At 69.3% G+C, this 40,662-nt stretch carries 37 protein-coding genes and 1 pseudogene (1 of these 38 running past the window's edge); 17 read left to right on the forward strand and 21 right to left on the reverse strand.

The window, feature by feature from the left end; genetic code table 11:
• The 3 genes in view from AC1DNF_RS20445 to thiL are tightly spaced (at most 59 nt apart) and all read left to right on the forward strand, a layout consistent with a single transcriptional unit that may run on beyond the window.
• Positions 1-576, forward strand: the 3' portion of a protein-coding gene (locus tag AC1DNF_RS20445) for a cation:proton antiporter (RefSeq protein WP_478150443.1). The gene continues 690 nt to the left of window position 1, outside the view; the window shows 576 of its 1,266 coding nt (coding positions 691-1,266); its start codon lies off the left edge, out of view; it ends in the stop codon at positions 574-576.
• 59 nt (positions 577-635) lie between these two features.
• A complete protein-coding gene (locus AC1DNF_RS20450) occupies positions 636-1,760 on the forward strand; it encodes a YbdK family carboxylate-amine ligase (RefSeq protein WP_478150481.1) in 1,125 nt (374 codons plus the stop codon).
• 6 nt (positions 1,761-1,766) lie between these two features.
• Complete coding sequence (thiL, locus tag AC1DNF_RS20455) at positions 1,767-2,717, forward strand: thiamine-phosphate kinase (protein WP_478150444.1); 951 nt, start codon at positions 1,767-1,769, stop codon at positions 2,715-2,717.
• 19 nt (positions 2,718-2,736) lie between these two features.
• Here the strand turns inward: thiL and AC1DNF_RS20460 are convergent, their stop codons facing one another.
• Together AC1DNF_RS20460 and AC1DNF_RS20465 are read right to left on the reverse strand one after the other, a co-directional pair.
• A complete protein-coding gene (locus AC1DNF_RS20460; protein ID WP_478150445.1) occupies positions 2,737-2,964 on the reverse strand; it encodes a hypothetical protein in 228 nt (75 codons plus the stop codon).
• 60 nt (positions 2,965-3,024) lie between these two features.
• A complete protein-coding gene (locus AC1DNF_RS20465; protein ID WP_478150446.1) occupies positions 3,025-4,491 on the reverse strand; it encodes a cytochrome P450 in 1,467 nt (488 codons plus the stop codon).
• A gap of 282 nt (positions 4,492-4,773) precedes the next feature.
• On the opposite strand from AC1DNF_RS20465, the gene AC1DNF_RS20470 reads away from it, so the two are divergent.
• The 3 genes from AC1DNF_RS20470 (at position 4,774) to AC1DNF_RS20480 (ending at position 10,684) form a co-directional block, all read left to right on the forward strand.
• Complete coding sequence (locus AC1DNF_RS20470) at positions 4,774-5,022, forward strand: hypothetical protein (protein WP_478150447.1); 249 nt, start codon at positions 4,774-4,776, stop codon at positions 5,020-5,022.
• A 91-nt stretch (positions 5,023-5,113) separates the two neighbouring features.
• Entirely contained in the window at positions 5,114-6,235 is a 1,122-nt protein-coding gene (locus tag AC1DNF_RS20475) for a CAP domain-containing protein (RefSeq protein WP_478150448.1), read from the forward strand.
• Between the two features lie 78 nt (positions 6,236-6,313).
• Positions 6,314-10,684 (forward strand): DEAD/DEAH box helicase, encoded by a 4,371-nt coding sequence (locus AC1DNF_RS20480; RefSeq protein ID WP_478150449.1) that lies wholly within the window; start codon positions 6,314-6,316, stop codon positions 10,682-10,684.
• A 47-nt stretch (positions 10,685-10,731) separates the two neighbouring features.
• On the opposite strand, the gene AC1DNF_RS20485 is transcribed toward AC1DNF_RS20480, so the two are convergent.
• The 4 genes from AC1DNF_RS20485 to AC1DNF_RS20500 all read right to left on the reverse strand — a co-directional run bounded on the left by AC1DNF_RS20485 (position 10,732) and on the right by AC1DNF_RS20500 (position 16,626).
• A complete protein-coding gene (locus AC1DNF_RS20485; RefSeq protein ID WP_478150450.1) occupies positions 10,732-13,014 on the reverse strand; it encodes a di-heme oxidoreductase family protein in 2,283 nt (760 codons plus the stop codon).
• Between the two features lie 318 nt (positions 13,015-13,332).
• The gene (locus AC1DNF_RS20490) at positions 13,333-14,337 is read right to left on the reverse strand and encodes a Bug family tripartite tricarboxylate transporter substrate binding protein (protein ID WP_478150451.1); all 1,005 of its coding nucleotides are present in this window, start codon (positions 14,335-14,337) and stop codon (positions 13,333-13,335) included.
• 37 nt (positions 14,338-14,374) lie between these two features.
• Entirely contained in the window at positions 14,375-15,385 is a 1,011-nt protein-coding gene (locus AC1DNF_RS20495) for a hydroxymethylglutaryl-CoA lyase (RefSeq protein ID WP_478150452.1), read from the reverse strand.
• On the reverse strand, positions 15,382-16,626 hold the full coding sequence (locus AC1DNF_RS20500; protein WP_478150453.1) for a CaiB/BaiF CoA transferase family protein: 1,245 nt from the start codon (positions 16,624-16,626) through the stop codon (positions 15,382-15,384). The genes AC1DNF_RS20495 and AC1DNF_RS20500 overlap by 4 nt, the downstream gene beginning before the upstream one ends.
• Before the next feature lie 169 nt (positions 16,627-16,795).
• Here AC1DNF_RS20500 and AC1DNF_RS20505 point away from each other — a divergent pair, with 169 nt between their 5' ends.
• Entirely contained in the window at positions 16,796-17,680 is an 885-nt protein-coding gene (locus AC1DNF_RS20505) for a LysR family transcriptional regulator (RefSeq protein WP_478150454.1), read from the forward strand.
• Between the two features lie 2 nt (positions 17,681-17,682).
• On the opposite strand, the gene AC1DNF_RS20510 is transcribed toward AC1DNF_RS20505, so the two are convergent.
• Positions 17,683-17,898, reverse strand: a complete 216-nt coding sequence (locus AC1DNF_RS20510) for a hypothetical protein (protein WP_478150455.1) — start codon at positions 17,896-17,898, stop codon at positions 17,683-17,685.
• A gap of 384 nt (positions 17,899-18,282) precedes the next feature.
• Between AC1DNF_RS20510 and AC1DNF_RS20515 the strand changes: the two genes are divergently transcribed.
• The 7 genes from AC1DNF_RS20515 to AC1DNF_RS20545 all read left to right on the forward strand — a co-directional run bounded on the left by AC1DNF_RS20515 (position 18,283) and on the right by AC1DNF_RS20545 (position 23,109).
• Complete coding sequence (locus tag AC1DNF_RS20515; RefSeq protein ID WP_478150456.1) at positions 18,283-18,450, forward strand: hypothetical protein; 168 nt, start codon at positions 18,283-18,285, stop codon at positions 18,448-18,450.
• 196 nt (positions 18,451-18,646) lie between these two features.
• A complete protein-coding gene (locus tag AC1DNF_RS20520; protein ID WP_478150457.1) occupies positions 18,647-19,015 on the forward strand; it encodes a VOC family protein in 369 nt (122 codons plus the stop codon).
• Between the two features lie 69 nt (positions 19,016-19,084).
• Positions 19,085-19,744 carry a glutathione S-transferase family protein gene (locus AC1DNF_RS20525; RefSeq protein ID WP_478150458.1) on the forward strand — a complete coding sequence of 220 codons (660 nt, stop codon included), beginning with the start codon at positions 19,085-19,087 and terminating at the stop codon, positions 19,742-19,744.
• A 154-nt stretch (positions 19,745-19,898) separates the two neighbouring features.
• The gene (locus AC1DNF_RS20530; RefSeq protein ID WP_478150459.1) at positions 19,899-21,104 is read left to right on the forward strand and encodes an ABC transporter substrate-binding protein; all 1,206 of its coding nucleotides are present in this window, start codon (positions 19,899-19,901) and stop codon (positions 21,102-21,104) included.
• A gap of 9 nt (positions 21,105-21,113) precedes the next feature.
• Positions 21,114-21,824 carry an alpha/beta fold hydrolase gene (locus AC1DNF_RS20535; protein ID WP_478150460.1) on the forward strand — a complete coding sequence of 237 codons (711 nt, stop codon included), beginning with the start codon at positions 21,114-21,116 and terminating at the stop codon, positions 21,822-21,824.
• Positions 21,825-21,828: 4 nt separating this feature from the next.
• Positions 21,829-22,611, forward strand: a complete 783-nt coding sequence (locus AC1DNF_RS20540; protein WP_478150461.1) for an SDR family NAD(P)-dependent oxidoreductase — start codon at positions 21,829-21,831, stop codon at positions 22,609-22,611.
• A gap of 78 nt (positions 22,612-22,689) precedes the next feature.
• The gene (locus AC1DNF_RS20545) at positions 22,690-23,109 is read left to right on the forward strand and encodes a DUF1801 domain-containing protein (RefSeq protein WP_478150462.1); all 420 of its coding nucleotides are present in this window, start codon (positions 22,690-22,692) and stop codon (positions 23,107-23,109) included.
• 61 nt (positions 23,110-23,170) lie between these two features.
• Here the strand turns inward: AC1DNF_RS20545 and AC1DNF_RS20550 are convergent, their stop codons facing one another.
• Both AC1DNF_RS20550 and AC1DNF_RS20555 read right to left on the reverse strand, forming a co-directional pair.
• Entirely contained in the window at positions 23,171-23,779 is a 609-nt protein-coding gene (locus AC1DNF_RS20550) for a nucleotidyltransferase family protein (protein ID WP_478150463.1), read from the reverse strand.
• Positions 23,780-24,056: 277 nt separating this feature from the next.
• On the reverse strand, positions 24,057-24,380 hold the full coding sequence (locus AC1DNF_RS20555; protein ID WP_478150464.1) for a hypothetical protein: 324 nt from the start codon (positions 24,378-24,380) through the stop codon (positions 24,057-24,059).
• 219 nt (positions 24,381-24,599) lie between these two features.
• Here AC1DNF_RS20555 and AC1DNF_RS20560 point away from each other — a divergent pair, with 219 nt between their 5' ends.
• Positions 24,600-25,451: a YihY family inner membrane protein gene (locus AC1DNF_RS20560; protein WP_478150465.1), complete on the forward strand. Its 852-nt coding sequence runs from the start codon at positions 24,600-24,602 to the stop codon at positions 25,449-25,451.
• Here the strand turns inward: AC1DNF_RS20560 and AC1DNF_RS20565 are convergent.
• The 12 genes from AC1DNF_RS20565 to AC1DNF_RS20620 form a co-directional block, all read right to left on the reverse strand.
• Positions 25,444-26,130 (reverse strand): RraA family protein, encoded by a 687-nt coding sequence (locus AC1DNF_RS20565; protein ID WP_478150466.1) that lies wholly within the window; start codon positions 26,128-26,130, stop codon positions 25,444-25,446. The two genes, AC1DNF_RS20560 and AC1DNF_RS20565, sit on opposite strands and share 8 nt — an antisense overlap.
• On the reverse strand, positions 26,114-26,527 hold the full coding sequence (locus AC1DNF_RS20570; protein ID WP_478150467.1) for a RidA family protein: 414 nt from the start codon (positions 26,525-26,527) through the stop codon (positions 26,114-26,116). Before AC1DNF_RS20570 ends, AC1DNF_RS20565 begins: the two co-directional genes overlap by 17 nt.
• Positions 26,528-26,567: 40 nt before the next feature.
• Complete coding sequence (locus AC1DNF_RS20575) at positions 26,568-27,782, reverse strand: PP2C family protein-serine/threonine phosphatase (RefSeq protein WP_478150468.1); 1,215 nt, start codon at positions 27,780-27,782, stop codon at positions 26,568-26,570.
• Between the two features lies 1 nt (position 27,783).
• Positions 27,784-28,278, reverse strand: coding sequence for a Rab family GTPase (locus AC1DNF_RS20580; RefSeq protein ID WP_478150469.1), 495 nt, complete (start codon positions 28,276-28,278; stop codon positions 27,784-27,786).
• Between the two features lie 2 nt (positions 28,279-28,280).
• The gene (locus AC1DNF_RS20585) at positions 28,281-30,143 is read right to left on the reverse strand and encodes an OmpA family protein (protein WP_478150470.1); all 1,863 of its coding nucleotides are present in this window, start codon (positions 30,141-30,143) and stop codon (positions 28,281-28,283) included.
• 58 nt (positions 30,144-30,201) lie between these two features.
• Positions 30,202-30,822, reverse strand: a complete 621-nt coding sequence (locus AC1DNF_RS20590; protein ID WP_478150471.1) for a hypothetical protein — start codon at positions 30,820-30,822, stop codon at positions 30,202-30,204.
• 56 nt (positions 30,823-30,878) lie between these two features.
• Positions 30,879-31,316 (reverse strand): ATP-binding protein, encoded by a 438-nt coding sequence (locus AC1DNF_RS20595; RefSeq protein WP_478150472.1) that lies wholly within the window; start codon positions 31,314-31,316, stop codon positions 30,879-30,881.
• On the reverse strand, positions 31,316-31,672 hold the full coding sequence (locus AC1DNF_RS20600) for an STAS domain-containing protein (RefSeq protein WP_478150473.1): 357 nt from the start codon (positions 31,670-31,672) through the stop codon (positions 31,316-31,318). Before AC1DNF_RS20600 ends, AC1DNF_RS20595 begins: the two co-directional genes overlap by 1 nt.
• 194 nt (positions 31,673-31,866) lie before the next feature.
• Positions 31,867-32,928 (reverse strand): adenylate/guanylate cyclase domain-containing protein, encoded by a 1,062-nt coding sequence (locus tag AC1DNF_RS20605; protein WP_478150474.1) that lies wholly within the window; start codon positions 32,926-32,928, stop codon positions 31,867-31,869.
• Positions 32,921-33,262 (reverse strand): Hpt domain-containing protein, encoded by a 342-nt coding sequence (locus tag AC1DNF_RS20610; protein ID WP_478150475.1) that lies wholly within the window; start codon positions 33,260-33,262, stop codon positions 32,921-32,923. Before AC1DNF_RS20610 ends, AC1DNF_RS20605 begins: the two co-directional genes overlap by 8 nt.
• Positions 33,263-38,062: a GAF domain-containing protein gene (locus AC1DNF_RS20615; RefSeq protein WP_478150476.1), complete on the reverse strand. Its 4,800-nt coding sequence runs from the start codon at positions 38,060-38,062 to the stop codon at positions 33,263-33,265.
• Between the two features lie 154 nt (positions 38,063-38,216).
• Positions 38,217-39,140, reverse strand: coding sequence for an alpha/beta fold hydrolase (locus AC1DNF_RS20620; RefSeq protein WP_478150477.1), 924 nt, complete (start codon positions 39,138-39,140; stop codon positions 38,217-38,219).
• 122 nt (positions 39,141-39,262) lie between these two features.
• Here AC1DNF_RS20620 and AC1DNF_RS20625 point away from each other — a divergent pair, with 122 nt between their 5' ends.
• Both AC1DNF_RS20625 and AC1DNF_RS20630 read left to right on the forward strand, forming a co-directional pair.
• Entirely contained in the window at positions 39,263-40,186 is a 924-nt protein-coding gene (locus AC1DNF_RS20625; RefSeq protein ID WP_478150478.1) for a LysR family transcriptional regulator, read from the forward strand.
• 52 nt (positions 40,187-40,238) lie between these two features.
• Positions 40,239-40,662, forward strand: a pseudogene (locus tag AC1DNF_RS20630) (helix-turn-helix domain-containing protein); the annotation flags it as partial.

Here is a 40,662-nt window from a genome sequence, read left to right on the forward strand (position 1 = left end):
ACGAGCGAGAACACCTCGATCCTGCTGCTCGCCATCATCGCGGCGGGCGCGGCGCTGGCCGCGCACTTCGGCGGCTCGGCGCCGCTGGCGGCCTTGATCGGCGGGGTGCTGCTGAAGGCGCTCAATCCGAAGCCGTGGGCCTGGCCGCGCCAGCTGGGCACCGCCGCCTCGCTGCTGACCATGCTGATGTTTGTGCTGGTGTCCATCGTCGCCGCGCAGGCGGACTGGAGCCTGCCGGTGGCGAGCGTGGTGCTGGCGGTGATCGGCGTGCGCGCCTTCGCCAAGATCGCGGGCGTCGCCATTGCCAACCCCGGCAGCGGCGCCAGCTGGCGGCAGGCCTTGTGGGTGGGCTGCGCGATGTCGCCGCTGTCGTCCATCGCGCTGCTGATCACCTCCGGCTTCGTGACGGCTTCGCCGCTCCTGGGCACGATGATCACGCAGATCACCCTGCCCGCGATCCTGCTGATGGAAGTGCTGGGCGCCGTGCTTGCGACCATCGCCATCCATGGCGCGGGCGAGAGTTCGACACCCTGGAATCCCGAGGCCTTCAGCACCGTGGAGGAAACGCAGCGATGAGCATCCGCCCGCCCGATCTTCAAGCCGACGGCACGCCGTCGACGCCCGCCAGCCGCGTCGTGCCGCTGGAGCGCTTCAACAAGTCCGTGGCGCTGTCGCTGGGCGTGGAGCTGGAGCTGCAGCTGGTCAACACGCACGACTATGACCTCGCGCCTTACGCCGAGGACATGCTGCGCCTGATGGCGCAGACGCCGCTGCCCGGCAGCGTGGTGCCGGAGATGACCTCGAGCATGATCGAGATCTCCACCGACATCTGCCACTCCGCGCTGGACGTGATCCACCAGCTCACGCCGATCCGCGACGCGCTGGTGAAGAACGCCGACAAGCTCAACATCGCGGTGGTCGGCGGCGGCACGCATGCCTTCCAGCAGTGGCACGAGCGGCGCATCTACGACAAGCCGCGGTTTCGGGAGCTCTCGGAACTCTATGGCTACCTGTCGAAGCAGTTCACCATCTTCGGCCAGCACGTGCACATCGGCTGCCCCGATGCGGATGCGGCGCTGCTGATGCTGCACCGCATGTCGCGCTACATCCCGCACTTCATCGCGCTGTCGGCCTCCTCGCCCTTCGTGCAGGGGCAGGACACGCAGTTCGATTCGGCGCGGCTGAATTCGGTGTTCGCCTTTCCGCTTTCGGGCCGCGCGCCCTTCACGCTGAGCTGGCGCGAGTTCGAGAACTACTTCGAGCGCATGACGCGCACCGGTGTCGTGCGCAGCATGAAGGATTTCTATTGGGACATCCGGCCCAAGCCCGAGTTCGGCACGATCGAGATCCGCGTGTTCGACACGCCGCTGACGGTGGAACGGGCCGCGGCGCTGGCAGGCTACGTGCAGTCGCTGGCGGCGTGGTTCCTGCAGGAGCAGCCCTTCACGCCGACCGAGGACGACTACCTGGTCTACACCTACAACCGCTTCCAGGCCTGCCGCTTCGGACTCGATGCGCTGTACGTGGACCCGGCGAGCGGCGAGCACATGCCGCTGCGCGACCACATCCTGATGACGATGACGCAGCTCGAATGGCACAGCGAGGCGCTCAATGCGACGCAGGCGCTTGCCGAATTGCGCACCAGCGTGGAAGCCAACCGCAACGACGCGCGCTGGCTGCGCGAGAAGTACGCCAGGGAGCGCCTGCTGGCCGAGGTGGTGCGGCAGGCCGCCTTGCGTTTCCGCACTTCGGCGGTCTAGGACGATATGGGCGAATTCGATCTGATCGCGCGCTATTTCACGCGGCCCGCGAAGCGCTCGCCGCTGGGCGTGGGCGACGACTGCGCGCTGCTGGCACCGGCGGCGGGCATGCAGCTGGCGGTGTCCTCGGACATGCTGGTGGAGGGGCGGCATTTCCTCTCGACGGTCGATCCGGCGCGGCTCGGCCACAAGGCGCTGGCGGTCAACCTCAGCGATCTCGCGGCCTGCGGCGCGAAACCGCTGGCCTTCACGCTGGCGCTGGCCCTGCCGGCCGTCGAAGAGCCCTGGCTCGAAGGCTTCTCGCGCGGGCTCTTCGCGCTGGCCGATGCGCATGCGTGCGAGCTGGTCGGCGGCGACACCACGCGCGGGCCGCTCAACATCTGCATCACGGTCTTCGGCGAGGTGCCCGCGGGCGCCGCGCTGCTGCGCTCGGGCGCCAGGGTGGGCGACGATGTCTGGGTCAGCGGCACGCTGGGCGATGCGCGGCTGGCGCTCGAAGTCTTTCGCGGCACGATGTCGCTGCCGGCCGAGGCCTTCACGCTGGCGCGCGCGCGCATGGAGCAGCCCACGCCGCGTGTCGCGCTGGGGCTGGCCTTGCGCGGCATCGCGTCGGCCGCGATCGACATCAGCGACGGGCTGGCGGGCGATCTCGGGCACGTGCTGCGCGCGAGCGGCGTGGGCGCGCGCATCGACGCGGATGCGGCGGCAAGCCGGGTCGCGACGACCGGGCTCGGCCTGGAGGCGCGGCGCGCCTGCGCGCTCGCGGGCGGGGACGACTACGAACTGGCCTTCACCGCGCCTGTCGCGCTGCGCGAGGCCGTCGAGCAGGCCGGCCGCGCCAGCGCGACGCCGGTGACGCGCATCGGCCGCATCGAGGCCGAGGCGGGGCTGCGGCTGGTCGACGCGCAGGGCGCGCCGGTGATGCAGCGATTCGCATCGTTCGACCACTTCGCCTAGGCGTTGCGGGCCGCCGCCTTCAGGGCGAGCGGTGCAGGCGCGGCGCGGAAAGCAAGGCGATGTTGTCCGAGATCGCCGCGTCCACGTCCCGCCAGCGCCCGGCCAGCCCCGCCGCCGCCAGCGCGGCCTGCAATGCCTTGAGACTCTTCGCGTCCGGCGCGACCTTGATCTGCGCGATCGCCGCCGTGGTGTTGCCGGCCTTGAGCACGACCAGCACCTTGCCTACCCATTCATTTGCGCGCGCCATGTTGTTCATCCCTCTGCGTTGAGGGGGCCAATGTACACACCTCGCCGCGGGCGGGTCTCTTCAAACCAAGGCCGGCTCCAGCCGCTCGGCGAGCGTCATGCGCAGCCCGATCGGGCCCATCGTCACGGCCATGTACTCGTCGGGCTCGCCGCCCTCCACGGTCGATACGCTTTCGATGTCGAACTGGCTCAGCAGCACGGCCATGGCCATCTTGATCTCCAGCAGCGCAAGGTAGCGCCCCGGACAGATGCGCGGCCCCGCGCCGAAGGGGATGGCGACGCGCTTGGCGGAGTCGCGCCCCTGCGTGGTCCCCGCGAGCCAGCGCTGCGGCTCGAAGGCCTTGGCGTCGGGGAAGAACTGCGCCTGCATGGTCGCGTGCCTGAACACGCACCACACCATGGTCCCGGCCTTGACCCGGACGTCGCCAACCGTCGTGTCGCGCACCGCTTCGTTGAGCATCATGGGCACCACGGGCTTCAGGCGCATGGCCTCGCTGACGCAGGCGTCCACGTAGTCGAGCGAGGCGAGCGTCTCGGGGGTGATCGAGGCGATATCGGGCACCAGCCGGCGCACCTCTTCACGGCATCGTTCCATGGCGCTCGGGTTCTGCTGCAGCAGCCACAGGAGCCAGCCCAGGGTGTTGGCGGTGGTGTCTTCTCCCGCCAGCAGCATGGTCCAGACGTTGCCGGCGATCTCGCGGTCGCCACCCGCGCCCTGCTGGGTGTCGCTCGCGACGATCATGGCTTCCAGCAGGTTCGACGGCCGCTCGCGCAGGGCCGGGTCGGCCGCCATCCGCTCCCGCGCGGTGGCGATGAAGCCTCGCACGGCCTCGTCGACGGCCGCGACGCTGCGGGCCACGCGCCGGTCCGAAGGCAGGCTGAAGTAGCGCCAGTAGGGGAAGGGCGCCAGCAGCCGCCTGAACAGCACGGGCAGGACCTTGTCGAGGTGGTTCTGCAGGATCTCGCCGTCGCTCTCCAGGGTGTTCATGTCCGTTCCGAAGGCCAGGCCCGCCACCGCGTCGACGGTGTAGCGCATCAGGTCGGCGCGCAGGTCGATCGGCGCCCGGGACGCGGCCGCGCCGCGCCAGCGGCGCGCCAGCCTGTTGGCGACCTTCAACAGCGTCGGGAAATAGGCCTTGACGTGCGCCGGGTCGAAAGCCGACATGACCATGCGGCGTTGCCGCTGCCATGCCTCGCCGTTGGAGACGAACAGGCCGGGCTCCAGCCCCATCTCGCGCGTCATCTGCTCCATGCGCACGCTGCGCCGGAAGCCGTCGGGCCGGTCCCGCAGCACCGACAGGATGACGTCGGGGTCGCTAATGCCCAGGAAGCGGCGGCGGCCGAGCCGGAAGTGGAAGAAAGGGCCGTACCGCTGCGCCCATTGCTCGACATCCCGGTGCGCGCTGCGGCCGTGCAGCTGGTGGATGTTGCCGATGAGGGGCAGGCGCCGGGGGCCGGGAAGCTCGTCCAGCCGCCGCGTGGCAACTGCCGCGCCCATGGCGTTTTCGGCCTGTGTCACATCGCCCATGATGCTCTCCGGTGTGGCTTTTTCATGGCCGATTACACGACTGCGGCCGGTTCAGCGTCAACGCGATCCCGCCGCGTCCTCGACCCTCTAGGCCATCGCGTCCGCGGGATGTATGCTCGCCCTCCCGACACGCGAAGCGCCGGTTACATGATGACAACTCATGTAAACCAAAGTGTGCATTTAGCCCTTGGCTAAAGCGGGAAATGTAAGCACAATTGCTTACATGATGTACCCCAACAGATCGACGACGCTCACGGGCAAGCGCCGCAGGCTCGTGGCGCGATGATGGACGAGGAAGACGAGCTGCTCCGTCTGGCCCGGCTCAGCGTCGACGACCTGAGCGACATCGCCCTGCAATGGCGCCTTCGCGCCCTGCGGGGCGACCCGACCACCACCGCGATCGCCGAAGCCCTGGAATCCGTGGTTCGCCAGCGGCGCGCCGACATCCTGGCGCGAGCCCGCGTGCTGGCCGCGAAGAACGCCCTGGCATCCTTCCGAAAGGCCGCGGTCTGGGCGGTGTCGCGCCGATAGGGGCGGCGAGCGCACACCCATGCATACTTCCTACGTACATCCGAGCCCGGCGCCGACGGCATCCGGTTCGGCCTCGTGGCCCAGTCGCCCGATGACAAGACAGCCCCGCCAATGGCCGCGCCATTTTTCCCTCGCCGCGCTCGCGGCGTTCAGCGTTTCGGCACTCGTGGCCTGCGGCGGAGGCGGCGGCTCCTCGGGTGCATCCGCGCCGGTCGCAGACAGCCCCTCGGGCCCGGCCCTCGGCTCGACGAACACGGTCAAGACACCGCAGTCGCCCACCGTTCCGACCGACGAGGCGGGGCCCGCATTCGTGCCTTCCACGCTCGTGACGACCGTGGCGCCCGCAAGCTACGCGCCGGCCGGCGAATCGAGCCAGGCTTATGCCCTGCTCAACGCCGAGCGCGCGCGCTGCGGCTTCGGCCTGCTTCGCCAGAGCACGGCGCTCGATGCCGCCGCCCGGGCCCACGCCAACTGGTTGATCGTGAACAACCAGATGACCCATGACGAGACGGCCGGAACGCCCGGCTTCACCGGCGCCACACCCCTGGACCGCACCGTCGCGGCGGGCTACCACCCCGGAGTGGTGAGCGATGAGATTTCGGGGCTCTATGGCTCGGGTTCGACGATGGGCACGGGCGTTTTCGGCGTGCGCGCCCTGCTGGCCCTGCCCTACCACCAGCTCGGCATGCTGGCGGGCCACCGCGACATCGGGCTTTCCATGCGCGGCAGCGACCAGCTCGGCACGACCCAGACCCTGGGCCCGCGCACCGTCCAGCAGTTCGACCTGGGCTCGGAAGCGAGCGACGAACGCCAGGAGCCTGCCAGCGACCAGGTGCTGACCTATCCCTGCAACGGCACCACGGAGGTCTTCTACGAGACGACCAACGAAACGCCCAATCCCGTGCCGGGCCGCGACCTGCGCGCCAGCCCGCTCGGCCCGAGCGTCCTGGTGGCGGTGCGCACCGGGCAGACGCTCGCGATCAGCTCGGTGACGATGAAGACGAAGTACGRCAACACGCCGGTCACGCTGCGCCCCACGATGACCCGGGACAACGACCCGAACGCCGAGCTGCAGGCCAACCAGGCGCTGATCATCCCGGACGGACCGCTCATCTGGAGCACCGACTACGTGGTCAGGATCACCGGCACCAACGACGGGGCGCCGTTCACACGGACCATCGGCTTCGCCACCGGCACCGGCGCGGCGCGCTGAGCGCGGCCGCGGCCCTCCGGCGGTCGCCTTGACATCGGGGAGGCCGGCCTGATCTGATGAGGCAACGTCTTCCAGCCCGTGCCTCTCCAGGATTTCCACCCCGCCGTCGCCCAGTGGTTTCGCGACACCTTTGCCGGACCCACCGAGGCCCAGGTCGCCGCATGGCCCGCCATCGCCGCGGGCCGGAACACGCTGGTCGCCGCGCCCACCGGTTCCGGCAAGACGCTCACGGCCTTCATGGCCGCGCTGGACGGCCTGGTGCGCCAGGGCCTGCGGCCGGAAGGCCTGCCTGACGAGACGATCGTCGTCTACGTGTCGCCGCTGAAGGCGCTCTCCAATGACATCCGCCTGAACCTGGAAGCCCCGTTGGCGGGCATTCGCGCCGAACTGGCGAAGCTCGGGCTGCCGGACGTGGACATCCGCGGCGCCGTGCGCACCGGCGACACCCTGCCCAAGGAACGGCAGCAAAGCCTGCGCAAGCCGCCGCACATCATCGTGACCACGCCGGAGTCGCTCTACGTGCTGCTGGGGTCGGCGTCGGGCCGCAAGATGCTGTCGACGGTGCGCACGGTCATCGTCGACGAGATCCATGCCGTCGCCGCCAGCAAGCGCGGCAGCCACCTGTCGCTCTCGCTCGAGCGGCTGCAGTCGATCTGCGCGAAGCGGCTGACGCGGATCGGCGTGTCCGCGACGCAGAAGCCGATCGACGAGATCGCGCGCTTCCTGGTGGGCGCCGGCGCGCCGGGCGAGGCGGCGCCGGATTGCGAGATCGTCGACATCGGCTATGCCAAGCAGCGAGACCTCGCGCTCGAACTTCCCCCCACGCCGCTGAGCGTGGTGATGTCCACCGACCAGTGGGAGCAGGTCTACGCCCGGCTCGCCGCGCTGGTGCACGCACACCGCACGACGCTGGTCTTCGTCAACACCCGACGCATGGCCGAGCGGGCGGCGCGGCATCTCGGCGAGCTGCTGGGCAAGGAAGCCGTCGCGGCCCACCACGGCAGCCTGGCGAAGGAGACGCGCCTGGACGCCGAGCAGCGCCTCAAGCGCGGCGAGCTGAAGGTGCTGGTGGCCACTGCCTCGCTGGAGCTGGGCCTGGACATCGGCGATGTCGACCTGGTCTGCCAGCTCGGCTCGCCCCGGTCCATCGCCACCTTCCTGCAGCGCGCGGGTCGCGCGGGCCACGCGGTGGGCGGCATCCCGAAGGCACGCCTCTTCCCGCAGTCGCGCGACGAGCTGGTCGAGTGCGCGGCCCTGCTGGACTGCGTGCGGCGCGGCGAGCTCGACGCGCTGCACGTGCTGCCCGCGCCGCTGGACGTGCTGGCGCAGCAGATCGTGGCCGAGACCGCGTGCCGCGAATGGGACGAGGACGAACTGTTCACGCTGGTGCGGCGCGCCTGGCCCTATGCCCACCTCAAGCGCGAGGACTTCAACGCCGTCGTGCGGATGCTGTCGGAGGGCTTCACGACCCGCCATGGGCAGCGCGCGAGCTATGTGCACCGCGACGCCGTGCACCACCGCCTGCGCGAGCGCAAGGGCGCGCGCCTGACGGCCCTGACCTCGGGCGGCACCATTCCCGAGACCGGCGACTACACCGTGATCCTGGAGCCGCAGGCCCACAAGATCGGCACGGTGAACGAGGACTTCGCGGTCGAGAGCCTGGCGGGCGATGTCTTCCAGCTCGGCAACACCAGCTACCGCATCCTGCGCATCGAACCGGGCCGCGTGCGCGTGGAGGACGCGCACGGCGCCGCGCCCAACATCCCCTTCTGGCTGGGAGAAGCACCGGGGCGCAGCGACGAGCTGTCCTTCGGCGTCTCGCGGCTGCGCGAGGACATCGGCCAGCGCATCGCGGCCCAGGGCAAGGATGCCGCGGCGGACTGGCTCATGCGCACCCTCGGCCTGGACGCCGAGGCCGCGCGCCAGATCGTCGACTACCTCGGCCGCGCGGCCCTCGCGCTGGGCGCATTGCCGACCCAGCGGCGCATCGTGATGGAGCGCTTCTTCGATGCCTCCGGCGGCATGCAGCTGGTCATCCATTCGCCCTTCGGCAGCCGCCTCAACCGCGCCTGGGGGCTGGCGCTGCGCAAGCGCTTCAGCAGGAAGTTCAACTTCGAGCTGCAGGCCGCCGCGACCGAGGATGCGATCGTGCTGTCGCTGTCGACCAGCCACAGCTTTCCGCTGGAGGAGGTCGCGCGCTACCTGCATTCGGCCACCGCGCTGGATGTGCTGGTGCAGGCCCTGCTGGATGCGCCGCTGTTCGGCGTGCGCTGGCGCTGGAACGCGACCACCTCGCTGGCCTTGCCGCGCTTCCAGGGCGGGCGCAAGGTGGCGCCGCAGCTGCAGCGCATGAAGTCCGAGGACCTGCTGGCCTCGGTGTTTCCGGACCAGGTCGCCTGCGCCGAGAACCTGGCGGGCGAGCGCGAAATTCCCGACCACCCGCTGGTGGCGCAGACGCTCCAGGACTGCCTCCATGACGCCATGGACGCGCAGGGCTGGCTGGCGCTGCTGCGCGGCCTGGAGACCGGCGAGGTGGAGGTGCTGGCCCGCGACCTCGCCGCGCCCTCGCCGCTGGCGGCGGAGGTCTTGAACGCCAAGCCCTACGCCTTCCTCGACGACGCGCCCCTCGAAGAGCGCCGCACGCAGGCGGTCCAGAACCGCCGCTATGCGGACCCGGAGAGCGCCGACGACCTGGGCCGCCTGGACGCGGATGCGATCGCGAGCGTGCGGCAGGAGGCCTGGCCGCGCGCGCGCAACCCGGACGAGATGCACGAGGCCCTGAATGGGCTCGGCCTCGTGACCGCCGAAGAGGCCGCGCGCGACGCGGACTGGAAGACCTGGCTGGCGGCGCTGGCGCAGTCCGGCCGCGCGACGCGGCTCGCGGTCACGGCCGCGGGCGCCGCCGAAGCGGGCCTGTGGGTGGCGGCCGAGCGGCTGTCGCAGGCGCGCCTGCTGTATCCCGATGCCGCGCTGCGTCCCGTCATCGAAGCGCCGGCGGAATACGCGCAGGCGCTGGGCGGGCGCGAAGAGGCGCTGCGCGAAGTGCTGCGTTCGCGCATGTCGGGCCTCGGCCCGACGCCGGCCGCCGCGCTCGCTTCGCAGCTTCGATTGCCGCTGGCCGAGGTCGAGGCCGCGCTCCTGGCCCTGCAGGCCGAAGGCTACGTCCTGCAGGGCCGGTTCACGCCCGGCGCCGATGCCGCGGAGGCCGTCGAATGGTGCGAGCGGCACCTGCTCGCGCGCATCCATCGCTACACCCTCAAGCGCCTGCGCCGGGAGATCGAGCCGGTCGAGCCGCGCGACTTCGCGCGCTTTCTCTTCGACTGGCAGCATGTCAGCGCCGCCACCCGGGTCAGCGGGCCGGAGGCCCTGGCCGGCGTGCTGGCGCAGCTGGAAGGCTACGAGGCGCCGGCGGGCATCTGGGAGGCCGAGCTCCTGCCGGCCCGGGTCAACGACTACGCGCCCTCCTGGCTCGACGACCTGTGCACCGCCGGGCGCACGCTGTGGACGCGCCTGCGTCCGGTGGCCGTCGATGCGCGCACGGGCGGCGGCAGCCTCTCGCTGCGGGCCACGCCCATCCTCCTGCTGCCGCGCCGCGCCGCGGCGCTGTGGACCCGCCTCGCGCCCGCGCCCGCCGACGACGAAGGCCTGAGCTCCCGCGCGCAGCGCGTCGCCAGCCATCTCGCCGCGCACGGCGCATCCTTCTTCGACGAGATGGTCGAGGGCACGCACCTCCTGCGCGCCGAGCTCGAAGACGCGCTGAGCGAACTGGTGGTGCGCGGCCGCGCGCATTGCGACAGCTATGCGGGGCTGCGCGCCCTGCTGGTGCCGCCTTCCAAGCGTTCGGGCACGGGCGGCTCGCGCCATCGGCGGCGCATCGCGCTCTTCGGCATCGAGGATGCCGGGCGCTGGTCGCTGATCCGGCAGCCCGCGCGGGAGGGCGGCGAGGTGCCGCGCGCCCTGGCGACCGAATCCGTCGAGCAGGTCGCCCGCATCCTGCTGCGCCGCTATGGCGTGGTCTGCTGGCGCATGCTGGAGCGCGAGGCCTCCTGGCTGCCGCCCTGGCGCGATCTGGTGCGGGCCTACCACCGTCTGGAAGCGCGCGGCGAGATCCGCGGGGGCCGCTTCATCGCGGGCCTCTCGGGCGAGCAGTTCGCATTGCCCGAGGCCATCGGGCTCATACGCCAGGTCCGGCGCCGGCCCGCCGACGAGAGCCTGATCTGCCTGGCCGCGACCGACCCGGCCAACCTGCTGGGCACGGTGCTGCCCGGCCCCAAGGTGGCACGCGTGGCGGGCTCGCGCGTGCTCTACCGCGACGGCCTGCCCATCGCCACCCGCGTCTCGGACCAGGTCGAGTCGCTGGTGCCCCTGGGCCCGGGTGAGCTGCAGGCGGCGAGCCGCGCGCTGGCGCTGGAACCGCCGCCGCGCCTCATGAGCCTACTGCCGGGCTGACCCGCCCTCTGCGCCGGGGTTCGGAGGCCGACCCGCGCCGGCGCGCCTCACAAGGAGCCGAGAAAGGCCATCAGCGCATCGCGATCGGCCTTGGGCATGTTCTCGAAGCTGGTGCGGCTCGCATCGGCCTCGCCCGCATGCCAGAGGATCGCTTCCTGCAAGGTGCGCGCGCGGCCGTCGTGCAGGTAGCGCACGTTCGCCACGCCGCCCTGCACATAGGGCAGCGAGCCGATGCCCCACAGCGGCGCGGTGCGCCACATGTCGCCGCTCGCCTTGCCCTCGGCGATGCCGTCGGCGAGGCCCGGGCCCATGGCATGCAGCAGCAGGTCCGTGTAAGGGTGGATGGTCTGGTCGCGCAGCTCGGCGAAGGGATGGGTGCTGCCCGTCTTCATCTGCGCCACGTGGCAGGCGACGCAGCGTGCCTGCGCGAAGAGCGCGCCGCCGCGCTCGATCTGCTGCGGGTTCACGTCATGCTCCGGCGACACGCGCGCATCGGCCGGGAAGCCGCTGCGCAGGCTGCGCTGCGCCGGCACGCCCACCAGCGAGAGGTATTGCGCGACCTTCTGCAATTCGGCCTCCGGCAGCGAGACGCTCGCGCTGCCGGCGGCGGCGCGGCAGTCGGCGGCGCCCTGCTGGCAGCTGCGCGACGGGAAGATGGACGAGGTCACGCCCATGTCGTCCATGAACGCGTCGGCCGCCTGCTGGCGCAGGCTCGCCTTGGCGGCCTTCCAGCCGAAGCGGCCGACGCGGTTCACGCCGGTCTCCGGATCGCGAACGATGTTCGCCACGCCGCGGATGCCGTCGCCGTCGCGGTCGCCCGGGTCGGCCAGCGCCAGGATGCTTTCCTCGGGGATCGCTTCGAGCAGCCCCATGCCGATCACCTGCGGCGCCTGGCGCGCGGAGAAGTTCGCGGGGGCCGGCCCCTTGAAGGCGTAGACCGGCCTGGCCAGCTCCACCTTCTCGCCATCGGGCAGCGTGCGCACGCTGAGGTCCAGGCTCTTGACGGAGACGCCGAAGTCGCTCGCGTTGGGGTCTGTCGCGCGCTGCAGGATGGTCAGCCCGTAGTTCGCGTCGGGCGTGCGGCGGCCGTCGGCCGAGGATGAGCCGGTGAGGAAGGACATGGTGTCCAGCCGCGTGCCGATCGGCACGGCCGTGCTGCGCCCGTTCGAGGCGTGGCAGGCGATGCACTGCGGCTGGTTGAACCTCGGCCCGAGCTGGCCGATGTGCTCGGTGAAGACCGGGTTGTCGTCCGGGTGCTCCGAGTGCTTGCCGTCGGCGAAGGAGGTATGGAACAGCCGGCGGCCCTGCACGAAGCGCTTGACGTCGCCGATGCCGATGTTGTTGACCATCTGCTGGAAGCCGCGCATCGGCTCTTCCGAGTAGTTGTACGAGACGCTGGCCAGCCCGCCGAGCAGGGTGGCGTCGGGCAGCACGTCGGAGTCGAGGTTGGGCACCACGCCGTACCAGGGCCGCAGGCCCACGCCGACCACGTAGAGCTGCTCGAAGGAGTAGTAGCGGCTGCCGCCGCCGTCGATCAGGGCCTTGCCGCCGGCGTCGCGCGTCAGGCGTGGCGCGGGGGCGAGCTCGATGCGGTCGCCGATCTTCAGGGGGCTGTGCGGGTCGGTGCGCCAGTTCGAGTCGACCACCATCATGCAGTCTTCCTTCGGCTGGCCCGCGTGGCACAGGGGATTGCCGCCCTCCTTCGGGTTGTTGAAGCCGTAGTTGAGCGACCAGCCGTAGTCCCGGACGGTCGGGTCGAGGATGTTGCGGAACAGGCTGAAGGTGGTGCCGTCGAAATCGCCGTCGTTGACGCGCAGGTAGATCTCGATCTTGCCGCCGCCGGCGGGGACGTGGTCATGGATCTCCAGGCCGAAGCTGCGGTTCTGGAAATAGAAGGTCGGGAAGGTGAAGTAGCGGCCCGGGCCCACGTCGGGGTCGGTCCACGGCTCGCCGCGCTCGCGGGCGTGGCGTTCGGTGGGGCGCATGCCCATCAGGGTCACGAGGGTGCCGTCGGCCTCCTTGTACTGGGTCTGCTCGACCAGTTGGGTGCCGGGCGGGAACAGCGGCGTGTAGCCGTCCTTCGCGGGGTCGGTGCCCGCCGAGCCCAGCGCGGCGGGCGCGGAGCCGCCGCCGCCCGCGCCACCGCCGCACGAGGCCAGCGCGAATGCGGTGAGCGCGGCGAGCGCCAGGCAACCGGCGAGCCTGCCCGCCCGGGCGTGCAAGCCCCGGGCGTTCCTGTTTGGATTCTTCATGTTCTTGATTTCCAGCTTGTTGTTGGTCTTGTTCGGTCCATGGACCGCCCAGACCGCCCGCACTGGACGGGCAGCCATGGCCGTGGCAGGTCAGCAAGTCACATACCGACCGCGCGCCATGGACCTTGGCTGCCAAAAGTGACATTTCCCGCACACTTTTCTGACCAACTTTGTAACAAGAGTCCAAAGAAAGGTGAAAAGTTTGTCAGGAGCCGCATCGATCCCGACGGGATGACGGCTGGCGATCCCTGGCCCCGCGCGTGCCAGGTCAGAAGACCGGATGAGGGAGAAGCCGTGGCGCGGAGTGGCCAGCCTGTGCTTCTTGATCAAGCGCGTGATGGCTGCGGCCAGTGCGGCCGGCTGAATATCGAGCGCGACCAGCGCTTCTTCCTGAGATCAGTCCGCCTCGATCCCGGTCGCCTTCACCACTTCCGTCCACCGCGCCGTATCGGCCTTCACCATGTCCCCCAGCTGCTGCGGCGTCATGTAGTCGGCCGTCGCGCCCAGCTCCTGGGCCTTCTGCTTGAACGCGGGCGTCGACACGATCTTCGCGATGTCGGCGCTGAGCTTGTCGACGATCGGCTTGGGCGTCTTCGCCGGCGCGAAGACGGCGAACCAGGACGTCGCGTCGAGCTTGGGCAGGCCGGCCTCGGCCGTGGTGGGCACATCGGGCAGGCTCGGCAGGCGCGTCTTGCCCGTGGTCGCCAGCACGCGCAGCTTGCCCGACTGGATGTGCGCCACGAAAGGCGGCGCCGTGCCGAAGGTGATGTCGACCACGCCGCTCAGCAGATCCTGCAGCGCGGGGCCGGTGCCCTTGTAGGGAATGTGCGTGAGCTTGATGCCGGCCTGCTGCTCCAGCATCGCGCCCGTGGCGTGCTGCAGCGAGCCATTGCCCGAGGACGCGTAGTTGAGCTTGCCCGGATGCGCCTTCGCATAGGCCACCAGCTCGGCCATGCTCTTGATGGGCAGGTCGGCGCGGATCACGACGATCTGCGGCGCCGAGAGAACGTTGGCCACCGGCGTCAGGTCCTTCGCCTCCCATTGCGACGCCTGCTTGCTCACCAGCGGCGTGATGACGTGGTAGCCCGAGTACTGCATCAGCAGCGTGTAGCCGTCGGGCTCCGCGCGCTTGACGGCCACCGCCGCGATGACGCCGTTGGCGCCACCGCGGTTGTCCACCGCGAAGGTCTGGCCGAGCGCGGCGCCCAGCGGCACGCCCAGCATGCGCGCCGCGATGTCCGTCGTGCCGCCGGCGGCCGTGGGCACCAGCATCAGCACCGGATGGTTCGGATAATTGCCCGCGGACGGCTGCGCGTGGATGGCGCCCGCGAGCGACAGCAGGGCCGCGCCGACGGCCGCCGCGCTCCATGACCGGCGGGAGAGTGTGGGGTGGGGGTTCATTGAAGAGTCTCCTTGGTTTGAATGGGGTGCCCTGGCATCAGGACGCGGCCGCCGGCAGGTCGCGCGCCAGCGCACGGTCGCGCCAGGCCGCGAAGTCCGCGGGCGGCCGGTGCAGGTCCAGGCGGCGGCCGGCCTTGACGATCTGGCTCGGGATCTCGTGCCCGATCCATGCCGGCAGCCAGCCGGCGGCCCGCAACAGGGCGGGCAGATCGCAGCCGGTGTCGTAGTCCATCAGTTCGAGCGCATGCACGATCTCCTCGGTGCACACGTTGCCGCTCGCCCCGGGCGCGTAAGGGCAGCCGCCCAGGCCGCCGAGCGACGCGTCGAAACGGTCGGCACCGGCATCGATGGCGGCCAGCACATTGGCCAGGCCCATGCCGCGCGTGTTGTGGAAGTGGAGCGTGAGTTCGGTGTTCGCGAAGCGCGCCCTGAAGGCGCGCGTGAGGGCCGCGACCTGCGACGGATAGGCCATGCCCGTGGTGTCGCACAGCGTGATGCCGCGCGCGCCGGCATCGACGAAGCGCCCGGCCCAATCCAGCACGACGGCCGCGTCGACATCGCCTTCCATCGGGCAGCCGAAGACGCACGAGAGCGAGACGTTGATGGGCGTTCGCTCCTGCCGCGCCAGCGCCATCACCTCCGACAGCGCGGCGAAGGACTGCGCCCGTGTCATGCGCAGGTTGGCGATGTTGTGCGTCTCGCTGCAGGACATGACGAGGTTGAGCTCGTCGGCCAGCGCATCGATGGCGCGCTCCGCGCCGCGCACGTTCGGCACCAGGCAGGTGTAGACCACGCCGGGCGCGCGCGCGATCTCACGCAGCACGAGCTCGGCATCGCGCAGCGCCGGGATGGCCTGCGGCGAGACGAAGGCCGTGACCTCGATCTTCGCCATGCCGGCGGCGGAGAGCGCATCGACCAGCGCGATCTTGTCCGCCGTCGGCACGAAGGCCGCCTCCATCTGCAGGCCGTCGCGCGGGCCGACTTCCTGCATGTGGATGCGCCGGCGCGCGCCCGTCCAGACATCGGCGATGGGGGTGTTCGTGCTCATGCCACGGCTCCCTTCGCGCGCAGCGCCGCGACCTCGCCGGGCGAGAGGCCCAGCTCGTGCAGCACGGCGTCGGTATCGTCCCCCAGCCGGGGCGCGGAAGACCGCACCGCGCCCGGCGTGGCCGAGAGCTTGGGCACGATGCCGGGGACGTCGATCTCATGGCCGTCGCGCGTGGTCTGGCGCAGGATCATGTCGCGGGCGCGGTAGTGCGGGTCTTCGTGGATGTCGCGCGCGGTGTAGACACGGCCGGCCGGCACGTTCGCGGCGCCGAGCTCGCGCAGCACGTCGGCGATGGTGCGCGAGAGCGTCCATGCGCCGATGGCGGCGTCGATCTCGTCGACCCGCGCCACGCGCCCGGCATTGCTCTGCAGGTCGGGCGCGCTCGCCAGGTCGGGCCGGCCCACCACCGCCATCAGGCGGCGAAAAATGCTGTCGCCATTGCCGGCGATGAGCACATAGCCGTCCGAACACTTGTACGCATTGGAAGGCGCGATGCCGGGCAGCGCGCTGCCCGCGGCCTCGCGCACGGCGCCGAAGGCGCTGTACTCGGGGATCAGGCTCTCCATGACATTGAAGACAGCCTCGTGCAGCGCGACGTCGATCACCTGGCCGGGGCCGCCATGCGCCTTGCGGTGGTAGAGCGCCATCAGCACGCCGATGGTGCCGTGCAGCGCGGCCAGCGTGTCGCCGATGGAGACGCCCACGCGCACCGGCACGCGGCCCGGTTCGCCGGTGAGGTGGCGCAGGCCGCCCATCGCTTCGCCGATGGCGCCGAAGCCGGGAAGGTCGCGGTAGGGGCCGGTCTGGCCGTAGCCGGAGATGCGCAGCATGACGAGGCCGGGGTTGAGCTTCTGCAGGTCTTCCCAGCCCATGCCCCAGCCTTCGAGGGTGCCGGGCTTGAAGTTCTCGATCAGCACGTCGGCCTCGGCGATCAGCTTGCGCGCGATCTCCTGGCCGTCGGGGGAACGCAGGTCGAGCGCCACGGAGCGCTTGTTGCGCGACTGCACCTGCCACCACACGGAGGTGCCGTCCTGCAGCATGCGCCAGTTGCGCAGCGGATCGCCGCCCGGCGCGCCGGGGCGGGACGGGTCGGCGGGCGCCTCGATCTTGATGACGTCGGCGCCGAATTCGCCGAGGGTCTTGCCGCAGAAGGGGCCGGCGATGAGCTGGCCCATCTCGACGACGCGCAGGCCCGAGAGCGCGCCGGGTGCGGACGGAGAAGTCGTTGGGAGTTCAGCCATGATGGGTGCGTCCTGCTTGCCTCTGGTTTGTCTCGGGGTCGTCTCGTGCCGGGTGGACGGCGCGAGGGCCGAATGATGGGCATGCGCGCGCGCCTTGCAAAGCGGCGTTTGGCGAGGCCACCATCGCGAACCGCGATGGTGGCGCGGGCGCTGGTGTCTAATGGCCGCCATGAAGCTCGACCCGGTCTCGCTGCGCCTCTTCGTGGCGGTGATGGAAGAAGGCACCATCGCCGCCGCGGCGCTGCGCGAGCACCTGGCGCCGGCGGCGGTGAGCAAGCGCGTGAGCGAGCTCGAAGGCGCGTTGAACACGGTGCTGTTCCTGCGCAGCAACAAGGGCACGCAGGCCACGCCGGCAGCGCATGCCTTGCTGGGCCTGGCGCGCGGGGTGTTGAACGGGCTGGACGACATCGCCGAGCAGATGGCGGGCTACGCGAGCGGGCTTCGCGGGCATGTGCGGGTGTTCGCCAATATCTCGGCCATCACCCAGTTCCTGCCGGACGACCTTCGCAGCTTCATGTCGGCGGCGCCGCTGGTGCAGGTGCATCTGCAGGAGCGCATCAGCTCCGCCATCGCGCGCGCGGTGGCGGACAGCACGGCGGACGTCGGCATTCTCAATGCGGGCAGCTACGGCGAGGAGCTGACGGTGCTGCCGTACCGTGAAGACGAGCTGGTGCTGATCGTGCCGCGCGGGCACACGCTGGCCCGACGCAAGAAAGTGCGTTTTCGGGAGGCGCTGGCGCATGATTTCGTGGGGGCGCATCCGAACAGCGCGATGAACAATCTGCTGCACAAGGCGGCGGGCGAGCTCGGCCTGCCGCTGCGCCTGCGCATCCAGGTCAGCGGCTATGACGCGATGGCGCTGATGGTGGCGGCGGGACTGGGCATCGGCGTGCTGCCGCGACAGAGCGCGCGTCTGTACCTGTCATCCCTGGGCATCAGCGCGGTGGCGCTGGACGAGCCATGGGTCCGGCGGCAGCTGGTGGTCTGCGTTCGATCGCTCGCGGCGCTGTCGCCGGCGGGGCGGATGCTGGTGAAGCATCTGAGCGGCACCTGAGGCTAGAGGCCGAGTCGGGCCTCCTCATGGCGCTGCAGCAAGGTGTCGACAAGCCGCGTGGCCGTGGCTTCGAGTTGGGCGAGGAACTCGGCGAAGTCCGCGGGGTTGACCTGGATCGTGGCAGCAGTGCTGCTGCCGACCAGCGCGGTGACGAAGGCCAGTTGGCCCTTGATGGAGTCGAGGTCGTTGAAGTCATCGTCGGTGAGTGTGAAGCTCATGGTGCGCGCACCTGCACAGATGAAGAAGAATGAATGCCGCACGCCCACGGGGAATGCGACTGCCGCGTCGACTGCCGGCTGACCAAGACCGGGCCCCTCTTCGGGACGCGCCGGATGTTACGCGATCTTCGATCGCCCTCATGCGCGCGATGAAACGGCAGCTGCTCACATTGCGGGGACGCGGTGGCGGGCGGTGTGCCCTTGGCCGGCCGACGTCACCGCCCCTTCGGGGTCCCTTGCGCTGCTCGCGTCAGGCGGGGTCCGCGCAAACTCGCCTGCGGCTCAAACATGCGCGGCCCTTATCCGCCTGCCGCTGCGCTGCTCAGCGGTGCCTCAACGGCCAGCCAAGGGCACACCACCCGCCACCGTGGATACGCTAGGGTGATGGAACCAGGGCAAACCGGCCTCGCTGCGAAGTTTCTCGTCGTGATCGACGACCGTGTCGATCCGGACGCGGCAAAGCGCGAGGCATGGATCATGCAGAGCGTTGCCACCGTCACGCCGTTCACTGCGTTGGAGAGGCGGGCGTTCGTGCCGCCTTGGCAGCAGTAGCAGGTTGAGCATCGATCCGGCCCGCCGCGTGCGGGCCTTCTTGTCTGTTCACCATTCCAACGCCAGCCGTCTCGACGTGCTGCCCTACGCGCTCAACAGGATCGGTGCTACTGCGCTCGACGGCGTTCGCGTGGATACTGTCCATTCGCCCAAGGGCCGCCGGCCCCGCGCCCAGCTCCCGAGACAAGGAGTCCTCATGTTCGACCACATCGGAATCGGCGTCAGCAACCTGGAGGCCAGCAAGACCTTCTTTCTTCGCTCGCTCGCGCCGCTAGGGGTCGGCGTCGCGATGGAAGGACCATCGGGTCTCGGCCTGGGGACGCAGGGCAAGCCCTCGCTGTGGCTCTTCCAGACGCAGGACCGCCCCGCCCCACTCCATCTGGCCTTCAGGGCAGAAACTCGTGGCCAGGTCGACGCGTTCTATCGCGAAGCCATCGACGCAGGAGGCACGGACAACGGCCCGCCAGGGTTGCGCCAGCACTACCATCCCGACTACTACGCCGCCTTTGTCCTGGGTCCAGACGGGCACAACGTCGAAGCGGTCTGTCACGCACCGGAAGACTGATCCGGCCAGGGCCCCTTGGATACGGCTTCAGCCGACAGCACACCTCGCCATCCAAAACAGAAAGCCACGATGTCACTCATCCTCTACGGTCATCCCTTTTCCTCCTACACGCAGAAGGTGCTCATCGCGCTGTACGAGAACGACACGGCCTTCGAATTCCGCTGCCTGGGGCCGGATGCGCCCCAGCACACCGCCGAATGGCTGCGGCGCTGGCCGCTGCGCAAGTTCCCGCTGCTGGTGGACGGCGAACGCAACGTCGTCGAGACCAGCATCATCATCGAGTACCTGCAGCTGGTGCATCCCGGGCCCATGCGCCTGCTGTCCGCCGACCCGATGGCCGCGCTGGACGTGCGCTTCCTCGATCGATTCTTCGACATGCATGTGATGAACGCGGCGCAGCTGGCGGTCGACGGTGCGCTCACAGGTGATGCAGTGAAGCGCAAGGACGGCATGGCGCTCGCCGTGGAGAAACTGGAGCGCGCCTACGGCTGGCTCGAAGGGCATCTCGTCGGCCGAACCTGGGCCACGGGCGCGGACTTCACGATGGCGGACTGCGCCGCCGCGCCGTCGCTGTTCTATGCGGACTGGACGCATCGAATTTCCGAGGCTTATCCGGTGCTGCGCGCATACCGTGCGCGACTGCTCGCCCGTGCGTCCTTCGCTCGCGCAGTCGACGAGGCGCGGCCGTTCCGGCGCTTGTTCCCACTGGGGGCGCCGGACCGCGACTGACCCGGGTTGTGGTTCGCCCGCCCGGGCCCGTCCAGGAAGAGCTGTCGCCCGGCAGGGGGACAGACGGCAGGGGGCGCCCGTGCTGTACTGCCCGCGCTATCCGTGCCGTCCCGGTTCGCGATCGCGGCATGAAACCCTCACTTCAATGGCGCACATGAAATCCTTCCTGATCTGTTTGTCGGCCGTCTCCGCACTGGCTGCGCCAGCAGCTCACGCGCAAAAGGCCTACGGTCCCGGCGTCACCGATTCCGAGATCAAGCTCGGCGAAACCGTGGCCTACAGCGGTCCGGCCTCGAGCTATTCGATCGTGGGCCGGGTCAACACGGCCTATTTCAAGATGCTCAACGAAACGCAAGGCGGCATCAGGGGACGCAAGATCGAGCTCCTGTCGGTCGACGATGCTTACAGCCCCCCCAAGACCGTTGAAGTAACGCGCAAACTGGTCGAAGGCGACAACGTTCTGGCGCTGGTCGGCTCGATGGGAACACCCTCGCAGACCGCGGTGCAGAAGTACATGAACAGCAAGAAGGTGCCGCAGCTCCTCTTCTACGCATCCAGCCCCGGCCTGCACAACGCGAAGGAGACACCGTGGACCGTGCCGTTCGCGTTCGCCTACGACATCGAGGGCGCGATCTATGGGAAGTACCTGGCCGCGCAGAGGCCTGACGCGAAGATCGGCGTCCTCGTACAGAACGACGACGTCGGCAGGTCTTACATGCGCGGCCTGCGCGAGGGCCTTGGCGCCAAGGCCGGCCAGATCGTCAAGGAGGTGAGCTTCGAAGTCACGGACCCGACCGTCGATTCGCAGATCCTGCAGGTTCAGGCGGCGGGCGTCGACACGCTGGCCGTGTTCGGATCCAACAAGGGACAGGCGCAGGCGATCCGCAAGGTGGCCAGCCTGGGCTGGAAGCCCTTCTACATCGTGCCGTACGTCTCCAGCTCGATCTCCGGGGTCCTGACGCCGGCGGGCCTGGACAATGCCGTCGGACTGGTGTCGAGCTACTGGTTCAAGACCCCCTCCGATCCGGCGTGGGCCGACGACAAGGCAATGAACGAGTACCTCGCCTTCATGAAGAAATACCTGCCCGCCGACAACGCGGGCGACACCTCCGCCGTGTACTCCTACATGGGCGCGCAGCTCACCGCCCTCGCGCTCGAACGCTGCGGCGACCAACTGACCCGCGAGAATCTGCTCAAGCAGGTCACGACGATGAAGGATGTCGAACTCGGGATGCTGTTGCCCGGCATGAAGGTCAACTATCGGACGGACGACTATTTCCCGATCCGCCAGGCGCGCCTGGCCCGCTTCGATGGCAAGTCATGGAAGCCAATGACCGAGCTCATCACCGTCGACCGCTGACTTCGAACCATGGCCGACACTCAGCCTGTGCTCTTGATTCCGGCGCTGTACTGCTCGGCGCGCCTGTTCGCAGCGCAGTTGCCCGCCCTCTGGCAGTTCGGCCCGGTCACCATTGCAAATCATTGCAAGGGCGACTCGATCCCCGCGATTGCGGCGCAGATCCTGGCGCACGCCCCGCCCCGCTTCTCGCTCGCGGGCCTGTCGATGGGCGGTTACACGGCGCTTGAAATCATGCGACAGGCACCCGAGCGAGTGACGCGACTGGCGCTCCTCGATACCTCGGCCCGAGCGGACACGCCCGAGGCTGCGCAAGGTCGCCTCGATTCGATCCGCGCCGTCGAACAGGACGGCTTCGATCGCTACCTCGATCAGAGTTGGCTGATGGCGGTCGCATCGGCGCGTCGCGACGATGCCGAGCTGCGCGCCCTCTATCGACGCATCGCCTGGGATGTGGGCCCCGAGCGGTTCATTCACCAGCAGAAGGCGATCGGTCGGCGTCCCGACTCGCGGCCGCACCTGGGCGCGATACGCTGCCCGACGCTGGTCCTCGTCGGCGAGCACGACTCGGCCACGCCGCCTCATCTGGCCGAGGAGATTCGCGATGGCATCGCGGGCTCCGAACTGCGCGTCATTCCGGACTGCGGCCACCTGTCAACGATCGAGCAACCGACACTGGTGACGCAGGCCCTGGTGCAGTGGCTGGCGGCCGACGCGGGATGAGCACGTGAGGGCGCTCACTTCCAGGCTCGTCGACGATCGAGTCGTCTTCGTGACGGGCGGCGGCTCGGGCATCGGCCGCGCCACCTGCCTCCTGCTCGGGCGCGAAGGCGCGCGTGTGGCCGTGGTCGATCGGGACGCCGCGGCCGCCAGATCCACGGCCGCCGAGCTCGAGGCCAGCGGGAGCGAAGCCGTGGCGATCGAAGCGGATGTGGCATCCGAACCGGAGGTGGCAAGCGCTGTCGATAGAGCCGTCGAGATCTTCGGAGCACTCGACGGCGCCTTCAACAACGCGGGTGTCGGCACGGCCGCTGTCGGCACGACCGGAAAGCCGCTCGCGCAAGTCGAGCTCGAGGCGTGGCAGCGAACGATCGCCGTCAACTTGACCGGCGTCTTCGTGTGCATGAAGCACCAGATCGCAGCCATGCTCCGACATCAAGGCGGCGGTGCCATCGTCAACATGTCGTCCATCGGCGGCCTGGTCGGCCTGCGCGGATCCTCGGCCTACGTCGCAAGCAAGCACGGCGTGATCGGCCTCACGAAGGCCGCGGCGCTCGAGTACGGCATGTCGGGCATTCGCGTGAACGCCGTGTGTCCGGGTCATGTGGACACGCCGATGGTCAGTTCGGCCGCCGCATTGAGGGGTGTCCCGACCGATCCGCGGAATCAGCTCGGTCGACTGGGGACACCCGACGAAATCGCGGAGCTGGTCGTCTGGCTTCTGTCCGATCGAGCCAGCTTCGTCACAGGAGCGGCCTACGTCGCCGACGGCGGAAGGCTTGCAGGGTAGACATGATGAGCGCAAGCCGCAGAGGGTGCGCGCGCCGGCCCTAACATCGCCGCCATGTCTTACATGAGGGCTGGGAACATGAACAAGTCGGATGCGAGCCAAGGCCCGTCGGCATCGGAGCTCATCTCGGAAAGAATCGCCGAACTGGCCGACTGGCGCGGCGAAACGCTCGCCCGGATGCGCAAGCTCATCAAGGAAGCAGACCCGCAGGTCGTCGAGGAGTGGAAGTGGCGGGGCACGCCGATCTGGTCGCACGACGGCATCATCTGCACCGGCGAATCCTACAAGGCCGTCGTGAAGCTCACCTTCGCCAAGGACGCATCCCTGCCGGATCCGGCCCGCCTCTTCAACGCCAGTCTCGACGGCAACACACGCCGCGCGATCGACATCCACGAAGGAGAGGAAGTCGACGAGTCCGCCTTCAAGGGGCTCGTTCGCCAGGCGGTCGACCTCAACAGCGCGGGCAAGCCGAAAGCCTCGAAGAAAGCAAGGTCCTGAGGGATTCCGCCCCGGGGCAAGAAGAGGTCGGACGCTGTGAATGTCCGGCCGGGCTCCGCCCTCAGCATGCGTCGATGGAAAGCAGCGGCCATCGCTCGCCGAACCGCTTCGATGCCAGGCGCTGCCTGTAGGTCGCGACGCTCGCTCGGAGCGGGTTGTGCCGGACCCGCAGGCCGAACAGGTCGTCGAGCCCGTGCGGAGCGACGACTCCGATCGATTCCTCGTCGTCGAGGTTCACGCCGACGCAGGTGGCGAACTCCGGCCACGTCGCCACGCCTTCTTCGAGGGAGCCCAGCGCAGGCACCACCTGCCCGAGATTGCTGGCGAACCACTCATGCACGGTGGCCTGGTTCGTGACCTCCCACCGCAACGCCGGCATGACCGAACGCAGACGAGTTTCGAGGTCCGCCTCTTGCCCCCGGCCGCCCGCCGCGTCGTCGAAGTAGACGACATCGACGTCTTCAATGGCTGTCGCTTGTTCGAAGCCATGAAGGGCGTCCCACACCAGCGAGCGCACCGCGCCGGCGCCGATGCACCAGGCGGCGCCCAATCCCAGCGAACGGACGGCCCTCAGCGCGGCCATCAGGCTGTTGGACGAACGCACCATGGCGACAAGCCTTTGCTCGAGCGCGGGCTGCGAATGGGGGGCCATGAAGCCTTCCTGCGCCATTGGCGCGACGAAGTGACGGGTGATCCAAAGGGGTGCTCGCCCGCGAGGCGCCTCCCTGGCCGTCGAGGGTATCCGACCGGGACGGCGAGGGTCGACGAGCACGGCCGTGTGCCACTTGCGCGCCTCCAACACCGCTCCGCCTGCCACGTCGAACGGCGAGTCCTCTTGCGCCAGCGCCATGGCCTGTTCTTCTGGCAGCCTGAACCGGCCCTGGTTGAGTTGGGTTTCGTCCCTACATCGTCCTCCGCGGGCTGGGATCTCACCGGGTGCGGCGATCTCAGAGAGGCTCGGACAAGGTCTTGAGCCCCAGCCAGGCCGCCGCGATGACCGCATTCACCGACACGCTCAGGGCGCTCGGCACATAGAAGAGCGCCGATACGGCCGGCGCGCCGAGCAGGATCTCGACAATCCCCCCCAACCCGTACAACAGCACGGCGCACCACAGCCAGCGCCGCATGTAGGTGAGAAGCCAGTGGGCCTGGGACTGGTTGTGCCGTCGGGCCGCCGAGCGCTCGATGAGACTGCCTTGCGTGACGTCCAGGAACAGCCACTCGAAGAAGAAGTAGCGGTACAGCAGCGTGCGGAAGGTCAGCTCATGCACGATCCAATTCCTTCTGACGTGGGTTCGTCGCAGTCGTTTCTGACAGCATATCGGGAAGACGGCCACCTCCTGCGGATGGATATCAACGACCGCGGCGCCAGCACTTAGATGAGCCGGGCCCTGCCGGGTTCCTGCTGCCGCGGGCCCAAGGCGGCCACTGCACCTCACAATCGCCCCTTCGCCCGCGCAGCCGGTCGATTCCTCCTTTTTCAGCGACACATGTTCACCCTGACCCGTTTGACGATCCACCGCGCGAGGAAAGAGCGCTTGCCCCAGGTCGCCGGGAGCCTGACCTTCGCAACCTTGCTGTCCATCGTGCCCTTGCTGGCGGCGAGCCTTGCGCTGCTGGCGCGATTCCCGGTCTTCAGGCGCTTCAAGGATGCGCTTCAGGAATTCTTGCTGAGCAGGCTGCTTCCGGCCGACATCGCGCGCACGGTCCTGAAGTACCTGAACCAGTTCGCCGCGAACGCCAGCGGGCTGAGCTGGGTCGGCTCGCTCCTCCTGCTGGGCTCCGCCGTCGCGATGCTGCTGACCGTGGAGAACGCGCTGAACCAGATGTGGGAGGTGAGGAAGAACCGGCCATTCTTCAGGCGGGTCGGCTTGTACCTGCTCATGCTGGCCGTCGGGCCACCCGTCCTGGGCCTGAGCCTGTGGGCCACCTCGTACTTGCTGGGCGTTTCCATGGGCCTGATCGGCGCGTTGCCGCCATCGCTCAAGTTCCTGCTCGACCTCGGCCCGCTCCTGCTCGGCGTGACCGTGCTGACGAGCATGTTCTACCTCGTTCCGAACACCAACGTACGGCTGCGCGACGCCGTCGCGGGCGGCCTGATCGCCAGCGTGGCCTTCGAGTTCGGCAAGCGGGGCTTCACCATGTACCTCGTCAAGGTGCCCACCTACAAGACGCTGTACGGGGCCTTCGCGGCTTTTCCGCTCTTCCTGCTGTGGGTGTACTTCTCGTGGCTGGTCACGCTGGTCGCGGCCATGATCACGGCCAACATGGCGCTCGCCCGGCGGCGACCGGCGGGCAAGGGCGCCCGGGCCCGGCAGCCCGGCCCCGGCTGGACTACATGACGCCGAAGGTCCTGAAGGCCTCGACCGTGCTCATGCCCTCCTGGATCGCCTTGCGCACGCTGTTCTCCGTGCCGGCCTTCTCGAGCGCGAGGCGGATGGCCTCCTCTTCGGCTTCGCGCGGGATGATCAGCACGCCGTCCTGGTCGCCGAAGACGATGTCGCCGGGACGCACGCGCACGCCCTGGATCTCGACCGGCACCCGGTAGTCGACCACCTTGCCGCGCGGCCCCTGGTCCTGGGAATAGCCGCCGAGCGAGAAGACCGGCAGGCCGAGCTCCAGCACCTCGCTGGTGTCGCGCGAGTAGCCGTCGAGCACCGCGCCGGCCGCTTTCAGGTGCATGGCACGCGTGGTCATGAGGCCGCCCCACAGCGCGAACTGCGGCGCCGCGCCGGTGGCCACGTAGACCTCGTGCGGCGCCAGGTCGTCGAGCGCCTCGAACAGCAGGCCGAAGGCCTTCTGGCTCAGCGGCGACTTGCCGAGCGGCTCCGCGCGCGCGAAGCAGTTGGTCTCCAGCACCGGCATGGCACGGCCGGCCACCACCATGGACCGCGCCACCGGCTTGATCGCCGGCGGCAGGAACTGGTGCAGCAGGCCCATAGTGTCGAGGATGTCCCCGACCACCGCGGGGAACAGCCGCGCGCGCATCAGGGCGAAGAGCTCGTCATCGTCTTTCCACATTGTTCTTGTCTCCAATAGGGGTGAGGAGGGCCGTGACCTCGATCTCGATCTTCATGCGCGGATCCGCCAGACCCGCGGAGATCATCATGGCGGCGGGGCGAACCTCGCCGAAATACTTGCGCAGCACCGGCCAGCACTGCTCGAACTCGGCGCCGTCCGGCAGCACGTAGGTGACGCGAACGACATCCCGCAGGCTCGCGTTCGCTTCCCGCAAGGCGGACTCGATGTTCTTCAGGCATTGCTCGGTCTGCTCGACCAGGCTGCTCGAGATCGACATCGTGCCGTAGTCGAAGCCGGTTGTCCCCGAGACGAAGACCCAGTCGCCGGCGACCACCGCGCGGGAATAGCCGATCTGCGCCTCGAAGGTGGAGCCTGAGCTGATGAGTCTTCGCTTCATAACGGTCCTGGAGAATACACGCCGCGCTCCGGCCGCCGGCTCAGAGCGCCATCTTGATGAGGGTGAAATCGTCCTCGAGCACGCCGGGGCCGTGCGCGTCGCGTGCGAAGTCCAGCAGGCGGTCCAGCTCGGACTGCCCGTCCCGGACCGGCCGCGCGAGCATCTCCGTGAAGGCGGAGAAGGCCAGCATGGAGCCATCGGGCCTCGTGATTTCATAGGCTCCGTCGCTGAAGACGAAGAGCCGCGCGGGCGACCGCAGGATGCACTGCTCGTCGCGGTAGCGCGCGGTCGGGGAGAGGCCGACGCAGGGGCCCGATGCCTGCAACGGCAGGGCCTCGCCGCCGGCTTCGGGCGGGCCGCTCACCAGCAGCGCCGGGGGGTGGCCGGCAGAGGCGTAGCGCAGGCAGCCGGTGGCGCGCTCGTAGACACCGTACCAGACGGTGCAGAACAGCTCGCCGTGCCGTTCCATCGGGTAGGCGAGGTTGAGCGCGGCGAGCACCTCCGCGGGATGGCGGAAGTCCGTCCGCGGCAGCGCCCCCGAGCGCAGCGTGTCGGCCACCGCGACCGACAGCAGCGCCGCACCCACGCCATGGCCGCAGACGTCGATCAGGTAGAGCGCGAAGTGATCGGCATCGACCCAGTGGTAGCCGAACGAATCGCCGCCCAGTTCGGTCGAGGGAACGAAGCGCCAGTCGACCACGAAGGGTTCCGACAGAGGCGCCGGCAGCATGGCGAGAACATAGCGCTCGGCGTCGCGCAGCTCCTGCTGCAGCCGGTCGTGGGTGAGCAGCAGGGCCTCTCGGGACGCGGCGAGTTCGCGATGGGCGCGCGTCAGTTCCTGGTTGGCCGACTCGAGCTGCTCGATGAGCCTGGCCTCGCGCTGGCTGAGCAGGGTCATGTCATAGGCCTTCTGCTGCACCAGCCGGGCCTCCTCGTATTCCGCCGTCACATCGAGCAGAAGAATCCAGACGGTGCTGTCATCCGCGAAGAAATGGACGTCGGCCACGCGGCCGCTGGGCATCTCCATGGAGCGGATCAGGAAGGGCGTCTCCACCAGCGGCAGCAGACCTTCCAGGAACGGGATCTGCTCGCTGGCTGGAGCGCCGAGTCCGAGGCCGTCGAGCCCGTAGTGCGCCAGGTGGCCGCCGGCCTGCACCAGGTTCTGCGAGGCATCGATGACCAGGTGCGCGAGCACGCGCTGCGCGTGGAGCAGCAGGAGCAGCGAGTCGGAGATCCGCGCCGGCAGGTCGAGCATGCTACCGCGCCAGGCGCCCCGCCAGTTCCTGGAAGGTCTCCTCGACGCCGAAGCCCGTCTTGGCGCTGGTGCGGCGAAAGGTCCAGCCCGCGGCCTCCAGGATCTGGATGCGCTCCATCGGGATCGCCCAGTCCTCCTGCAGGTCCGCCTTGTTGAGCAGCGCGACGAAGGGAACGCCCCCGATCTCCGCGCCGATGCGCGACTGGATCGACACCGCCGTGTCCAGGGTCTCGGGCCGCGTGCCATCCACCACCAGGAGGTATCCGGCGGCGCCGCGCAGGTAGCTCACCCGGACGGCCGAGATCTCGTCCTCGCCGGCGATGTCCCACAGGATCAGTGCCATCTGCTCTGTCCCGACGGTCACCAGCTTCTTGTCGATCTTCACGCCCACCGTGGTCAGGTAGGCATCCGAGAAGATGGTGTCGACGAAACGCCGCACCAGGCTGGTCTTTCCCACGCCGAAGGCGCCGAGCAGACAGATCTTCTTCTGCAGCATGGCTAGTCCCCCGTGCTCACGCCGAAGGACACGCGCCGATTCATCGACAGCTCGTCCTCGCTGGCGCCGGGTCTCAGGGGCTCCAGCGGGCCGGCGCCACGCACGGCGAGCACGGCCGGATCGACGCCGCGCGCCCGCAGCATGGAGCGCACGACCTCCGCGCGGCCCACGCTCAGGGCCAGGTTGGAGGTGTCCTTTCCCGTGGCGTCGGCGTGGCCGACGATTGTCACCTTCACCGGGAACCCCAGGGCGCGGGCCACCTGCACCAGTTCGCGCATGTCGGCGGCCACGGCGTCGAGCTTGCTCTCCTGGTCCGCCGCGGGCCGCGGCATGCTGAAGTCGAAGTGAATGAGCTGGGCCTGGATGGCGTCGCGCAGGCGGATGTAGTCAGGGTCCTGCACGTCCTTGAGGGCGCTGAGATCCACCTTCGGGGCGCCGGCCGGCAGGGTCTGCATGAAGGCCCGCGCCTTGTCCATCCAGTGCTGGGGCGCGCTGCCGCTCGCGCGAATGCCGCTCGCGTCCTGTGTCAGGACGACGGTCGGCGGCGGATCCAGAGTCGCCTGCAGGCGCTTGAGAACGATGGCCGGATGCAGCGCCTGGTAGGGCTCCCAGCGGCCCATGATGCGCGCCGGGTCCAGGTGTGACTGCGCCAGCAAGGCTTCCGGCTGCGCCGCCAGCGGGTCGCGCAGCCCGGACACCAGCCACTTCCCGTCGCGGCGCTCGGCGCCCGTCACGACGATGCCCGGCTGGTCCTGCAGCGCCGCCACATAACTGTCGACGCGCCTGCCCTCGACGATCCGCTGCGTGAGCCAATAGCCCAGCGCGACCAGCAGCGCCAGGGGCACGAACCAGAGCAGCGGCGAGACGTTCCTGTGCGCCTCGGCGGCCTGGGACAACAGGCAGGGCCGCAGCAGCGGCCCTGCCTCGTCGAAGGGCGCGGTGTCGCCGTCGAATGCATCGAGCGCCGTGCGCCATTGGTCGTGCACGGTGCCCAGCGTCTCCCCCAGGCGGGTACGCACCATCGCGGGTGGATTGCCGTGGATCACGGCGGCGAGGAAGGCCGACGGGCCTTCCTCGCACCACAACAGCAGGTCGCCCAGGCGCAGGCTGTCGATGCTGCGGCCGCTGGTGCCGCCGCTGGCGGACTCGTCGAAGGAATCGCGCACGAAATCCTGGATCGCGGAGAGCATCGCCGAGACCAGCTGCGGATCGCGCGTGGTCGCATCCTCCCTCGCCACGTGGGCGAGCAGAAGGCCCGTCTTGCGGTGGATCAGGAACAGATGCTCGACCCGGAAGACGGCCGTGTGCCTGAGCACCACGTCGGCGAAGCTGCTGCCGCTGCGCCAGGCCTCGATGCGCCACTTCAGGCCGCGCCATGACAGGCTGTGCTTGACCGCCTGATTGATCGATTGAAGCGTGCCCTCCAGGGTCTCGGCAATGGCCTTGCGAATCGCCGGCCCCATCACGGGATACAGGATGTCGACCATGGTGCCCGGGTTCTTCTGGATGGAGGCCTGGGCCGCACGCTCGACGGTGGGCGCGATCACCTGCCCGAGGCGCTCGTCCTGCGCCGCCGCCAGCGCGAAGGCGGCGGGCAGCACCGCGCCCACCGCGTCGGCGAATTCGCGCGGGTCGTCGAACTTCTGCTGCAGCCGCGCCAGGGCCACCTGCTCGCGTTCGAGCAGCACGCCGCGCAGCGCCTCCAGACGCGGATCGTCCGCCAGGCGGCTCGGCAGCGTCGCGGCCACTTCCGGATTGATGCAGCGTGCCAGCTCCAGCAGAAGGCCGGCGAGTCGCCTGCCCGGGTCCTCTTCGGAAGCGCTGCCGGGCGCGCGCGTCACCGACAGAGGCAGGCGCGCCGTCACGGCGCCGCTGCCCTGGCGTGCAGGCTCGCCAAGCGGCCGGCCGCCCGCCAGGCGCGACTCAAACGCGCTCGCCGTTGCCGCCCTTGGGCGATACGTCCTGGTTCAGGCATTTGGCGATCTCGACGAACAGGCCCGCGAGCAGGTTGCGATCGGTCTTGACGTTGCTGAGCTCGGCGAACATCCGCTCGATGGTGGTGCGGCTGTCGTCCTGGCGGCGCCGCATCTCGTCGCGCAAGCCCTGGATCTCATGGCCCAGGCGATCGGTGAAATCGCGCTCCTGGCGCGCGAGCTGGTCGGACACCTGGGCGAGGCGCTTCTCCAGCGCCTGGGTGTGCTCGCGCAGGCTGCGCTCCAGCTCCTTGTCGGCATCGGAGCGCAGGTCCTTCTCCTCGCGGAACTGGCCGGCGACCGACTCGAGCTGCTTCTTCATCGTCGATTCGAGGCTGCTCAGGCTGCGGGCCGACTCCGCCTCCAGGTCGCGCAGCCTCTGCTGGAAGCGCTCCTCGAGAATGGAAAAACGCTTGTCGTAGTCCTGCATCTGATTGCCGAACAGCAACTCGCGCATCTTGTCGACGCCGGAAGTCTCGGACTGGCCGTTGGGTTGGCCGGCGAGGGCGGCCTGTGCCGCCATCGCGCTCTGCGCATCGATGCTGGGTGAAGTCTTGGCTGCGGTTCCCATTTGAATGATCTCCTCGGTTGTGAATCGGTGGCGAAAACGCGCGCGACGAAGCGCCCTCAGGGCGGCGCGGTCGCACGGAATAGAAGCGTCAGGCAATTGCGGCCGCCTTCGTGGCGATAGAGCTGGCCATCGGAGAAGCGGCGAACGATGGGAATGCCCCAGCCACCGATGCGCGCGTCGAGAACGCTGGTCGCCGGCACCGGCTCGGGAACCTGCCGCAAGTCGAACTTGCTTCCCTCGTCCTCGACTTCCAGCGCCACGTCTTCGCCTTGCCAACCCAGGCGCAGGACGATGCGCTGCATGCCGTTGCCACAGGCGTAGCTCATGATGTTGGTGACTACCTCGGTAGAGCAGAGGTCGAGGTTCTGCACGACCCTTGCCGGAAGACACTGACGCTCGGCCCAATCCTGCACCCAGGCACTCACGCGCGAGAGTTCGCGCAATTCACTGCTGACGATCAGGGAGGCCCGCGGCTCCCCGTCGCTGGAGGACATCAGCGGCTTTCGGCTGCCGCCATCAGCGCGCTGCAGGCGGTGTGGACATCGGGGTACACCGGGATGATCGTGTCGATGCCTGCCATCTTGAGCACCTCCGCAACAAGGGGCTGAGGGTTGGCCAGGGCCATCCCGCCGCCGCGCAACGCCTGGGCCCTCGCATTGATGACGAGCGTGCGGATGCCGATGGACGCCAGGAAAGAAACCTCGGACAAATCGACCACGGCGAGAAGCTTGCGGGTCGCCACGAGAGCGGCGAAGCGCATGTCGATGTCATGCCCGCCCAGGCTGTCCATGCGCCCGACCAGGCTGATCTTCTCGACGCCGTCAGCGAGTTGTTCGCTCCTCAGGTCCATACGGTCTCCGCAGTCGATATCGATGGCTATTGAACCGGCCCCTCCACCGCAAGCATCGCCTCACCCGCAGGTTCTTCTGGGTCTTGGAAAGCGGGTTGGAGCGTGCTGCAACCAACGAGTAGAACCTTTTTCTAGCATACGCGCAATCGGTGGCAACGTCGACAGCCCCCACTCCCGGTGGAGGCGGCCGGGGATCAACCGGGCGCGGGCGTGCTGCCGCCGCCGACGGCGAACACCTCGACCGGCGCCGCCTTGCCCCGGAACTGCGCCGGACCGAGGGCCTCGACCGGAATGCGCCCGGCGAGCGCGGCGCGGGTGGCCGGATCGATCAGGATCGTGCGCATCGCCAGCTTGGTGTGCGTCTCCAGCCGCGCGGCGAGGTTGACCGTGTCGCCGATGCAGGTGTAGGTCGCGCGCTGCTGCGTGCCGGTGTAGCCGGCCACCATCTCGCCGGTGGCGATGCCCACCCCGATGCGGATGGCGGCCTTGTTCGACGCGATGCGCTCGGCATTGAGCAGCTCGATCATCTCCACCATGTCCAGCGCCGCGCGCACGGCGGCGGCGCTGTGGTCGGGCAGCGGCAGCGGCGCGCCGAAGATGGCCATCAGCCCGTCACCGATCATCTGGTTCACCACGCCGCCATGGCCGTTGATCGCGTCGAACATCAGCGTGTAGTAGGAGTTCAGCAGCTCGATCGTCTCCTCGGGCGGCTGCGACTCGACCATCGCGGTGAAGTCGCGGATGTCGCAGAACATCACCGCGCCCTGCACGCGCCGCCCGCCGAGCGAGAAGCCGGATTGCTGCAGGTCCTGCGCGACTTCGGAAGTGGCGAAGCGCCGCACCATCTCCTTCTGCTGGTCGCGCAGGCGCTTCTTCTCGAGGCTGGCGCCGATGCGCGCCTTCAGCAGGACGGCGTTGACCGGCTTGTGCAGGTAGTCCTCGGCGCCGAGTTCGATGCAGCGCGCGATGTCGGCCACACCCTCCAGCGACGAGGTCACGATCACCGGCAGGTCGCGCAGCCTGACGTCGGCCGAGAGGTGTTCCAGCACCTCGAATCCGGTCATCTCGGGCATTTCCATGTCGAGCAGCATGAGGTCGAAGCGGTCGCGCTGCAGCAGCTCCAGCGCGATGCGGCCGTTTTCGGCGCACTGGACGCTGTGGCCCTGGAGTTCGAGGCTGCGGGTCAGCAGCAGGCGGTTGACCTTGTTGTCGTCGGCGACGAGCAGGCGGGCGGGCGCCTGGCGCAGATCAACCACGGCTCAACTCCGTCAGGGCCGCGGCGACCCGGGCGTACTCCTGCGCCAGCGCGTCGAGTGCGTTCGATTGCCGGGCGGCCGCCAGGCCTGCCAGCTCCTGCTCGCGCGCCATCGCCCCCAGCGCGAGCGCGCCGAAGGTGAGGCTGTTCGACTTGAGCGAATGCGCCGCGCGACGGAACGCATCGGCGTTGCCCGTGACGAGCGCCTCGCGAAGCTCCGCGAGCATGATCGGCGCCTCTTCAAGAAAGGTCTGCACCAGTTCCTTCACGAAGTCGGCGCCGGCGGTGTCCTGCAGTTCCGTGAAGGTCGCGTGGTCGATGGTCGCATTGGTCATTCAGCGGTCCTTGCGTGCGGGCACATTGTTCAAGGCCTCGATCAGCCGATCGACGCGGATCGGCTTGGTCAGGTAGTCGGCCATGCCGGCCGCGATGCACATCTCCTGGTCGCCCTGCATGGCGTTGGCCGTCATCGCCACGATGCGCGGCCGTTGATCGGCCTCGATCAGCGCGCAGATCTGCCGGGTCGCATCGAGCCCGTCGAGTTCCGGCATCTGCACATCCATCAGCACCACGTCGTAGGCCTGGCGTTGCACCGATTCGACCGCCTCGATACCGTTCGCGGCCAGGTCGGCCCGGTAGCCCATCTGTTGAAGCAGGCGCATCGCGAGCTTCTGGTTCACGGCGTTGTCTTCGGCCAGCAGGATGCGCAAGGGGTGGCGCGCCGCCATTGTCGAATCGATCTGCGGCTTGGCCGCGCTGCTGGGCGCGGGCTTCGCGGCCGGCTCGTGCGCGAGCAGGCTCACGAGCGTGTCGAACAACTGCGACTGGTGAATCGGCTTCGACAGGAAGGCATTGAACAGCGATCCGGCATCGCCCACCTCGCGCCGGCCCAGCGAGCTGAAGAGCACGAGCGGCAGCGTGGCGTGGTTTGCGCGAATGCGCCGCGCCAGGTCGCCGCCGTCCATCTCGGGCATGTGCATGTCGAGGATCGCGAGGTCGAAGCGCTCGCCCTGGTCGAGCCAGCGCAGCGCCTCCAGCGGCGACCCGGTGTCGCGCGAATCCATTCCCCACTTGCCGGTCTGCAGCACGAGCACGCGGCGGTTCGTTGCGTTGTCGTCGACGACGAGCACGCGCTTGCCTTCCAGGTCGGCCTGCACGCCGGCGAGGATGCGGCGCTTGCTCGGCGGGATCTCCGCGACCGGTGCCTCGATGGTGAAGAAGAAGGTCGAGCCCGTACCCGCGCCATCGCTCTCGACCCACATGGTCCCGCCCATCAACTCGGCCAGCCGCTTGCTGATGGCCAGGCCGAGGCCGGTTCCGCCGTACTTGCGCGTGGTGCTCGAGTCGGCCTGCGAGAACGACTGGAACAGGCGGCTCATGCCCTGCGGCGACAGGCCGATGCCGGTGTCGCGCACGGCGAAGGTCAGCCCGACCTTGCCCGCGGCCAGGGCGTTCGAACTCACCGTGAGCACCACCTCGCCGGTTTCCGTGAACTTCACGGCATTGCTCAACAGGTTCAGCAGGATCTGCCGCAGCCGCGTGAGGTCGCCGCTCACGCCGGCCGGCACATCGCCATCGAACACATAGGCGATGTCGAGCTGCTTCTCGGCCGCGCGCGTGCTGATGAGGTCGAGCGCCGACTCCACGCAGTCGCGCAGGTCGAAGGGGTGCGACTCGATGTCCATGCGTCCGGCCTCGATCTTCGAGTAGTCGAGGATGTCGTTGATGATGGTCAGCAGCGCATCGCCCGAATCGCGGATCGTCTCGACGTAGTCCTGCTGCTCGGTGTCGAGCCTGGTGTCGAGCAGGAGGCCGCTCATGCCGATCACCGCGTTCATCGGCGTGCGGATCTCGTGGCTCATGGTCGCCAGGAACGCGCTCTTGGCTTCGTTCGCCGCCTCGGCCGCGGCCCGCGCCTGCTCGGCCTCCTTGTAGAGATGCGCGTTCTGGATCGCGATCACGGCCTGGCTTGCGAAGGTCTGCAGCAGCGAGACCTGCTCGTCGCTGAATGGCCCGGCGGCCCGGCGGTTGACCGTGATCGCGCCGATCACCTGCCCCTTCCGGAACATCGGCACGCTGAGCACGCTGCGGTTCCCGGTGGCGAGGGTGAGCTGCCGGATCGCCTCGGAGATCCCGGGCTCCGCCAGCACATCGATCACGCGGCTCACGGTCTTGTCACGGATGGCCCGGCCCGTCACCGAGCCGCCGTCCGCGCGCATCGGGAAGGTCCTGCGCGCCGCCTCGATCCCTTCGGCGTCGACGCCGATCAGGCTGACGTGGTGGATCCATTCGCCGTCGAAGCGGAACACGAAGCCGAAGTCGGCGCCGGTCAGGCGCGCGGCGCGCTCGGCGATGGTGTCGAACACCGGCTGCGTCTCGGTGACCGAGGCGCTGATGACGCGCAGCACTTCGGAGGTCGCCGTCTGCCGCTCCAGCGCCTGCTTGGTCTCGTTGAACAGGCGCGCGTTCTGGATGGCGATGACGGCCTGGTCGGCGAAGGTCTCCAGCAGCTTGATCTCCTTGTCGGCGAACGGCTGCGGCGGCTGGCGCGCGATGTGGATCGAGCCGATGTGGCGCCCCTCCCACATCAGAGGGGCGATCATGATCGCGTAGTTCCCGATTCGCTCGGCGACCTCGCGCATGAAGGCAGGCAGGCTCGGCTCGGCGAGCGCATCCGGGACATGGAGAACCTCGGGGCTGCCCATGGCGGCACCGATGGCCGAGTGGTCGAGGGGCCGGGGATAGAAGCGCTCGAGCGTTTCGCGCGCGGAGCCGCGATGCGCGCCCAGGTACACCAGGCCGTCGTCGCCGATCAGCGAGATGCCGAGTTGCGTGCCGGCGAACAGGCGCTGGCAACTCTCCAGGATCTTGTCGAACACCGGCTGCGCGTTCTCCATCGATTCGCTGATGACCTGCAGCACATCCGCCGTAGCGGTCTGCTGCTCCAGCGCTTCCTGCGTCTCGCTGAACAGCCGCGCGTTCTGGATCGCGATCACTGCCTGCTCCGCGAACAGCTTGAGCAGGTCGATCTGCCGCTGCGGCGTCGTGCCGGGCGCCGGCCAGGCGGTGGTGATCGCACCCACCGGCACGCCGTCCTTGAGCATCGGTGCGGCAATCATGCGGCGCCAGCTACCGGCGGTTGCCAGGGTGCGGTCGTATTCCGGGTCGGACCAGGCGTCCTCGATGCCCAGGGCCCTTCGCTCCATGATGACCCGCCCGTTCATCTGGCGCGGGTCGGGCGGCGCGGGCCAGAGCGTGCGCGCCGCCCCCAGCGCCTGCGCGGGCCAGTTGCGGGTCGCCGCCAGGTGGACCTTGCGGCCATCGAACGTGAAGATCGCGGTGGCCGGGCCTTCGAACAGCCACATGGTGCAGTCCAGGATGGCCTCGAACACCGGCGTCACGTCGGTCGGCGATTCGCTGATGACGCGCAGCACGTCGCTGACGGCGGTCTGGTATTCGAGCGACTCGGTCAGCTCGGCGGTGCGCTCTTCGACCTTGTGCAGCGCCGCCTGCGTCTCGTCGAAGAGCCGCGCGTTCTGGATCGCAATGACGGCCTGGTCGGCGAAGGTCTTGAGCAGCGCGCGCTCGCCCGGCCGGAACGGACCGACCCCGGTGCGCTGCATGCTCAGGATGCCGATGCCCCGGCCCTCCCACATCAGCGGCGCGGCCAGGTTCGCAAAGCTCGTTCCCGCACGCTCCGCGTTGCGGCGCAACACCAGCGGCGCCGCGGCATCGCCGAGGACATCGGCGAATTCCACGAGATCGCCCGTCTGGAAGGAGAGTTCGGCGGAGGTGCCCGCCAGCGGCATCGGATAGTCCGAGTGCATGAGCGAACTGAGTTCGGCCAGGCGCTTCTCGCCGATGGCGGCGCGGCCGGCCGCCGTCATCAACCAGCGCGTCAGCGCAAGATGCCCCTGGGCGTCGACCATCAGCAGGGCGAAGGAACTGCCGTCGAACAGGCGCGCGCAGCACTCCAGGATCTTGTCGAACACCGGGCCGGGGTCGGCCACCGAGCTGCCGATGACCCGCAGCACTTCGGCGGCGGCGGTCTGATGGGCCAGCGCCTCCTGCATCTCGTGGCCGTGGCGCTGCGTCTCGTCGAACAGGCGCGCGTTCTCCAGCGCCAGGCCCGTGCTGGCCGCCACGGTCTCGAGCAGCCGGACCTCGTGCGCCCCGAAGGCGTATTCGCGCTCGTGGTTCTGCAGCGCAATGATGCCGAGGGCGCGGTCGCTGCCGATGATCGGGACAGCCACGATCGAAAGAGCCCAGTCGGTTCCCGGTGAGGGATGGAGGCCGGCGCGGGTCTGCTCCTCGCGCGTATTGACCACGCCGACCTCGCGCGTGCGCAGGATGCGCGCCAATGGCTCGTCCGGCTTCAAGGGCCGTGCCGGCGGCAGTGGCAGCGGCAGGTTGTGTTCGTAGCGGTACAGCACCTGGACCAGATTGGTCTTGTCGTCCCACCACACGATGTTCAGGTCGCCGGAGTCGAACAGACCTCGCAGCTTGTCGCCCACCAGGTCGACGATGGCCTGGAACCCGAGCTTGGCCGCCATGCCTTGCTGGATCGCGTTGATGAGCGTGAGCTCGTCGCTGCGCTGCATGAGCTCGCGCTGGAGACCCTCGCGGTCGCGGATGTGGGCCAGGGCCCCGGCGGCCTGACGCGCCAGCGCGGCGAGCAGTTCGCGGTGCGGGGGGTCGAAGCGACCGAGCGCGCCTTCGATGTCGGCGTAGAGGTAGCCGAACAGTTCCTGCTGCGCGGCCAGTGGCGCGATCAGGCACGAGCGCTGATCGGCCGCCCGGGTGCCCTCGGGCCCGTGCCGCAGGCTGGGCTTGCGCGTGCGGCGGGCTTCGGTGAGCCAGGGCGTGATGGCGCGCAGCAGCGCGGCGGCGTCCTCGGCGGGCGGCAGCCGCGCGCCGGCGCTGCGCAGGCACGTCCCTGTGTCGAGCACCAGCAGCACGCGCTGTGCGCCGAGGAGCCGGGCGGCTTCGTCGACCAGCAAGTCGCGCACCTCGCCCGCGCTAGCCCGCGCGTTCAGCCGCAGGCCGATGTCGACCAGCCGCTCGAACGGCTCGCGCAGTGTGCTTCCGGCGCGCGGCGCCTGCTTCGACGGGGGTCGAGACCGGGACTCAGCCATGGGGCATTGCCTTCAGCGATCAGCGGAGGGATGCGCGAGCGGCGCACACGAGGTGGAGTCTAGCGGCGAAGGGCCCCTCTCTGCACGCGCGCGTTCCCAGGGGCGCCGCCCCCCTCGGACCATGGCGACCGGTCCCGCCTCCGGCCCAAGGCGTTCAGAGCGCGAGGAAGTCGCGAACCAGCCGGATCGTGGCGCCGGGATTCTCTTCCATGATCCAGTGACCCGAATCCGGGACGATGCCTTCCTTCACGTCGTCGCCCGCCGCGCGCATGACGGTCGCCATCATCGGACCGAAGGACTTCTCGCCCCCGACCGCGAGGATCGGCATCTTCAGGCGGTCATGGGCAAGGAACGCCCGGTTGTCGATCGCGTCCTGGTCGAATGCCGCGAACTGGGCGAAGCCGGAATGCATGGCACCGGGGCGCGCATAGAGCCGGGCATAGTGCTTCCGCGCCGCTTCGCCGAAGCGCGCGGGCGTGGCCGAGAACTCGTTCCAGAACCGGTCGAGGTAGATCCGCTCGCGGCCGGCGACAAGGCGTTCCATGTCCGGCCCGCCGAACCGGAAGTGCCAGAGCAAGGGGTTCTTCAGGATCTCTTCCCATGGGCCGACACCCGGCACCGGCGCATCGATCAGCACCAGCCGGCGCACGCGCCGCGGGTACTGCGCCGCGAACTGGAACGCGACCATGTTGCCGATGTCGTGCGCGACGACGTCGGCCTGCTGCACGCCCAGCGCGTCCAGCACGCCGCTGACGTCCCCTGCCTGGGTCTTCTTGTCGAAGCCGGTTGCGGGCTTCGACGACAGGCCGAGACCGCGCAGATCGGGAACGATCACCGTGTGGTCTCGCACCAGCTCGTCGGCGAGGGCGACCCACATGTCGCCCGTCTCTCCATAGCCGTGCAGCAGCACCACGGCCGGGCCGCTGCCGCCGGAGCGGACGTGGATGGTCGCGCCGTTGGCGGCGATCTCGCGCGTCGCGAACTTCGCCGGGAAGTCGAAGCGGCTCTGCGCCGACGACTGCGTCGGCAGGACGAAGGCCACCAGTGAAGCCAGGAGCAGACGGACGAGCGTGCGCATCGGTATTTCTCCAAGTGAGTTGCGCCTTGCAGCAGCGCAGCCTCCCAGTGTCTCGGCATCCACAGCCGCCGACTAGCCCGATTCGGCGCCAATCAGCTTCAACCGCCGGTTTAAGATCGGCCGTGGCTCATCTGCAGCATCTGATCTCCTTCGTCCAGACGGCGGAGCACGGCAGTTTCTCCGCCGCGGCGCGGGTCCTGGGCATGACGCCGGCCGGCGTCAGCAAGAACGTCGCGCGCCTCGAATCCGACCTGGGCATGCGCCTCTTCCATCGCAGCACGCGGCGCCTGGCCCTGACCGAGAGCGGCGAGCGCTTCCTGCAGCGGGTCGACCCTCCACTCGCGTCGCTGCAGGGCGCGCTCGCGGGTGCCGGAACGCGCGATGATGTTCCCGCGGGCACCTTGAAGGTCAGCATGGGCCATGCCTTCGGCCGGCACTTCCTGGTCCCGCTGCTGGCCGATTTCCTGGCGCGGTATCCGGCCGTGCTGCCCGACTGGCACTTCGACAATCGCCAGGTCGACCTGGTGGGTGAAGGCTTCGATGCCGCGATCGGTGGGGGATTCAAGCTGATGTCCGGCGTCGTGGCGCGCGAACTGGCACCCGTCCATATCGTCGCCGTGGCCTCGCCGGCCTACATGGCGGGGCGACCCATGCCGCGCCATCCGGACGAGCTCGCAGGCCTGGACGGCATCATGCGCCGCTCTTCGCCCACGGGACGCGTGCGCCCGTGGACGCTGCGCTCCCGGCGCTCGGCCGAACTCGCGGTGTCGTGCAGGCCGCGGCTCATCTTCAGCGATCCGGAGGCCATCGCGCAGGCGGTGCGGCTCGGGCTGGGCGTCGCGCTGCTGCCGATGCCCTTCGTGTTCGCGCCGATCGCGAGCGGCGAACTGGTACGGCTCCTTCCCGGCTGGTACAGCGACGCCGGGCCGCTCTCGCTGTATTACCCGAGCAGGCGATTGCTGGCGGCCAAGACGCGGGTCTTCGCGGACTTCGTCGTGGAACGCTTCAAGGCCGCCGGCTTCGCCAGCCTGGTCGACGGACGCTGAGCAGGTCTTGACGCCAAAGCCCGAGACCGGCGCGGCAGTGTAGCCTGTCGTCATGGACTCCCTGATCGCCGCCTCCGCGCGCGCCCTCGCCGCCGGCGACGCGCTCGGCGCCCTCAAGCGCGTGGCCCTGCGCGATGATCCGCCGGCGCTGGCCCTGCGCGGCATCGCCATGGCCCAGCTCGGCGAGCACCCGCGCGCCCGCGAGCTGCTGCGGCGCGCCGCGCGCGACTTCGGCGCCCACGAGGAACTGGCGCGCGCGCGCTGCGTCGTGGCGGAGGCGGAAGTGGCACTGGCCATGCGCGACCTCGGCGGCTCGCCGCGCGTGCTGGCGGCGGCCACGGCCACGCTCGAGGCGCGCGCCGATCGGGCCAATGCGCTGCAGGCGCGGCTGATCGCGGCGCGCCGGCTCCTCCTGCTCGGCCGCCTCGACGAGGCCGCGGCCGCGCTGGCGCCGATCGATGCGCGCGGCCTGGCGC

It is taken from the genome of Variovorax sp. 01T432, from assembly GCF_056398605.1.

Coding starts and splice junctions, on each gene's coding strand:
- AC1DNF_RS20595 (WP_478150472.1), bottom strand. CDS start 31,316: ATGTCCTCCAGCGACGGGGAGCCGCGGGCCTCCCTGATCGTCAGCAGT.
- AC1DNF_RS20575 (WP_478150468.1), bottom strand. CDS start 27,782: ATGCTCGACCTGCCGGCGCGGATCTCCGACTCGCTGCTCCTGCTGCTC.
- AC1DNF_RS20470 (WP_478150447.1), top strand. CDS start 4,774: ATGATGGACGAGGAAGACGAGCTGCTCCGTCTGGCCCGGCTCAGCGTC.
- AC1DNF_RS20565 (WP_478150466.1), bottom strand. CDS start 26,130: ATGTGGAAAGACGATGACGAGCTCTTCGCCCTGATGCGCGCGCGGCTG.
- AC1DNF_RS20500 (WP_478150453.1), bottom strand. CDS start 16,626: ATGGCTGAACTCCCAACGACTTCTCCGTCCGCACCCGGCGCGCTCTCG.
- AC1DNF_RS20560 (WP_478150465.1), top strand. CDS start 24,600: ATGTTCACCCTGACCCGTTTGACGATCCACCGCGCGAGGAAAGAGCGC.
- AC1DNF_RS20460 (WP_478150445.1), bottom strand. CDS start 2,964: ATGGCGCGCGCAAATGAATGGGTAGGCAAGGTGCTGGTCGTGCTCAAG.
- AC1DNF_RS20570 (WP_478150467.1), bottom strand. CDS start 26,527: ATGAAGCGAAGACTCATCAGCTCAGGCTCCACCTTCGAGGCGCAGATC.
- AC1DNF_RS20525 (WP_478150458.1), top strand. CDS start 19,085: ATGTCACTCATCCTCTACGGTCATCCCTTTTCCTCCTACACGCAGAAG.
- thiL (WP_478150444.1), top strand. CDS start 1,767: ATGGGCGAATTCGATCTGATCGCGCGCTATTTCACGCGGCCCGCGAAG.
- AC1DNF_RS20615 (WP_478150476.1), bottom strand. CDS start 38,062: ATGGCTGAGTCCCGGTCTCGACCCCCGTCGAAGCAGGCGCCGCGCGCC.
- AC1DNF_RS20600 (WP_478150473.1), bottom strand. CDS start 31,672: ATGGACCTGAGGAGCGAACAACTCGCTGACGGCGTCGAGAAGATCAGC.
- AC1DNF_RS20465 (WP_478150446.1), bottom strand. CDS start 4,491: ATGGGCGATGTGACACAGGCCGAAAACGCCATGGGCGCGGCAGTTGCC.
- AC1DNF_RS20485 (WP_478150450.1), bottom strand. CDS start 13,014: ATGGCTGCCCGTCCAGTGCGGGCGGTCTGGGCGGTCCATGGACCGAAC.
- AC1DNF_RS20490 (WP_478150451.1), bottom strand. CDS start 14,337: ATGAACCCCCACCCCACACTCTCCCGCCGGTCATGGAGCGCGGCGGCC.
- AC1DNF_RS20550 (WP_478150463.1), bottom strand. CDS start 23,779: ATGGCGCAGGAAGGCTTCATGGCCCCCCATTCGCAGCCCGCGCTCGAG.
- AC1DNF_RS20505 (WP_478150454.1), top strand. CDS start 16,796: ATGAAGCTCGACCCGGTCTCGCTGCGCCTCTTCGTGGCGGTGATGGAA.
- AC1DNF_RS20620 (WP_478150477.1), bottom strand. CDS start 39,140: ATGCGCACGCTCGTCCGTCTGCTCCTGGCTTCACTGGTGGCCTTCGTC.
- AC1DNF_RS20590 (WP_478150471.1), bottom strand. CDS start 30,822: ATGGGAACCGCAGCCAAGACTTCACCCAGCATCGATGCGCAGAGCGCG.
- AC1DNF_RS20610 (WP_478150475.1), bottom strand. CDS start 33,262: ATGACCAATGCGACCATCGACCACGCGACCTTCACGGAACTGCAGGAC.
- AC1DNF_RS20535 (WP_478150460.1), top strand. CDS start 21,114: ATGGCCGACACTCAGCCTGTGCTCTTGATTCCGGCGCTGTACTGCTCG.
- AC1DNF_RS20495 (WP_478150452.1), bottom strand. CDS start 15,385: ATGAGCACGAACACCCCCATCGCCGATGTCTGGACGGGCGCGCGCCGG.
- AC1DNF_RS20545 (WP_478150462.1), top strand. CDS start 22,690: ATGAACAAGTCGGATGCGAGCCAAGGCCCGTCGGCATCGGAGCTCATC.
- AC1DNF_RS20580 (WP_478150469.1), bottom strand. CDS start 28,278: ATGCTGCAGAAGAAGATCTGTCTGCTCGGCGCCTTCGGCGTGGGAAAG.
- AC1DNF_RS20510 (WP_478150455.1), bottom strand. CDS start 17,898: ATGAGCTTCACACTCACCGACGATGACTTCAACGACCTCGACTCCATC.
- AC1DNF_RS20515 (WP_478150456.1), top strand. CDS start 18,283: ATGGAACCAGGGCAAACCGGCCTCGCTGCGAAGTTTCTCGTCGTGATC.
- AC1DNF_RS20520 (WP_478150457.1), top strand. CDS start 18,647: ATGTTCGACCACATCGGAATCGGCGTCAGCAACCTGGAGGCCAGCAAG.
- AC1DNF_RS20530 (WP_478150459.1), top strand. CDS start 19,899: ATGAAATCCTTCCTGATCTGTTTGTCGGCCGTCTCCGCACTGGCTGCG.